This is a genomic window from Catenibacterium faecis (assembly GCF_014306455.1).
Lineage (GTDB): Bacteria > Bacillota_I > Bacilli_A > Erysipelotrichales > Coprobacillaceae > Catenibacterium > Catenibacterium mitsuoka_A.
Genome location: NZ_JACRWG010000011.1, coordinates 1 through 46163, shown reverse-complemented (window position 1 = coordinate 46163; position 46163 = coordinate 1). Strand labels below are relative to the sequence as shown.

At 34.2% G+C, this 46163-nt stretch carries 46 protein-coding genes, 2 tRNA genes and 1 other annotated feature; of the genes, 5 read left to right on the top strand and 43 right to left on the bottom strand.

Features of this window, described 5'->3' with window-relative positions:
• Window positions 1–387: 387 nt before the first annotated feature.
• Entirely contained in the window at window positions 388–1584 is a 1197-nt protein-coding gene (locus H8909_RS04380) for a tyrosine-type recombinase/integrase (protein WP_117561266.1), read from the top strand.
• 113 nt (window positions 1585–1697) lie between these two features.
• Here H8909_RS04380 and H8909_RS04375 read toward each other — a convergent pair whose 3' ends face one another.
• Both H8909_RS04375 and H8909_RS04370 read right to left on the bottom strand, forming a co-directional pair.
• Window positions 1698–3317: a DAK2 domain-containing protein gene (locus H8909_RS04375; RefSeq protein ID WP_187011987.1), complete on the bottom strand. Its 1620-nt coding sequence runs from the start codon at window positions 3315–3317 to the stop codon at window positions 1698–1700.
• Between the two features lie 11 nt (window positions 3318–3328).
• Window positions 3329–3682 (bottom strand): Asp23/Gls24 family envelope stress response protein, encoded by a 354-nt coding sequence (locus H8909_RS04370; RefSeq protein ID WP_187011986.1) that lies wholly within the window; start codon window positions 3680–3682, stop codon window positions 3329–3331.
• A gap of 234 nt (window positions 3683–3916) precedes the next feature.
• Between H8909_RS04370 and rpmB the strand changes: the two genes are divergently transcribed.
• Window positions 3917–4102, top strand: a complete 186-nt coding sequence (gene rpmB / locus H8909_RS04365; protein WP_022425067.1) for a 50S ribosomal protein L28 — start codon at window positions 3917–3919, stop codon at window positions 4100–4102.
• A 34-nt stretch (window positions 4103–4136) separates the two neighbouring features.
• On the opposite strand, the gene H8909_RS04360 is transcribed toward rpmB, so the two are convergent.
• The 39 genes from H8909_RS04360 to H8909_RS04170 all read right to left on the bottom strand — a co-directional run bounded on the left by H8909_RS04360 (window position 4137) and on the right by H8909_RS04170 (window position 43132).
• The gene (locus H8909_RS04360; RefSeq protein ID WP_187011985.1) at window positions 4137–4814 is read right to left on the bottom strand and encodes a YjjG family noncanonical pyrimidine nucleotidase; all 678 of its coding nucleotides are present in this window, start codon (window positions 4812–4814) and stop codon (window positions 4137–4139) included.
• 191 nt (window positions 4815–5005) lie between these two features.
• Window positions 5006–6169 (bottom strand): RNA-guided endonuclease InsQ/TnpB family protein, encoded by a 1164-nt coding sequence (locus H8909_RS04355; RefSeq protein WP_187011984.1) that lies wholly within the window; start codon window positions 6167–6169, stop codon window positions 5006–5008.
• A gap of 540 nt (window positions 6170–6709) precedes the next feature.
• Window positions 6710–7834, bottom strand: coding sequence for a molecular chaperone DnaJ (gene dnaJ / locus H8909_RS04350; protein ID WP_117459041.1), 1125 nt, complete (start codon window positions 7832–7834; stop codon window positions 6710–6712).
• Between the two features lie 51 nt (window positions 7835–7885).
• Window positions 7886–9700 carry a molecular chaperone DnaK gene (gene dnaK / locus H8909_RS04345; protein ID WP_187011983.1) on the bottom strand — a complete coding sequence of 605 codons (1815 nt, stop codon included), beginning with the start codon at window positions 9698–9700 and terminating at the stop codon, window positions 7886–7888.
• Window positions 9701–9717: 17 nt separating this feature from the next.
• Window positions 9718–10290 carry a nucleotide exchange factor GrpE gene (gene grpE / locus H8909_RS04340; protein WP_238928215.1) on the bottom strand — a complete coding sequence of 191 codons (573 nt, stop codon included), beginning with the start codon at window positions 10288–10290 and terminating at the stop codon, window positions 9718–9720.
• A 13-nt stretch (window positions 10291–10303) separates the two neighbouring features.
• On the bottom strand, window positions 10304–11326 hold the full coding sequence (gene hrcA, locus H8909_RS04335) for a heat-inducible transcriptional repressor HrcA (RefSeq protein ID WP_187011982.1): 1023 nt from the start codon (window positions 11324–11326) through the stop codon (window positions 10304–10306).
• A gap of 125 nt (window positions 11327–11451) precedes the next feature.
• Window positions 11452–12543 carry a radical SAM family heme chaperone HemW gene (hemW, locus tag H8909_RS04330; protein WP_187011981.1) on the bottom strand — a complete coding sequence of 364 codons (1092 nt, stop codon included), beginning with the start codon at window positions 12541–12543 and terminating at the stop codon, window positions 11452–11454.
• 1 nt (window position 12544) lies between these two features.
• Window positions 12545–13504, bottom strand: a complete 960-nt coding sequence (holA, locus tag H8909_RS04325; RefSeq protein WP_187011980.1) for a DNA polymerase III subunit delta — start codon at window positions 13502–13504, stop codon at window positions 12545–12547.
• A 38-nt stretch (window positions 13505–13542) separates the two neighbouring features.
• Window positions 13543–15522 (bottom strand): ComEC/Rec2 family competence protein, encoded by a 1980-nt coding sequence (locus tag H8909_RS04320; RefSeq protein ID WP_187011979.1) that lies wholly within the window; start codon window positions 15520–15522, stop codon window positions 13543–13545.
• Window positions 15513–15983, bottom strand: a complete 471-nt coding sequence (locus H8909_RS04315; RefSeq protein WP_117459036.1) for a ComEA family DNA-binding protein — start codon at window positions 15981–15983, stop codon at window positions 15513–15515. The genes H8909_RS04320 and H8909_RS04315 overlap by 10 nt, the downstream gene beginning before the upstream one ends.
• Window positions 15984–16000: 17 nt before the next feature.
• Window positions 16001–16993: a Holliday junction branch migration DNA helicase RuvB gene (ruvB, locus tag H8909_RS04310; protein WP_117459035.1), complete on the bottom strand. Its 993-nt coding sequence runs from the start codon at window positions 16991–16993 to the stop codon at window positions 16001–16003.
• Between the two features lie 15 nt (window positions 16994–17008).
• Window positions 17009–17569 carry a Holliday junction branch migration protein RuvA gene (ruvA, locus tag H8909_RS04305; protein ID WP_117459034.1) on the bottom strand — a complete coding sequence of 187 codons (561 nt, stop codon included), beginning with the start codon at window positions 17567–17569 and terminating at the stop codon, window positions 17009–17011.
• Window positions 17570–17638: 69 nt separating this feature from the next.
• Window positions 17639–18916, bottom strand: a complete 1278-nt coding sequence (obgE, locus tag H8909_RS04300; protein WP_055233442.1) for a GTPase ObgE — start codon at window positions 18914–18916, stop codon at window positions 17639–17641.
• A 50-nt stretch (window positions 18917–18966) separates the two neighbouring features.
• Window positions 18967–19248, bottom strand: coding sequence for a 50S ribosomal protein L27 (gene rpmA, locus H8909_RS04295; protein WP_022425801.1), 282 nt, complete (start codon window positions 19246–19248; stop codon window positions 18967–18969).
• Window positions 19249–19252: 4 nt separating this feature from the next.
• On the bottom strand, window positions 19253–19573 hold the full coding sequence (locus tag H8909_RS04290; RefSeq protein WP_022425802.1) for a ribosomal-processing cysteine protease Prp: 321 nt from the start codon (window positions 19571–19573) through the stop codon (window positions 19253–19255).
• Window positions 19573–19881, bottom strand: a complete 309-nt coding sequence (gene rplU / locus H8909_RS04285) for a 50S ribosomal protein L21 (protein ID WP_022425803.1) — start codon at window positions 19879–19881, stop codon at window positions 19573–19575. Before rplU ends, H8909_RS04290 begins: the two co-directional genes overlap by 1 nt.
• Before the next feature lie 20 nt (window positions 19882–19901).
• Window positions 19902–19972, bottom strand: a sequence feature (ribosomal protein L21 leader region).
• A gap of 22 nt (window positions 19973–19994) precedes the next feature.
• Window positions 19995–20927, bottom strand: coding sequence for a site-specific tyrosine recombinase/integron integrase (xerA, locus tag H8909_RS04280; RefSeq protein WP_187011978.1), 933 nt, complete (start codon window positions 20925–20927; stop codon window positions 19995–19997).
• Entirely contained in the window at window positions 20920–22212 is a 1293-nt protein-coding gene (trmFO, locus tag H8909_RS04275; protein WP_187011977.1) for a methylenetetrahydrofolate--tRNA-(uracil(54)-C(5))-methyltransferase (FADH(2)-oxidizing) TrmFO, read from the bottom strand. The genes xerA and trmFO overlap by 8 nt, the downstream gene beginning before the upstream one ends.
• A 41-nt stretch (window positions 22213–22253) precedes the next feature.
• A complete protein-coding gene (gene topA, locus H8909_RS04270) occupies window positions 22254–24338 on the bottom strand; it encodes a type I DNA topoisomerase (protein WP_238928214.1) in 2085 nt (694 codons plus the stop codon).
• 84 nt (window positions 24339–24422) lie between these two features.
• Window positions 24423–25172: a DNA-processing protein DprA gene (gene dprA / locus H8909_RS04265; RefSeq protein ID WP_187011975.1), complete on the bottom strand. Its 750-nt coding sequence runs from the start codon at window positions 25170–25172 to the stop codon at window positions 24423–24425.
• Between the two features lie 65 nt (window positions 25173–25237).
• The gene (gene rnhB, locus H8909_RS04260) at window positions 25238–25873 is read right to left on the bottom strand and encodes a ribonuclease HII (RefSeq protein WP_187011974.1); all 636 of its coding nucleotides are present in this window, start codon (window positions 25871–25873) and stop codon (window positions 25238–25240) included.
• Window positions 25866–26726 (bottom strand): ribosome biogenesis GTPase YlqF, encoded by an 861-nt coding sequence (gene ylqF / locus H8909_RS04255; protein ID WP_187011973.1) that lies wholly within the window; start codon window positions 26724–26726, stop codon window positions 25866–25868. Before ylqF ends, rnhB begins: the two co-directional genes overlap by 8 nt.
• Window positions 26727–26736: 10 nt before the next feature.
• Window positions 26737–27264 (bottom strand): signal peptidase I, encoded by a 528-nt coding sequence (gene lepB / locus H8909_RS04250; RefSeq protein WP_187011972.1) that lies wholly within the window; start codon window positions 27262–27264, stop codon window positions 26737–26739.
• 36 nt (window positions 27265–27300) lie between these two features.
• Window positions 27301–27648, bottom strand: a complete 348-nt coding sequence (gene rplS, locus H8909_RS04245; protein ID WP_117459905.1) for a 50S ribosomal protein L19 — start codon at window positions 27646–27648, stop codon at window positions 27301–27303.
• 115 nt (window positions 27649–27763) lie between these two features.
• Entirely contained in the window at window positions 27764–28480 is a 717-nt protein-coding gene (gene trmD, locus H8909_RS04240) for a tRNA (guanosine(37)-N1)-methyltransferase TrmD (RefSeq protein WP_187011971.1), read from the bottom strand.
• Entirely contained in the window at window positions 28470–28973 is a 504-nt protein-coding gene (gene rimM / locus H8909_RS04235) for a ribosome maturation factor RimM (RefSeq protein WP_187011970.1), read from the bottom strand. The genes trmD and rimM overlap by 11 nt, the downstream gene beginning before the upstream one ends.
• 35 nt (window positions 28974–29008) lie before the next feature.
• Window positions 29009–29263: a KH domain-containing protein gene (locus tag H8909_RS04230; RefSeq protein WP_006504719.1), complete on the bottom strand. Its 255-nt coding sequence runs from the start codon at window positions 29261–29263 to the stop codon at window positions 29009–29011.
• Window positions 29264–29265: 2 nt separating this feature from the next.
• Window positions 29266–29538 carry a 30S ribosomal protein S16 gene (gene rpsP / locus H8909_RS04225; RefSeq protein WP_022425814.1) on the bottom strand — a complete coding sequence of 91 codons (273 nt, stop codon included), beginning with the start codon at window positions 29536–29538 and terminating at the stop codon, window positions 29266–29268.
• A gap of 81 nt (window positions 29539–29619) precedes the next feature.
• On the bottom strand, window positions 29620–31677 hold the full coding sequence (locus tag H8909_RS04220; RefSeq protein WP_187011969.1) for a sensor histidine kinase: 2058 nt from the start codon (window positions 31675–31677) through the stop codon (window positions 29620–29622).
• Between the two features lie 5 nt (window positions 31678–31682).
• Entirely contained in the window at window positions 31683–32387 is a 705-nt protein-coding gene (locus H8909_RS04215) for a response regulator transcription factor (protein ID WP_187011968.1), read from the bottom strand.
• Between the two features lie 206 nt (window positions 32388–32593).
• Complete coding sequence (ffh, locus tag H8909_RS04210; RefSeq protein WP_187011967.1) at window positions 32594–33985, bottom strand: signal recognition particle protein; 1392 nt, start codon at window positions 33983–33985, stop codon at window positions 32594–32596.
• Between the two features lie 10 nt (window positions 33986–33995).
• Window positions 33996–34325 (bottom strand): YlxM family DNA-binding protein, encoded by a 330-nt coding sequence (gene ylxM, locus H8909_RS04205; RefSeq protein ID WP_022424280.1) that lies wholly within the window; start codon window positions 34323–34325, stop codon window positions 33996–33998.
• A 4-nt stretch (window positions 34326–34329) separates the two neighbouring features.
• Window positions 34330–35310, bottom strand: coding sequence for a signal recognition particle-docking protein FtsY (gene ftsY / locus H8909_RS04200; protein ID WP_022424279.1), 981 nt, complete (start codon window positions 35308–35310; stop codon window positions 34330–34332).
• Window positions 35311–35321: 11 nt separating this feature from the next.
• Entirely contained in the window at window positions 35322–38258 is a 2937-nt protein-coding gene (locus H8909_RS04195; protein WP_187011966.1) for a chromosome segregation protein SMC, read from the bottom strand.
• A gap of 11 nt (window positions 38259–38269) precedes the next feature.
• The gene (locus H8909_RS04190) at window positions 38270–38842 is read right to left on the bottom strand and encodes a xanthine phosphoribosyltransferase (RefSeq protein WP_187011965.1); all 573 of its coding nucleotides are present in this window, start codon (window positions 38840–38842) and stop codon (window positions 38270–38272) included.
• A gap of 5 nt (window positions 38843–38847) precedes the next feature.
• Complete coding sequence (locus H8909_RS04185; protein WP_117459800.1) at window positions 38848–40221, bottom strand: sensor histidine kinase; 1374 nt, start codon at window positions 40219–40221, stop codon at window positions 38848–38850.
• Complete coding sequence (locus tag H8909_RS04180) at window positions 40221–40892, bottom strand: response regulator transcription factor (protein ID WP_022424275.1); 672 nt, start codon at window positions 40890–40892, stop codon at window positions 40221–40223. The genes H8909_RS04185 and H8909_RS04180 overlap by 1 nt, the downstream gene beginning before the upstream one ends.
• A gap of 24 nt (window positions 40893–40916) precedes the next feature.
• Complete coding sequence (locus tag H8909_RS04175; RefSeq protein ID WP_187011964.1) at window positions 40917–41846, bottom strand: DHH family phosphoesterase; 930 nt, start codon at window positions 41844–41846, stop codon at window positions 40917–40919.
• 86 nt (window positions 41847–41932) lie between these two features.
• Entirely contained in the window at window positions 41933–43132 is a 1200-nt protein-coding gene (locus H8909_RS04170) for an acetate/propionate family kinase (RefSeq protein ID WP_187011963.1), read from the bottom strand.
• 158 nt (window positions 43133–43290) lie between these two features.
• Between H8909_RS04170 and H8909_RS04165 the strand changes: the two genes are divergently transcribed.
• Entirely contained in the window at window positions 43291–43662 is a 372-nt protein-coding gene (locus tag H8909_RS04165) for a hypothetical protein (RefSeq protein ID WP_187011962.1), read from the top strand.
• Between the two features lie 103 nt (window positions 43663–43765).
• Here H8909_RS04165 and H8909_RS04160 read toward each other — a convergent pair whose 3' ends face one another.
• Both H8909_RS04160 and H8909_RS04155 read right to left on the bottom strand, forming a co-directional pair.
• Window positions 43766–44062 (bottom strand): hypothetical protein, encoded by a 297-nt coding sequence (locus H8909_RS04160; RefSeq protein WP_006504502.1) that lies wholly within the window; start codon window positions 44060–44062, stop codon window positions 43766–43768.
• A gap of 15 nt (window positions 44063–44077) precedes the next feature.
• Window positions 44078–44446 carry a hypothetical protein gene (locus H8909_RS04155; protein WP_006504503.1) on the bottom strand — a complete coding sequence of 123 codons (369 nt, stop codon included), beginning with the start codon at window positions 44444–44446 and terminating at the stop codon, window positions 44078–44080.
• A 1226-nt stretch (window positions 44447–45672) separates the two neighbouring features.
• Here H8909_RS04155 and H8909_RS04150 point away from each other — a divergent pair.
• Window positions 45673–45763, top strand: a tRNA-Ser gene (locus tag H8909_RS04150).
• An 8-nt stretch (window positions 45764–45771) separates the two neighbouring features.
• Window positions 45772–45849 (top strand) — tRNA-Asp (locus H8909_RS04145).
• The last annotated feature ends 314 nt before the right edge of the window (window positions 45850–46163 follow it).

The window sequence follows — 46163 nt, the reverse complement described above, 5'->3', positions numbered from 1 at the left end:
AGATGCAAATCTTTATATTAAATATGATGGACTTGTTTAACGGATTCACTGGACTTTTCTAGCGTAATGGATGGACTTATTTTACCGTATGGAGTGGCCTTGCCACTCCGTAATATTCAGTTAGTTTCCAAGCTTTATCTCACTACGAACATGGGCTTTGTATTCCCAGCAATAAAATCCTATATGCTCTACCAAAACTCTATTATGTTTCTTTAGATTATCTTTTAAACGAAGATAATTTTCGAAACCATGATGAATTTATCCAAATAAAATTAGGATTAGATGAAAAATCAATTTCTATTTTAACTATTGACTCTGATTACACTATTAGAAATCATATTTTAAAAAACTACATTTTAACTATACAAACAAGGAGCGTGAAATAATATGTCAATACAAGAAAGAAAAACTAAAACTGGAATTAGTTTTAGAATTACTGCATATGACGGATATAAAATAGATAAAAATGGTAACTATAGACAAGTAAGAAAAACTAAAACCTTTAAACCTCCAAAAGATATGCCACTACGACAAGCTAGAAAGATAGCTCAACAAATGGAGCTTGATTTTACAGATCAATATAAAAAAAATCAAGCAAGTGGTGTTAGCATGAAACTATCTGAAGTATGGGATTGGTTTAGTAAATATTACGCTCCAAACTATCTAAGAGAATCCACGCAAGAAACGATGCGAAATATCGTTGAAGCAAAGATTCTACCAGAAATAGGACATATAAAGTTAGGTGACTTTTCACCTAATAGAATTACCGCCTTTTTATATGATGTTGCTATATATAAAGATAAAGATGGTAAACCTATTAAACCAACAAAATACTATAAAGATTCTTACACCCAACTGATTTTTTCTAAATTACACACACTCTTTGACATTGCAGTTAAGCAAGGTTGGATCAAAGATAATCCTTGTACAAATGCGATAAAGCCAAAAAGAAACAAAACTCAAAAACTTCCCCCGTTCGAAATTGATCAAATTAAAGATTTATTGAAACGTAGTGAAAATTTTGATACCTATAATGCTGTGATTCACTTTCAACTATACACAGGTATGAGAATTGGAGAAACACTAGCACTTACGTGGGATGATATTGATTTTGAAAAACGTACCATCAATATTAACAAAACAATCAACTATGTTAAAGGTGAGTTTAAAATTGGTCCTCCAAAAACAGATAACAGTTACCGAATACTAGGAATGAACAACACAGTGTATAGTCTTCTTCAACAAATCAAAGAAGAACAAGATAAAATGAAAAAAGCATTAAAAGATGTCTGGCAAGATTTAAATTTAGTATTTACTCAAGATACTGGTGGCTATATCCAAAAAGCAAATATAAATAATAGATTAAGTTCATTAAAAAAAGGAACAAACTATGAATATATCACTGTTCATTCCTTACGTCATGCAAATGCAACTTTACTATTAATGAATGGAGTTGATTTAAAAATTGTATCTGCCCATTTAGGTCATAACGATATTCAAACAACTGCGAACGTTTACATTGATGTCTTAAAATCGCAACAACAAGTCGTTGCACAATTAATTGAATTTAATCTTGAATCATAAGTATTTTTATTCAAATTAATCAACCATAAACAACTTTAAACACCAAATAAACACCAAAAATATTTATATATACAAAAAGCGCCCTATTTATCGGCACTTTTTGACTGATTTTATTATTCTACACCAACAATAAATGAGTAAACTGGCTGTTTACCAACATGAACTTCACATTCTACATCTTCATAGTTTTCTTCAATGAAGCTTCTAGCTGCTTCCTGTTCTTCTTCTGTTACGTCTTCACCACAAATAAGTGTAACGATTTCAGAATCTTCATCTACAAGATTGCTTAAGACATTCTTTAATGCTTCTAGCTTATCTGGTACACAAGCCACAATCTTCTTTTCACATAAAGCCATATAGTTATTTGCTTTAATTTCTAATCCATCAATTGAAGTATCCTTGATTGCGAAAGTTACCTGACCAGTCTTTACATTCGCAATAGCTTCCTTCATTTCATCCACATTTTCATCTAATGTTGCTTCTGGATTATACATGATAGCAGCAGATAATCCCTGAGGAATAGTCTTAGTAGGTAATACTACAACATCTACTTCTCCTTCTAATACTGTAGCTGCCTGCTGCGCAGTCATGACGATATTGGAGTTATTTGGAAGAATGATGACATGCTTTGCATTCACACCCTTGATTGCTTTAACGATATCTTCAGTTGCTGGGTTCATTGTCTGACCACCAGATACAACATGATCACAATTTAATTCAAGGAACATATCCTTAATACCATCACCTGCAGCCACAGAAATAAGAGCCATTTCCTTAGCAGGAGCCATTGGGATTTCTTCTTCTTTTTCTTCTTCAGATACTTCAGTATTCACTACAGTTACCTTAGTGAATTCACCAAAACGAAGACCTGTATTTAATGCATTACCAGGCTTTAATGTATCTACATTACCAATAACCTTGTTATCTTTCTGTGCTACATCTACGTTCTTCCCTGGTAAATTCTTTAACTCATTGATAAAACCATCTAAGTTGAATGCATTCATCTTTCTGTCATCAATCTTTAATGTGAACTGTACACGATAACCATAAGGCTTTTCTTCTTCCTGTACAATTTCCACATCACTTGCAGCACCAACATTATCTACTTTTTCAATCACTTCACCAGCAAGAGCAGCCATGAAACCAGTTAATACTAATAATAAACCAGCTCCTCCTGAGTCAACTACACCTACTTCTTTTAATACTGGAAGAAGTTCAGGTGTATTATCTAAAGACTTTTCAGCACTCTTTACAAAGTAAGAGAACCAGTCTTCAATTTCCATATCTGGCTGTACATACTTAGCAGCTGCATCAGCAGATTCTCTGATAACTGTTAAGATTGTTCCTTCTACTGGGCGCATAACTGCTTTATAAGCCACTTTAGCACCAGAAGAGAATGCATCAGATAATTCTGATACGTTTGCTGTTTCTTTTCCCTTAAGTGATTTAGCGACACCTCTAAAGATCTGAGAAAGGATAACACCAGAGTTACCTCTTGCTCCCATTAATAAGCCCTTAGAAAGAGTTTTAGCGATATCACCAATAGGTGTATCATCAGCAAGCTTTTCAACCTGTTCAGCCCCAGAATTGAATGTAAGAGACATATTAGTACCTGTATCTCCATCTGGTACTGGGAAGACGTTTAAAGCATCTACCTCAGGATGATTATTATGTAATACGATAGCCCCACTTAAGACCATCTGTTTAAACATTTTACCGTTAATTTCCTTCATGCTTCATCCTCCTAGTCCATTACACGGATGCTCTGAACATAAACATTCACAGCTTCAACATCAATATCTAGAGTCTTTTCTAGTACATATTTCACTTTCTTCTGTACTTCATATACGATTTCAGAAATCTTCACACCGTAACCTACAATAATATAAAGATTAATAATAGAACCAGTCTGACCTTCTTCAACAACAATTCCTTTAGAATAATTATCTTTACCTAGAAGATCATAAAAACCATCCATCATCTTCTGGCTAGCCATACCTACAACACCATAACATTCTGTTGCAGCTCCACCACAAATAGTAGCAATAACGTCATTTGAAATATCTATATTTCCAAGATCAGTTGTTTTTTTAATCATATTGATTCCTCCATTTTTATTCTTTTTTCATAATAGTAATTATATATCATATACACAAACATTACAAACAATTAGGATTATAGCAAACAATAAAGATTTTTCAATCCTTATTTTGTCCATATATTCAACTTTTTTTACATTTTGGACAGATTAATTAAAAAAATGATTGATTTTTGATGAGGTAGATGGTAAGATACACGAGTATGTGAAACAAGTAAAAGGATGGTGAATTCAATGTCTAGAAAATGTCAGCTTAGCGGTAAAGGACCTATGTCTGGTAACAACCGTTCTCATGCATTAAACGCTACAAGAAGAAAGTGGAATGTTAACTTACAGAAAGCTACTGTCATCATCGATGGTAAGCCTACAAAGGTAAGAGTTTCTGCAAGACAGTTAAGAACTTTAAGAAAGAGCGCTTAATCGATATAATAATAGAGGCTGGTAACAGCCTCTTTTATTTTACTATGTCTAACACTTCTATAAGTTTGTCTATTTCATATGTGACAGCTTGAGAAGTGTTTTTTTGATGTTTTGGATTAAAGTAGCATGTATCGATGCCAGCGTTTTCTCCACCCTTCATATCGCTTGTAAGTGAGTCTCCAATAATAATTGTGGTATCAGGATCATAGTGGGTCTTTTCTTTAATATAATTAAAGTATGTAATATCTGGCTTTTCATACCCTACATCTTCTGAGATGAATATATCATCAAATAAGTCATAAAGCCCTGTACCCTTTAATTTGCCTAACTGAGCGACTTTTGAGCCATTTGATGCCGCATACTGCTTGCAATGTGGTTTAAGTGCCAAAATGACTTCTAAGGCGAATTTATTCAAACAATAATAAGTACCTAATGCTTCCTGATAATCTTTATTAAACTGAACACCATCAATAGAAACATTAAGTAATGTAAAAAAGTCTACAAAACGTTTCACCATAAGTTCATTCCTTCTTGAATGATCCTTTTCAATCATCTTCCAGCATTCTTTATTAATCTTTTTGTATTCTTCAAATTGTGCTTTTGTCATAGATACGCCATGCTTCTCTAAACATTTTTCCATGCTGATTCTTTCAGACATTTCAAAATTAAGAAGTGTGCCATCTATATCCCATAATATAGTTTTATATTTCATAATGTCCTGCCACTCAAAATGTGATTAAATATACTCACATAGAGATAATGTAAGTTCTCACGAACATTACTTACTATGTCATCGTGTATGCTTTTGATTGACCGAAATCATATCTACTCACAAGTTCTAGTACACTCCATAGTCGTAAATTCCCGAAATAGCCTTCGGTACATACCTACGTTTGCGTTTGTTTATGCAACTTCGTAAGTCGTAGCATCTCTCAGATTAAGTGCAGCATTGAAATCTCTGTCTTCGATATAACCACAATCACATCTGAAAAGTCTATCTGAAAGCTTTAAATCTTTCTTGATACTTTTGCAGCAGTGACATGTCTTAGATGATGGGAACCATCTATCTACTATTCGAAGTTCGATTCCGTTTTCCTTGCATTTAGCTTGAAGCTTTCTTTTAAATTCATAAAACTTCTGCGAAGCAACTGCCTTTGAAAGATGTCTGTTCTTCATCATTCCTGATACGTTTAGATCTTCAATCGTTATATAAGATGGCTTGGTTTTCACTATCTCTGCGATTGTCTTATTGATGTAATCAGTACGAATATTGTCAATTCTATGATGAAGCTTCTGTATCTTAAGCCTTTGTTTCTGTATATTTCTTTTTTGAGTGGACCCTCCTTTCTTTAGATTTTCATACTTTCGAGAAAGACTTCTCTGTTCTCGAACAAGCTTTTTTTCAAGCTTCTTTAGTTTTGCAGATTTATTGATGTTCTTATAAATCTTTCCATTAGAAACAATCGCAAAGTCCTTTAATCCAAGGTCAATGCCAATTCCTTCACTGGAATTGTTAGCTATCCTGTGATCTGGGATTTCTATAAGAACTGAAACATAGTATCTGTCAGCCTTTATTGAAACATGACCGCTCTTAATTACGTATCCATCTTTTGTAGTTGGAATATATCCTTTCTCTTTGATGCGTACCCAACCAAGTGACGGAATCTTGATTCTGTGTCTTTCGCAACTGCAATCTTTTGGATTATTCCTTACAAAATACATTTTCACATCAGATCTGCCTTTCTTCTTAAATTTTGGAAAGGCACTCTTGTGATTAAAGAATTTTTCAAATGCGGTCTGTCCGTTATTTACTGCCTGTGTTACCGATTTCGAATAAGCTTCCCTGATCCAGGAATATTCTGGATGGCTCGGAAGAAACTCATTGTTGAACCATACTCTAAACTGACTGCTGCCCATAAACTTTTTGCCACTTTCATGAAGCTCCTTATTATGAGCAAGATAGAAGTTATAGATAAATCTGCAAGTACCTATTGTTTTACGAATCCTGACTTTCTGCTCCTCTGTCGGATTTATTTCCGTCTTGAAACTCTTCAGCAATTTCCTCATCCCTTTCTATCTGTTTTTTTATACTTACTAACCCCATACAGCCTGCAGGAGAACACATGAAGTATTGAAACAATATACTGCATGAGTTCTCCATCTGATTTCTAATCTAATTATAGTACAAATGGAAAATCTATGCATCAAGTTAAGCTTCATGAACGCCGATTTATAGGCGTTTATATAATTTAATTTTCACTAACCTGTGGTCTGTGGGTATTCAAATAATTCTTTTACATTACAAAACTATCTTAAAAATGTAACTTGATTTAGTAAATGATGATTATACGTATAATAATGCCTGTAGTTTTGGTTCGGTTTGCCTTTAAAGTTCCTTTTCTATCTCAACGTTATAACATCTTAACAGATACGCCTAAAAGTTCAGTAAAATCCTTTAATTTATAATTTGTGATATTTGATGTTTTCATTTTAACGCTCTCCTTTGAGGAGATTTGAACACATTTAATCACAATAGTCGATATATTTAGTTACTTATATTTTCTTCCTTATTTCATTATACAAAAAAGATAGGAATACTCAATATCCCTATCTCTTGAATGATTTCTTAAATTGATCAAAAATAGATTCTTTTTCATCTAATTCTTTAAGTTTTGTATAAAGGTCTTTTTCTTTCTTGCTTAACTTCTTAGGAATAGAAACGTTAACCTGAACATACTGATCACCATAAGTATCACCACGCATGTTCTTTACACCTTTACCCTTAAGTCTCATAACTGTACCAGTTTGTGTTCCTGCTGGAATCTTCATAGTGACATCACCATAAACAGTAGGTACTTCAACTTCACAGCCAAGAGTTGCATCTACTGCAGAAACTGGAACTGATATAGAAATATCATTACCGTTTCTCACAAAGTATTTATGTGGACGTACATAGATTTCTACATATAAATCACCATTAGGTCCACCATTGACACCACGCTGTCCTTTACCAGCGACACGTAACTGCTGATGAGAATTAATACCAGCTGGGATAGTTAATTCTACAGTAACATTCTTATTAATATATCCTGAACCGTGACAATGTGGACACTTATCCTTGACTACCTTACCTGTACCATGACAGTCTGGGCAGACTGATTCATTAATGATAGTACCAAATGGTGAACGCTGCTGTACTCTAATACGTCCTGTTCCACCACATCTAGAACATGTATGCACATCATTAGGATTCTTAGCACCTGTACCATGACAATGAGAACACTGTTCATCATAGTTAATCTTAAGTTCAGTCTTTTTACCCTTGATAGCATCCATGAAATCAATTTCTATCTGAACATAACGGTCTTCACCTTTTTGTGGTCCTGTAGGTCTTCTAGAACGTGACTGTCCTCCGCCAAAGAATGAACCGAAGATATCACCAAAGTCCATATCTTCAAATCCGCCAAATCCCTGGCCACCAAATCCTCCAGCACCTGCACCACCCTGTTCAAATGCTGCATGTCCATAACGGTCATAAGCCGCCTTCTTATTCTCGTCAGAAAGAACTTCATAGGCTTCATTAACTTCCTTGAACTTGTCTGCTGCATCTGGCGCTTTATTCACATCAGGGTGATATTTCTTTGCCATCTTACGATAGGCACGTTTTATTTCATCTTTTGAAGCATCCCTAGATACACCAAGGACTTCATAGTAATCTCTCTTATCTGCCATAAATTACACCTCATTTAATATAAGCCAAGGGGATTACCCTTGGCTTTCTTGTTAGTTCTTTTCAGTAAAGTCTGCATCAACGAAATCATCGTTATTGTTGTTAGATGAAGTGTCTGCACCTGCTGTGTTACCAGCATTCTGCTGCTGATACTGAGCAGCAGCCATCTGCTGAGCAATCTGTTCAAGTTCGCTCATCTTAGATTCAAGAGTAGCCATATCATTATTGTCTAATGCAGTCTTAAGTTCATCTCTTAAAGCTGTAGCCTGCTTCTTCTGATCTTCTGGAAGGTTAGCACCCTGTTCAGCTAAAGCCTTATCAATCTGGTTGATCATAGCTTCTGCTTTGTTCTTAGTTTCGATGTCTTTACGTTTCTTTTCATCGTCAGCCTTATTGCTTTCAGCTTCCTTAACCATTCTATCGATTTCTTCTTCACTTAAACCTGTAGAGTTCTGAATAGTGATAGACTGTTCTTTGTTTGTCTTCATATCCTTTGCTTTAACGTTTACGATACCGTTAACGTCGATATCAAATGATACTTCAATCTGAGGAATACCTCTTGGAGCTGGTTCAATACCATCAAGTTTAAATAAGCCTAACTGCTTATTATCTTTAGCCATTGCACGTTCACCCTGTAATACGTTGATATCTACAGCTGGCTGGTTATCAGCAGCAGTTGAGAAAATCTGTGATTTAGTAGTAGGGATAGTTGTGTTACGAGGGATTAATACTGTCATAACGCCACCCATAGTTTCAATACCAAGTGATAATGGTGTAACATCAAGTAATACGACATCCTTAACATCACCAGTGATAACACCGCCCTGGATTGCAGCACCCATAGATACTACTTCATCAGGGTTAACTGACTTGTTAGGTTCTTTTCCTAATAATCTCTTAACTGATTCCTGTACTGCAATGATACGAGTAGAACCACCAACTAATAAGATCTGATCGATTTCAGAAGCAGATACTTTCGCATCAGTTAATGCCTGTCTTACTGGAACTTCTGTTTTAGCAACTAAATCAGCTGTTAATTCATCAAATTTAGCTCTTGTAAGAGTCATATCTAAATGAAGTGGTCCATTAGCACCAGCAGTGATATATGGTAATGAGATCTGAGTCTGCATCATACCAGATAAGTCTTTCTTAGCCTTTTCTGCAGCATCTTTTACTCTCTGCATAGCCATCTTATCAGCGCTTAAATCAACACCGTTTTCTTTCTTGAATTCAGAAACCATGTAGTCCATAACTTTCTTATCGAAGTCATCACCACCTAAGCGGTTGTTACCTGCAGTGGCTAATACATCAAATGTACCATCATATAAGTCAAGGATAGAAACATCGAATGTTCCTCCACCTAAGTCATATACTAATACTTTCTGTTCCTGTTCAGTTTTATCTACACCATAAGCAAGTGCCGCAGCTGTAGGTTCGTTGATAATACGTTCAACATCAAGACCTGCAATCTTACCAGCATCCTTAGTAGCCTGACGCTGAGCATCATTGAAGTAAGCTGGAACTGTGATAACTGCCTTAGTTACTTTTTCACCTAAATAGCTTTCAGCAGTAGCCTTTAAGTTCTGAAGAATCATTGCTGAAATTTCTTCTGGTGTATAATCACGACCATTTACATGTTCTTTATAGTTTGTACCCATATGTCTCTTGATTGATGCTACAGTATCAGGATTTGTAACAGCCTGACGCTTTGCAGCTTCACCAACGATGATTTCACCGTTCTTGAATGCAACAACTGATGGAGTTGTTCTCATTCCTTCTGGATTTGCAATTACTTTTGCTTCACCATTTTCCATAACACTGACACATGAATTTGTTGTACCTAAATCAATACCAATAATTTTACTCATAATAAGTTCTCCTCCTATTAATCCTTATTCACTTTCACTAAAGTTGCTCTAATTACTCTATCTTTTAACATATAACCTTTTTGTAATTCTTCAGTCACAATATTTGGACCAAAGTCAGGATTATCATCCTGCATGACTGCCTGGTGCATATTTGGATCAAATTCCTTACCCTGTGCTTCAATCACAGTTACACCATTCTTACCAAGAATATTCATTAACTGGTTCAAAATCATCTTATTACCCTTAAGAATATTCTTACCTTCTTCGCTTTCAGGTTCAACAGTTAATGATCTTTCATAGTTATCAATAACTGGTAATAACTCTTCAATAAAAGACTGCATTGCATACTTTAACTGATTCGCATGTTCATTTTTAAGTCTTTTCTTTAAGTTTTCCATATCAGCGAATACTTTATAATAATCTGTCTTCCACTTGTTGATTTGAGATTCTAAATCCTTAATCTTTTCATCTTTAGGATCTACTGTTTCTTCAGCTGTTTCTTCAGTTGTTTCTTCTTTTACTTTTTCAGCTTCTTCCTTAGTAGATTCTTCAACAGTTTCTTCTGCTTCTTTCTTCATTTCTTCTGCCATGGTCTCACCTCTTCTACTCATCATTTTCCTTGATGATTCTTTCTATATTTTCAGTAATATATTCTACAAGCGATACAACTTTCTTGTAAGGCATACGTGTTGGACCGATTACAGAAATCGTTCCTTTACTAGCTCCTCCTGTATCAAAAGAAGATGAAATAACTGATACATCATCAAGTCCAGATACATTTGAATCATCACCAATTAATACCTTGATACCATCATCATCAGTTGGTGCTAAGAAATTCCAGTTTGATGAATTTTCAAATGCACTCACTAATTTTCTTAACTTGTTGACATCATTGTATTCTGGTTGATACAGCAAATGATCTTTACCAGAGAAATATACATTGTTTCTTGCAAACTTCATAAATGCTTCTAAGAAAGCATTAAACAAGATTTCATGTTCCTTGATTCTCGTATTGAGGATTGGCTTGACATCGTTTTCTAATCTATCTGCCACCTGATTAATTGGCGTTCCTACTAATGTGTCGTTCATTACAGCCACACAAGATTGTAAATCATCCAAACTCAATGTCTCAGATAAAGTGAAAACTCGATTTTCTACATGTCCCTTATCCGTTACAATAATCGCAGTCACATTGCGCGTCCCAATTGGAACAAGTGTAATGTTCTGCAGAGATTCATAACTTGAATTAGGTCCTAGAGCAACCGCCGTTAGATCAGTCAACTGGCTTAACATTTCGCAGCTTTCTTTAATCAAATTATTCAATGATTGATGTGTATCACTAAAGATAGTTGCAACCTGGTTCTTTACCTGTTCGTCGACATTTGGCTGAAGCAAAGTATTTACATAATAGTAATATCCCTTCTTAGAAGGAACACGACCAGAAGATGTATGTGTCTTCACTAGAAAGCCAAGTTCTTCAAGCTTGCTCATTTCATTTCGAATAGTGGCGCTTGAATATGGTAATTCATATTTTGTCATTAGAAGCTTAGATCCAACAGGTTCTGCTGTTTCAATAAACTCTTCGACAATATATTTAAATATAAGCATTTGTCTTGCCGAAAGCATTCCCAAGCACCTCCTTAGCACTCTTTTTCCTCTTGTGCTAGATTCATTATACATTCTTTTTTAGCAGTGTCAAGACTTTAGTGCTAGTTTATATTAAAAAGGGTTTCTCTAATTTGAGAAACCCTTTATTCTGGTAAGAAATCTAGAAGAATGGAATTAAGAAGATCGAGTGTATCATTTGTTTTCAAATGATTGTTTTCAATAATCAACGAATGATTACCAAGGTTCTTAGTGAGAGCTTCTTTATAGACATCTTCTACAGAACAATGATATCTTCTTTTAAATTCATCAAGGTCTAATCCTTCTTTTAGACGTAAAGACATCATAAGATGATTAAACATTGTATCTTCAATTGTTTCTTTTTCTATATATATTGTATTCTTCCCCTGCAAGTAATCAGTAAGACTACGCGAGTGAGAAATAAGTTCATTATCTATTTTACCTGTCGCACCAATGCCCACACCATAATAGTTATCATAATGCCAATAAACTTTATTATGTTCTGATTCATGATTTCCTAACGCATAGTTAGAGACTTCATAGCGATGAAAACCAGCATGAGAAAGTGTCTCTACAATATAATCACTCCACTTTCCTTCTGTTTCTTCATCAAGAGGTTCAAAGGAATCATATAAACGTGTATGTTCCTCCAATATAAGTGAATAATAAGATAAATGATTAACAGGAAGTGATAGAGCAATATACAAGTCTTCTTTTACATCTTCTAGGGTTTGTCCAGGAAGTCCATACATCAAATCAATGGAGATATGCTTAAAGCCTATAGCCTTTGCATTTCTTACTACTTCTTTCGCAATATCGGAAGTATGATAACGTTCAATCTTTTTTAATAAATCATTATTAAATGTCTGTACACCAGCGCTTATTCGATTCACACCATGAGTATGCATACATTCTAGTTTATCTAGCGTTGCTGATTCAGGATTGACTTCTATTGTATATTCGAGAGTATCATCACCTACAAAAGGATCAACCATGCTTAATAAGATATCTAATTGTTTTAAAGAAAGAGCGCTTGGTGTTCCTCCTCCTATATAAATAGTTCTCATAATATGATGAGGAAGTGCATCAAGTTCTTCCTTTAATCGTTCTAAATATTTTAAGACAAACTCTTCACGATAATAGACCTTTGCGAAATCGCAATAAGAACAGATATGATCACAAAAAGGAATATGAATATAAAGTGCTTTTGTTTCCATATTATATCCTCATCAAGAAAAGTTCTAATCCTCTAAATTTATCTACTGTACCTGTCTTGATTGCATAATCTAGTTCTGATAAGGCATAGAGTTTTTCCATGAGTTCAGTGATATCAAAATGTGCTGCATTTTTACAAATTGGATAGATAGCACGAGGATTAAGACCGAGTGCTGAGGCAATATCATTATCACGATAGCCCTTCTTGCTCATAATAGAGACCTGATAGAGATTACGTAATGCATTCGCAATTAAACCAATGAGTTCTAAAGGATCATGTTTCTTAGAGATTAAGTCTTGATAAACACGCATTGTATTTCTTAAATCATGATTCAATAATGCATTAGTTAACTTAAAGACATCCTCTTCAACTCGTGGTGGGACTAATCTTTCAACATCTTCTTTCTTTATACTATGTGTATAGAGACATAATTTCTCTACCTGATTAGAAATAGTGAGAAGATCATTTCCACAGCGTTCTAGTAATAAAGCAAGAGCATTGTCTTCAATAGAGGCATTTCTATGAACAATAGCTTCTCTAGTAGCCTTATAAAGCTGATTGAAGGTTAATTTCTCTATTTCATACCATTTCGCATTTTTACGTAATGATTTAACTACTTTCTTTCTTTCATCAAAGTTACGCTGATCATGATATATTACAAATAATGTTGTTGGATTATCATGTTCAATATAATCTAAAAACAGTTTAATATCTTCATCTGTGACTAGCTTCTTTTTAGGCTTCTCTTTTGTAAGAAAGATTGGATTCTTTAATACAACCATCTTATATTCTGTAATAAAAGGTTGTGTTAAAGCATCTTCAATAATGTCCTTCATAGGTGTTTCACCTGCATGATAGACCATATAGTTCATGTCATCACTTGTGCATTGATATTTCTTTTTTAAGTCTTCTAATCTTTGTGCAAGTAATAGTTTTTCTTCTCCATATAATACAATATTCATAGTTCTCCATCCTTTTGTCCTATTCTACCATATATTTATTAATAACGGTAAATAAGATGTTCTCCTAAATAAGTGATAATAGAAAAGCTGCCATCAAGATCTGTACGTAGTATTTTAATCTTTCTTTCTTCTAATCGTTTAATGACAATATGAGCTGGATGTCCATAGAGATTATGTTCTCCTACACCAATCATTGCGATACGTGGATGAACCATTTGAAAGAATGTTACAGAAGAAGAATAACCACTGCCATGATGTGCGACCTTTAAGACATCCACATCTATTTCCCCATATTTCTTATAAAGATCTTCTTCTACGTTACTTGGGATATCACCTGTAAATAAATAATTATAGCCTCCTGTTGTAACTAACATGACTAATGAGTTTTCATTAGTGGAAGGATAGATAACATCACTTTTAAGCATCTTGATTGTAATGAGCTTATTCTTCTCTTCTTTCTGATACGTATCAATAATACGCTTGACTTTATATTTCTTCTTTAATGAATCTAATGCACCATAGTGATCATAATCATGATGATATATATAAACTCTATCAATACACGGTATACCCTGTGATTTAAGATAAGGGATGACATTATGCGAGGCAATATCATATTCCCTATTACCACCTGTATCAATCAAATAATTTCCTTGATTAAAAGGGAGACGAATGAGTGAACAATCTCCCTGGCCTACATCAATAGTAGAGACCTGCGTATAAGGTTTATAGATACTATATATATGGAAGCTGGTCAGTAGTGCGCACAACAACGACATAGAAAATTGAATACTCTTTTTTTCTTCTAATAATAAGAAGATATTAAACAAGATAATGTAATAAAGAATAATAAATGAGAGTGTTGGTTTTTGAAAAATGATTTCTGCATTCAATGAAGTAATAAAGGTAAGAATCATCTGTTGGTAGCCAATCATCATCTTCATAATTAGATTTATTGGAAAAATAAGAGAGAGAAGTGTCACAATATAAAAACAGGATATAAAAGGAGAAAGAAGAACTGTTAAGAAATAAGAAAAGATATTGATAGAGAAATTAAGTGAGAGGACAATAGGAATACCACCTAAATAAATAAGGAAAGAGCGGTATGGGAAATGTTTGGTCATAATGACAAGAAAATAAATAAAATATGAAAAGACAAAAGAAATACTAAAGATGATATAAGGATTCTTAATTACATTAACTAAAACAAGAAATGATAAAACATCTAGTTGATTGAACTTCTCCTTCACAAGATCATAAATTACTAACATATAAAAAGCACGATGAAGAGATATATTATAAGGTATAGAAAAAATATAAAAGCCTATAAGTACTTTAATGATGATATCTGCAATATCATCACGTATAAATGATTTAATAAGACTGAGACATTTATAGAGTAAATGAATATGCATTCCTGAAAGAGCAAACATATGTACAAGAGAAAGACTTGTGAGGAGTGAATAGTCTTCTTTAATGGCTTCATCTTTAATGCCTAAGATAAATAGCTTCTGATAGCTTTTAATAGATTTTGAGGAAGAAAACTGTTTTTCTAATAATTGATAAAAAGAGGGATGAGATGAGACAGAAGTAATATGGGTGATTTTAGCCTTTGCAACGATATTGTTAGCTTTGAATGAATGATATTCATCATAACCTATAGGATCTTTACGATGCTTGATTTCTAGAAAGTTCAATTTAACAAGTACTTCATCATTATATTGAAACTTATGATCTGTATAGGCTTTAATCTTCCCATAACCAGTATTTAAAATAACATAATTATCTCTAACATCTTTCACCTTTCCTGAAACAATAGAAGGCACTTCTGTTGATGTGGCTGGTCTAAGTATAATAGGTAATAAAAAAAGAAGAAATAACATCTTTCTTCCAAATCGTTTTACTAGATAAATTAAATAAGCTAGTAGAAATATATAAAATAAAGGATGAACAAGATAAGCAACAGATAGTAACAAGACAAATACTGCATAATATACTAAATGATATCTTAAAGGCATAAGTAGTCACGGTAGATGAGATATTTCTTCTCACCGATTCCTTGTATATTCATAATGTCTTCTATTGTATAAAAGGGCTGTATCTGCCTATAATCTATAAACTTCTGTGCTGTTTTCTCTCCTACTCCTTTTAATGTCATAAAGTCTTCTATTGTTCCTTTATTGAGTGAAATCATATTTGCTCTTTTTTCTGGTAAGTAAAGACGCATCTCTGCCTGGATACTTCTATTCATATTTAAAGATTCCATACAGGCATTTTCTTTAACTCCAACTTCCTTAACCAAATCACTCATTGTCATCCCTTCTTTTATAGGGACTTCTCCTGTCTTGTTAAAAGCACCTTCTAATGTAATATAGACTTCTGATTTTTGTGTTGAGCTGACCTTCTCAGGCTTTTGATAACCATATATAAATGAGGCAATACTTAGAAGAATCAGCCCTATAATCTTAATTTGACGCATAAAAAAAGAGAATTAAATTAATTCTCTCTTGTAATATGAAAATGCCTATAAGCAAGATCTGTCGCAATTCTGCCTCTTGAAGTACGTTTAATCAAGCCTTTTTGTAGTAAGTAAGGTTCATAGACATCTTCTAATGTCATTCTTTCTTCACCAATGCTTGCAGCAAGTGCTTCTAATCCTACAGGGCCGCCTTGGAAACGATTGATGATACCTAGTAAGTATTTATGATCGACATCATCTAGTCCTAGATTATCTACTTTTAAACGGTCCAATGCCTGCATTGTACGGTCTTTAGTAATGATTTCATCACCATAGAACTGAGCAAAGTCTCTGACACGTCTAAAGAGTCTATTCGCAATACGTGGTGTTCCTCTTGAACGTCTTGCAAGTTCCATTTTAGCTTCTTCTTCCATTGTCATACCATAGACTTTACTTGTACGAGAAATAATATCTCGGAGTTCTTCATCCTTATAATAATCAAGTTTAGCCACAATACCAAAACGGTCACGTAATGGAGCAGAAATATCTCCTGCACGTGTTGTCGCTCCTACTAATGTGAAAGGAGGTAAATCAATACGTACAGAACGTGTTGTCGCATCTTTACCAATCATAACATCTACACAGAAATCTTCCATTGCAGGATATAGTATTTCTTCTACGACTTTATTTAAACGATGAATTTCATCGATAAAGAGTACATCCCCTGGTTCAAGAGATGTAAGTAATGCAACGAGATCACCTGTTTTTTCAATAGAAGGTCCTGTTGTAATCTTGATATGCGTTCCCATTTCATTCGCAATAATCATCGACATTGTGGTTTTACCTAGTCCTGGAGGACCATAGAATAAAACATGATCAAGTGTTTCATCACGCATCTTTGCAGCACCGACAAAGACACGAAGGTTTTCTTTTAAATCATGCTGACCGACATATTCATCAAAAGAAGACGGTCTTAAAGAACTTTCTTCATCTTCGATATGTTCATTTGTATCTAAAATATCACGATCCATAAGATTCTCCTTTCATTATTGTGTTAATAAAGCTAATGCACGTTTTACATAACCATTAGTGTCTAGATTTTCACTAGATAATACTTTCATTGCTTTTTCTACATCATTTTGTTTATAGCCTAATGCGATTAATACTTCAGTGGCTTCTTCATAATCTGGAGAACCAAGAGGCTTCATTGCACGTTTATCAAACTTACCATGCAAGTCAAGAATGATCTGCTGTGCTGCTTTAGGTCCAATACCTGGTATCTTCTTTAAATAAGTTGTATTTTTACCTTCTATCGCATCAATAATCGCATCAATCTCACCTGTCGCAAGAATACCAATAGCTGTCTTACAGCCTATTCCTTTTACAAGAATAAGCTTCTGAAATAATTCTTTTTCTTCTTTTTTCTTAAAGCCAAATAAAGTAATATCATCTTCTTTGACCTGCTGATAGATATAGACTGTTGCATCATCACCCTTTTTAAAATTATAGGGGTTGGATACATGTACTTCATAGCCTATTCCATGATTATCTATGACAATATGATCTGAATACAAATCTGCAATGATTCCTTTGATATAACTATACATAAAAATCTCCTTTACGCATTTCCTAATTCTATCATATGTCAAAAAAAAATACCATTTCTAGAAATGGTATTAATTATAAAATTCAAATTCGAAGTCATATAGGCGTACAGTATCGCCATCTTCACAGCCTGCTTCTCTTAATGCATCATCGATACCCATATTACGGATCTGTAATGCGAATCTCTGGAAGCCGTCATCTGTAGTAAATGATGCCATCTGCACAAGTCTTTCAACCTTCTTACCAGTAACTTCCCATACACCATTACCTTTATTATGGATAGTGAATGGTTTTTCTTCTTCCTTATAAGTATAAAGAACACTTTCCTGTTCTTCTTCCTGATTAAAGAAGTCTGGAGCAGTTTCTAATGCATCAGCAACTGCATAAAGAACAGCATCGATACCTTCATGGATAGGTGCAATGATTGGGAATACTTTCTGATCTCCAAGCTTTTCCTTGAATTTCTTTAAGTTTTCTTCTGCTTCATCACCATCCATCTTATTAGCCACAATAATCTGTGGTCTTTCTAATAAGCGATATTCATATTCACCTAATTCTTTATTAATAGTGACATAATCTTCATATGGATCTCTGCCTTCGCTACCGCTCATATCAATAATATGAACAATAACACGACATCTTTCGATATGTCTTAAGAACTGATGACCTAAACCTTTACCCTGTGATGCACCTTCAATAAGACCAGGTAGGTCAGCCATAACAAATGAACGACCATCCTTAACCTGTACAACACCTAAATTAGGCACAATAGTAGTAAAGTGATAATCAGCAATCTGTGGTCTTGCTTTTGAAACAACAGATAATAAAGTAGACTTACCAACACTTGGGAATCCTACTAATCCAACATCTGCAAGTAGTTTTAATTCTACTCTTAGGTTGAATTTTTCACCCGGTTCACCATTTTCACAGATTTTAGGTGCTGGGTTGCGTGATGAAGCGAATCTTGCATTCCCACGACCACCACGGCCACCTTTTGCGATTACAGCACGCTGACCATCCTTTGTAAGGTCGGCAATAATGTTGCCTGTATCGTCATCATAGACACAAGTTCCTACTGGTACTCTGATGACTAAATCATCAGCATCAGCACCATGCATCTTTTTAGCATGACCTTTTTCACCATTTTGAGCCTTGTATTCACGATAATATCTTAAATCTAATAAAGTTGATAATGAGTTTGTTGCAACGAAGATAACACTTCCGCCACGACCTCCATCTCCTCCAGATGGACCTCCCTTTGGAACATGCGCTTCACGTCTGAAAGCAACTGTACCATTACCTCCAGTACCTGCTTGAACATAAATCTTAACGCGATCAATAAATTTCATGTATCCACCTTCTTTCTTTAAAAAAAGAATCCCATGGGGGATTCTTGAGATTAAGCTACTGGGTAAACAGATACCTGTTTCTTGTTTTTACCAAGTCTTTCGTATTTAACGACACCATCAACTTTAGCGAATAAAGTATCGTCTCCACCTTTACCAACATTAGTACCAGGATGAACCTTAGTACCTCTCTGTCTATAAATAATTGAACCAGCTGTGCAAGTCTGTCCATCAGAAAGCTTAGCACCTAAACGCTTTGATTCAGAGTCACGACCGTTCTTAGTAGAACCTACACCCTTTTTAGAAGCGAATAACTGTAAATCTAACTTTAACATAGTATTATACCTCCCTAGTGTTAATTTTAACATATTGTTCATATGAGTATTCAACAGTTTCTAGAATTTTTAATAAAGTTTCTAGAATAATCTGATAATCTTCACGATTATTGAATATCTCGAAATAAGAGTAACCACTCTCAACATTGGCAAGATTGCCATCTTTCATGAAGCCTTTAGCTTCAAGCATATTGTAAATACCTACCACTGCGGTACTGATACCAGCACATGCAAGATCTTTACCATATTCATCTTGACCAGCATGTCCTTCAACCTTAATTGATTGAATCTGACCTGCATGGTAAACGACATCTACGTGAGTCATTAAGCGTTGATTTCTTTGATTGTTAGCTTAGTATAAGGCTGTCTATGACCCTGTTTCTTATGATAATGCTTCTTTGGCTTATACTTGAATACAGTGATCTTCTTTTCCTTACCCTGTTTTTCAACAGTTGCAGTAACCTTAGCACCTTCTACATAAGGATGACCAACTTTAACACCATTATCACCAACTAAAAGAACCTTTTCGAAAGTGTATTCAGTGCCTTCTTCAACATCTAACTTTTCTACAAAAATAGTATCTCCAGCTTCAACCTTTAACTGTTTTCCACCAGTTTCAATAATTGCGTACATCAGTGTACCTCCTTCATATTTTTTTCTCTTAGACTCGCCAACCAAGGCAGCACTTGCATTTAATACCTTTTATGTGCGGTTGTAGTCAGAGGTCTACAACGCTGATTATAATATCATTTATTACCCTTATCGTCAATATTTTTTTCAATTTTCTTAAATTCTTGTCGAGGACATGTACGATTATACACTTCTCTTAAGTGTTCTTGGGATACATGGGTATAAATCTGAGTTGTTGATAAAGAGGAATGGCCCAATAATTCCTGTACAACACGGATATCCATTCCTGCATCAAGTAAATGAGTCGCAAAAGAATGACGTATCGTATGAGGATGAATCTTACGTAAAGGATCATAGAGATACATTGTACGATCGATAATATTTTCTACTCCCCTATTTGTTAGCTTTTTTCCTCTTCTATTCACAAATACATAATCATGTGTTTCATGATATTCATTCATAATGCTTAATCGATCATTATCTATATATTCTAGTAACCATTTCTTTGCATAATCATGAAATGGCACTTCTCTTTCTTTGCTTCCTTTACCAAGCACTCTAATCATTTGTCTATTAAAATCAACCTGAGATAAACGTAATGAGACAACTTCACTTACACGAAGTCCTGATGCATACATAAGTTCTAGAAGAGCCTTATTTCTTACGCCTAAAGATGTATGCGTATCAATTGAGTCTAGATACCCCATCATTTCATCTACATAAAGAAAATCAGGGTTTCTACTACCTGTCTTTAATGAATGAACCTGTGTGAAAGGATTAGAAGAAACTATCTCCTGTTTACATAAGTATTTAAAGAAAGATCTTAAAGAACTCAAATAATGATTGATTGTAGTATGAGATAAGTGCTTCTCATTTAAATGAATCAAATAATTCTGAATAACATAGTAATCTACTTCCTGTAAAGAAATACTTTCTTTACCTATAAATAAAAGAAAATCAGTTAATTCTCTATCATAAGATTCTAAAGTAAGTACAGAGTAGTTCTTTTGATATTTAAGATAGTGAAGAAAAGTTTTCTTCTCATCCATGAATGAATTCTTCCATCTTTTCTAATGCACGTTGTGCATATTTTTCTTTCTTTTCTTTTTTCTTCACTTTACCTTCTAAATCAGGAAGAATTCCAAAGTTAGCCTTCATTGGCTGGAAATCACTAGGAGAAGCATGAGTAATATAATAAGCGAGAGATCCCATAACTGTTTCTCTAGGATAGACTAGTAATTCTTCTCCCTTTAAATATCTCACCATATTCTTACCAGCCACAATACCACTCTGAGCAGATTCCACATATCCTTCTACACCAGTCATCTGACCTGCAAAGAATAAATCTTCACGATTCTTGAACTGATATGTAGGATTTAAATATGTAGGTGAATTAAAGTAACAGTTACGATGCATAATACCATAACGGACAATAGAGGCATTTTCTAGTCCTGGAATCATATGAATAATACGGTCCTGTTCACCCCATTTTAAATGTGTCTGGAATCCTACAATATTATAGAGAGACCCAACCGCATTATCCTGTCTTAACTGAACAACTGCTTCAAAACGCTGACCATCCTTTTCTAGTCCTACTGGTTTCATTGGGCCAAAAAGTAATGTCTGTTTACCTCTTCTCGCAATTTCCTCAAAAGGCATACAGCCTTCAAAGAACTTTTCTTCAAAATCATGAGGCTTAACAACTTCCGCATTAATCAGTGCATCATAGAAAGCATCAAATTCTTCTTTAGTCATTGGACAGTTGATATATTCTCCATCACCCTTATCATAACGTGATTTATAAAAGGCTTTATTAAAATCAATAGATTCTTTTGTGACAATAGGAGCTGCTGCATCATAGAAATAAAAATAATCCTGATTACCCATTAAATTCATAATTTCTTTTGCGAGTGCATCACTTGTCAAAGGTCCTGAGGCAATAATAGTAGGTCCTTCAGGTATTTTTGTCACTTCTTCACGGTGTACAGTGACCAAAGGATGATTTTCAATAAATTCTGTCACTGCATGAGAAAAACCTTCACGATCGACTGCCAAAGATCCTCCTGCAGGTACGGCATGGTCTCTTGCCATCTTGACAATCAAGCTATCATTCATTGTCATTTCCTGTTTTAATACACCAACCGCATTCTTTAAACCATCTGCACGTAATGAATTAGAACATACAAGCTCCGCAAAATCACTTGTCTTATGAACATCAGTCTTTTTCACTGGTCTCATTTCATATAAATGTACAGGAATACCTTCTTTAATAAGCTGATAAGTCGCTTCGACACCAGCCAAACCTCCACCTACGACATTTACTTCCTTAATCATATTTTCCTCCAATAAAGAAAATGAACTGCATGGGCAGTTCATTATTCTTCTTTCTTTTTCTTTTCTTTAATAATTGTTTTACACTTTGGATAATTCGAGCAGGCTTTAAATGGACCAAAACGACCCTTTTTCCATACAACTGGACTGCCACAGTTAGGACATGTTTCACCTGTCTCTTCAAGCTTCTGAGGCTTGATATATTTACATTTAGGGTAATTAGAACATGCTTCAAAGCGTCCAAAACGACCCATTTTATAGATCATAGGAGAACCACATTGAGGACATGTCTCACCTGTTTCTTCATTGATCTTATTTTCATCAGCCTTAACATATTTGCATTCTGGATAATTAGAGCAGGCTACAAATTCTCCAAATCTTCCTTTTCTAACAACAAGATCTCCACCACACTCAGGACATTTTTCTCCTGTTTTTTGTGGTTCAATCTTTTCCATACCATCATAGGCTTTTTCTAATAGTGGTTCAAATACTTGTTCAAATTCAGTTAAAGCATGAACATAAGTATCCTGACCCTTCGCAATTTCATCAAGCTCATTTTCCATCTTTGCAGTATAGTCTACATTGATAATTGAATCAAAATATTCAAGAAGTTTCTTATTAGTCAAAAGACCTGATTCAGTAGGCTTGAATGTTTTCTTTTCTAAAATGACATATTCTCTAGTCTGAATTGTATCAATAATAGTGGCATAAGTAGAAGGACGACCAATACCTAATTCTTCCATTGCCTTAATAAGTTTTGCTTCTGTATAACGTGCTGGTGGTGTAGTGAAATGTTGTTCCTTATTGATCTTTTTAGCGTCAATTTCTTCATTTTCACTCATATCTGGGAGTAATTCATTTTTACTCTTATCATATTCACCATAAACCTTTAACCAACCATCAAACTTTAAGATAGAGCCTGATGCATTAAACTTATAATCATTGTTGTCTAATACTAAAGATGTACTTGCAGACTGGCTTGGTGCCATGAGTGAAGCAAGTGCACGGGCATAGATCAACGAATAAAGCTTATATTGTTCCTGTGTAAGATATTGTTTAATACTTTCTGGTGTACGTTCAATACTTGTAGGACGGATGGCTTCATGGGCATCCTGTACATTTTCAGTCTTTTTAGACACCTTAATGCTTCCCACATATTCTTTACCATATGTCTTTTCAATATAATCCATAGCAGCAGAAGTGAATTCTGGTGATAAACGGATAGAGTCAGTTCTCATATAAGTAATCAAACCGACAGTTTCAGTACCGATATCAATCCCTTCATATAATTTCTGAGCAATGGACATAGTACGTCTTGCCTTAAATCCTAATTTACTAGATGCTTCCTGTTGAAGTGTTGAAGTAATAAATGGTGCATAAGAATTTCTTTTCTTTGTTGTCTTTTTAATCTTTTCAACAGTAAAAGTTGAACCTAGTGCATCATAAATAGCCTGTGCTTCTTCACCATTATGGATTTCTAATTTCTTAGTCTTATGTTTTGTAAGTTCTGCCTTGAAAGGAATATTATCCTTTTCAAATTCAGCATCGATCTTCCAAAATTCTTCTGGTACGAATGCATCAATTTCTGCTTCTCTTTCACAGATCAATCTTAATGCAACTGACTGTACACGTCCCGCAGACTTAGATTTAATCTTCTTCTGTAGTAGTTTAGAAAGCTTAAACCCAATAATTCTATCTAGAACACGTCTTGTTTCTTGCGAATGGACTAAATCCATATCAATCCTACGTGGATTTTCAATCGCATTTGTGACTGCATTCTTAGTCACTTCGTGGAATTCTACTCTCTTTGTAGTTTCAGGATCTAATCCTAATACTTCTGCTAAATGCCATGAGATGGCTTCCCCTTCACGGTCCGGATCGGTTGCGAGATAAACATCATCTGCTTTTTTAGCACATGCTTTTAATTCTTTTACAACATCTTTCTTATCTTTACTAATAACATAATGAGGGGCAAACTCATTTTCTATATCTACACCTAAGCCGCCTTTACCAGAAATAGCCAGGTCTCTGATATGTCCTTTTGATGATTTAACTACAAAATCATCGCTTAAGTATTTACTAATTGTTTTAGATTTAGATGGTGATTCGACAATAACTAAATGACTCATACATCTAACCTCCTTCATCACATTATAATATGGGATTTTTTTATTTTGTCAACATATTAGTGAGAATAAGAAGCGAAACGCTCCCTATTCTTCTAAGATATCTTCTACACTCATAACTAGCTTTGCGCCCTGCTGGATCAATGAATTACAGCCTTTGCAGTCATATATACGTCCTGGAACCGCAAAGACATCCTTGCCTTGTTCTAGGGCAAAACCAACTGTAATCATTGTGCCACTTTTAATATCTGCTTCGGTGACAAGAAGTTTCTGTGAGAGTCCGGCTATAATACGATTGCGTTTAGGGAAATAGTCCTTTCTAGGCGGGGTAAGACCTGGATATTCACTAATAATAAGTTCGTTTTTTAATTGATCATAGAGTTCCTTATTCATTGGTGGGTAGGGATAATCAATTCCACTTCCAAGTACTGCCACTGTATGACCATTAGTTTTTAAAGCCGTACGATGGCCCACACCATCTATTCCTTTAGCCATGCCTGATACAATCACAAGTCCCTGTTTTACAAGATTTTCCACAAGAATACGTGTCGCCTGGACACCATACTCACTGCAGTCTCTCTTACCAATTACACCGATACATTCATTATCTAACAATGATAAAGATCCATAATAATAGAGCACAAATGGAGGACAGTTGATGAACTTAAGATGCTGTGGATAATCATCACTAATAATAGTCGTATAAGAGCACTTAATTGTCGCAAAAAGTTCTTTCTTTAATGATTCATCTACACGTTCTTTACGTTCTAATGCCTTATAAATCAAATCAAACTGTCCATGATACTTCAATGAAAAATAAAGTAGAATATCTTCCACACAATCACCTCCTACTATATCTATTCCCTGTAAGAGGCTTCTTTTCTCAAAAAAGAGAAAGATATTTAATCTTTCTCTTCAAAATCAAATGATAATTGTTCATTCAGTACTTTTTGTACTGGCGCAAAAGATTTACGATGTATTGGAGTCACACCATATTTTTCTAATGCTTCCTTATGTGCCTTAGTGACATAACCCTTATGTTTTTCAAAGCCATATTCTGGATATTGTTTACCATATTCCTTCATAATGCGGTCTCGAGTCACTTTTGCAAGAATACTTGCTGCTCCAATAGATAAACTTTTTGCATCTCCTTTAATAATAGAAAGATGTGGAATATCTCCTAAAGGCATTGCATCGCTTAATGTAAAATCAGGTTCTAATGATTCTACAATACGTTTCATACCTGTACGAGAGGCTTCATAGACATTCAGTGTATCTACTTCTTCTACTGATAAAACCTCTATTTGATAAGCAAGCGCATTCTCTATAATGAGGTCATAGAGTGCTTCTCTTTTCTTTTCTGTGAGCTTCTTTGAGTCATTAATACGTTCATCATAGAAATCCTCAGGAAAGATGACACCACCTACAACAAGTGGCCCAGCCATAGGACCTCTACCTGCTTCATCGACACCTAATATTCTAGAATAACCAGCAGTCCTGGCTTCATTTTCGTATTTTAAACGTTCCTGATTATTCATCACTTAACTCCCAAGTAATTCTTCCTAGAGAGGCATTCTTTAAGTCATTAAAGAACGTTTCCTGAACACGGTCATAATCTGTTTCGCCTCTTAATTTCTTAATATGACGATAATCTGAAATATGATCATAAACTGGTAATACCCAATCAGAATCTAAATCAATAGTCAAATTATAACGTTCCTTCAACTTTTCTGGATAATGTTTTGCGAGATAACCAATTGCATGAATAAAGAGATCATCAAGAGGAAGTATTTCCATCTTAATAGAGCCACATAATGCGACATTCATCGCTTTATTGATATCTGTAAACTTAGGTTCTAGAACACCTGGTGTATCAAAAAGTTCAAAATCCTTATCAACACGAATAATCTGCTGAGACTTAGTAACACCTGGTTTATTTCCTACTGCAGCAGCTTTTCTTTTCGCAATCTTATTAATAAAAGTAGATTTACCTACATTTGGAATACCTGCAACAAGAGCACGAATAGGTTTGGGTTTTAATCCTCTAGCCGCTTCTTTTTCATGCTTTTCTTTTAACTGATAACGGCACAAATTAACGATTTTCTTTTCTTCCTTGAAGTTCTTTAAGTCAACCGCAATAGCACTATGGCCCTGTCTTTTAAATTCTGCAATTAATGCATCTGTTGCCTTAGGATCAGCTAAATCTTTCTTTGTAAGAATATAGAGGCGTGGCTTATTTTTAATCATATAATCAAGTTCTGGATTATGTGTTGAAAAAGGAGCTCGTGCATCCACAAGTTCAATCACAATATCTACTAACTTAACTTTACTTTCGATTTCTCTTTGGGCTTTAGCCATATGCCCTGGATACCACTGAATCTGTTTTACCATAATTTCCTCCTTAATCATTACTCTTAATATGTTTTATAGGATAAATGATATATCCATTTTTAGCACGAATATCTTCTATATGAATAGGTCCAAAATATCTTGAATCATAGGATAAAGGACGGTTATCCCCTAAAACAAAATATTCATGATGCTTTAACTTGATTTTAAAATCTCTTGTATATTGTGTGAGACCTAATTCTCTTTTTTCTTTCTGTATAAAAGAAAGTTTGAAAAATGGTTCTTCTACAAGTTTACCATCAATATATAAATGATCATTCTTATAGCTGATTTCTTCTCCTGGCAGTCCTATCACTCGTTTAATGATATCTTCTTTTAATGCTGCGCTGCGTACATCAACGATATCAAAACGGTGTATCTGCTTATGTGATGTAATTCCAGTCATTAAGATAAAATCTCCATCATGAATAGTAGGCATCATTGATGTTCCTTTTACCTTTACAGGAAGAACAATAAAAGTAAATAAGCATAATATAAGAGTCACTAGACCAGGTAAACATAGCTTCTTTAATTTATACATAATATAGAAAAAAGAATGGGGTAAGCCCCCATTCTCTTATCGAATTTCTTTAATTCTAGCAGCTTTACCAGATAATCCACGTAAGTAATGTAATTTAGCTCTACGTACTTTACCAACCTTAGCTACTTCGATATGATCGATGATTGGAGAGTTTACTGGGAATACTCTTTCAACACCTACACCGTAAGAAATCTTTCTAACAGTGAAAGTTTCACCAATACCGCAACCCTTTTTAGCAATACAAACACCTTCGAACATCTGAAGACGAGTCTTATTACCTTCCTGGATCTTTACAAATACTTTTAAAGTGTCACCAGCTTTGAACTGAGGTACATCAGTCTTGATCTGGCTCTTAGTAATTTCATTTACTAACTGCATGTTCATTATAACATTTCCTCCTACACAAATTTAGTCTTGGAAGCTCATTCGTATATATAACCAGCGGAACTTCTGTGTCTTACGACTTGGCTATTATAGCACTGTCTTTTTTATAAATCAATTACTTTTTTAATTCTTTTAGAATTTCTAATTCTTCTTCTGTAAATGAGCGTTTTTCTAATAAATCAGGACGTTTAATCATAGTTTTACGTAATGATTCCTTTAAACGCCATTTACGAATATTTTCATGATGACCACTTATGAGGACATCAGGAACTTTACTGCCTTCATATTCATAAGGTCTTGTATATTGAGGATATTCTAATAATCCATTAGAGAATGAATCATCTTCATGACTTGCCTGAGTGATTACTCCATGAAGTAAACGGATCACACTATCCATCACTACCATCGCACCAAGTTCTCCACCTGTAAGTACATAATCACCAATAGAAAGTTCTACATCTACATAATCACGAATACGTTCATCAAAGCCTTCATAATGACCACAGATGATCACGATATGTTTCTGATTAAGGGCTAATTCTTCAGCATAAGCCTGATGATGTGTCATACCCTGAGGGCTCATTAAAATAACAAGTGAATCCTTTGTGACTACTGTCTTTAAACAATCTAATAAAGGCTTACACATAAGCACCATGCCCTGTCCACCACCATAAGGTGTATCATCTACACTCTTATGACGATCTGTCGCAAATTCTCTAAAATCATGAATTTTTACTTCTACATGACCACTATCAATAGCTCTTTTAATAATAGATGTTGTCAAGAATCCTTCAAACATCTCTGGAAATAATGAAAGAACATCAATCTTCATCTAAGAAGCCTCCAATCAATGAGACATCAATACGCTTATGTTCAATATCCTTATTCTTTACAAAAGCATCAATATAAGGAATCATAACCTTCTTACCATTTACATCTACACCAATAATAGCCTGTGCACCCTGATATACATCAGTCACCTTACCAATATAAGTACCATTATTATAAACTTCACAATCCACAATATCAGAAATATAATGCATGCCTTCAGGTAGTAAAGAAGTATCCTTAGGGGCATAACAAATACATCCCTTATACTTTTCTACTTCATTAATATCTGCATAGCCTTTAAATGCAATCATATCAAAACCTTTATGGATATAATGCTTACTGATTTCAAAATCAAGATATTCTCTTGGTGTTTTGACAAGAATATGGCTGCCAGGGGCAAAGCGCTGTTCTCCAAAATCAGTTGAAGAAGCAATCTTTAAATCACCCTTGATTCCAAATGTATTAATGATTTTACCAATTTCTACAAGTTCCATTTGTACCTCCAAAAAAAAGGAAGTGTACACTTCCTTTATTCCTCACCATATGATTCAAATTTGATATCTAATCTCTTATGCATACCGCGTGTACTTACAGACATAAGCTGTCTGATAGAATTAGCCATAACACCTTTTCTACCAATTAACTTAGAAATATCATCGTGTGATGCATAAACATATAGAACAATCGCATTATCATCTAATGAAGGCATTTCTCTAACCTCTAACTTATCACGATCATTGACAAGTTCAAGACAGATGTCCTGTAATGCCTTAACGTAATCCATAATTATTTAGCCTTCTTAGATTCAGCAAATTCTTTGATTACGCCTTCTCTAGAAAGGATGTTCTTAACTGTGTCAGAAGGCTGAGCACCGTTACCTAACCACTTTAAGATTTCTTCTTTCTTTAAAGAAACCTTAGCTGGGTTCTGTCTTGGATCATAAGTTCCTAACTGTTCAATGAAACGACCATCTCTTGGCATTCTTGAATCAGCTGCAACAATTCTATAAAATGGTGACTTCTTAGCACCCATTCTCTTTAATCTTAATTTAACTGCCATTGTGTTTTCCTCCGATTAATTTAATTTGCTTACTTATAATACCATATTCAAATTAGGTGTCAAGTATTTTTACTTGACACTTTAACTTTTTTTAAATGTCATGATGACTTTAAAGAGATCCCCATCTATTTCTATATCAAATGTACCACCCTGAGCAACAACAAAGCTTTTCGCAATCGCAAGTCCTAGACCACTACCTGTTTCATGACGAGATTTATCTCCACGTACAAAACGTTCCTGGATTTCTTCGCTAGAGAAGTTCATTTCTACTTCACTCATATTCTTGAATATAACTGAAACATAGTCTTCTTCCTCATGAATATCAATATAGGCACGGCTATGTGGCATGGCATACTTACCAATATTAGTTAATAGATTTTCAAAGACACGATATGTCTTATCTCCATCTAGATGAACGACAACATCCTCTACATTCTTAATGACCTGGATATCTTTAGATTCTAATACTTCAATACATTCAGCTAAGGATTGATCAACTAACGCTTGTAATCTTAAATCAATAGGATGAAGGTCAATATTACCACTAGAGGCTTTAGAGACATCAAAGAGATCTTGAATAAGATTAGAAAGTCTATTTGTATATCTTTCTAATTGGTTTAAATATTCAGTTCTTGTTGCTTCATCAGCTTGTGTATTCTTAAGTAAAATAACATAGTTCTTAATACATGTAAGAGGAGTTTTTAAATCATGAGAGACATTGGTAATAAGTTCTGTCTTCATATTCTGTGATTTTGTTTCTTCCTTAACAGCTGCTTCAAAACCTACTTTTAAGTTATTTAAACGATCACGCATACTGTTGAAGATGCCTAGATCATCTTCTATTTCTGTATCAAAATGGCCATGAGAAAGCTGTTCTGTAAAGTCTAGCATATTTTTATAATCATTCTTTACCTTCATTGACTGCTTTCTTATATATAAGAAAGAGATCATGACATAAACAATCGCAAAGATTGTCTTACTTGGTGAGAGAACATATAAAATAATAACAAGCAATGAATTACAGATAGTAAATTTCAAGATATCCTGATTGATATTATCCTTCAAATCAAATTCAGTCACTTTATTACCTAGTTCCTTTGTTTTTGCATAAAGGGCATAAATGCATGTATTGTTTCTAAAATAGTCCATTCCATTCATAAGCATATACTTCACAGTAAAGCATAACATTGAGAACAAGAAATAGAAAATGACCATACAGAAAAAATAGAGGCCATAACTGATAGATGTAGCATAAGCTATATTATGTCTTGCAAGGGCACCTTGAAGTTCTCCCATCATCACAAGAGCACCTGTTACTCCTGATGCCCCTATAAAAATAAAACTAGTTAATCCAATAATGATAATAACAGTTAATAGCTTCCATTGTTTAATTGTGCGATATGGATTAATAACTTCTTCTACTTCTAATGAATTCATTAAAATATATATAAAGATAACTAAACCCAGAAGAAGAGCAACTCCTGAAAGGACTGCAATATCATATTCATCCACAAAATTACGTTCAATATATGTCATAGGCGATTCATACATTGTACAATAATAAGTCATTTCTATATCTTTAGGTAAATTAATACTTACCTGATTTAAATCTACATACGTATTATATACTTTAAGTAAAGATCTTTTTCCATCTTTTCCTTCTTCGAGCTTATATCCTGCATCAAGGTTACTAATAATATCACTTTCATCAAAAAGAGCTACAGTATCCGTGTAAAAATATTTCGAACGCGCACTAGATTTAAAAAATTCTTCATAGGCGACAGGATAATAAGATTTCTGATTCTTATAATACTGTCTTGTCTTTTCATTATATGCTTCATAGTGAAATCCATCATCATCCTGTTCCATATCTAAAACAGTTTTGAATATTTCATTCATCGTCGCAGTAGCTGCTTCTTGTGATTTTTCATCTAGCCCATTAAAATTTAAAGGCTTATAATCAGGATCTGTTTTTGATTCAACTGCCATTGTAAGAAACTGCAGCATATATTCATTCGTATTGTCTGCGACTCTTTTCTTATAACCATCCTGCTGTTTGACTGTGATATAAATCATACAGCTTGGACAAGCCAATAATAAGACAATTAAACCAATAATAAATATACGTCTTTTCTTCATTGTCATCACTCCATCTTCTCTATTTTATAACCTACGCCCCAAACAGCCTTTAAGTATTCAGGATGTTTAGGATTGGCTTCAATTTTTTCTCTAAGTCTTCTTACATGAACCATGATTGTTTCTGTATTAATGGCTGTTTCTTCCCAGATAGATTCATAGATTTCTTCTGCAGAATACACCTTACCAGGATAACTCATTAATAGTTCTAATATCTGGAATTCTTTCTTAGTGAGTCTAACAGAACGTCCATTCACAAAGACTTCTTTAGTTGCCTGGTCTAATACTAAACCTCCTACAATAAGTTGATTGTTTGGCTTTTGTATATTTCCCTTTAAATTTAAGATCTGTTCATAGCGTCTTAAATTAGAATTCACTCTTGCAATGAGTTCCATAGGTTCAAAAGGTTTAGTGATATAATCATCTGCCCCTAGATTAAGTCCTGTAATCTTATCAATATCTTCTGTTTTAGCTGTCAAGAAGATCACAGGGATATCTGATACTTCACGAAGCTTCATTGTCATAGTCAGCCCATCCATAACAGGCATCATAATATCTACAATAGCTAAATGGATATCGTTATGTTTAAGTGCTTCAAGCCCTTCTTTTCCATTCTCCGCTTCAATGACTTCATAATTCTGACTCTTTAAAAAGATCTTAACTGTTTCTCTAATACCTAACTCGTCTTCTACAAGTAATAGTGTGTGTTTCATTAACTTAACTCCCCTTCTTCATAATCAGCGAGTCAATGTACTTAAATAAGCGATAATACTGATCATAATAACAGGAAATAATAATGTGAACATAAATGTTTCAAACATATGTATCCCTCCTTCGCTTATAAGTATAGTGACTAAAAATAAAAAGATTCGTGATGAAATTCTTAAATAATTCTAAAGAAAAAACCTCCGGGGAGGTTTTATTTCTTCTTTTTCTTATGTCTTGTCTTTTTACGATAAGGATTGAGTTGTTGCTGATTCTTCATTGGTCTTTGTGTTGGCATACCAGTTGTAGGATCAATGTTACCTAGCTGCTTCATGACCTTACGTGACTGTTCAAACTGTTTTAATAGCTTATTCACTTCAGTCACAGACTGACCACAACCCTTGGCAATTCTTTCTTTACGTGATGAATTAATCATATCAGGATTTGCACGTTCTGCTTTAGTCATAGAATAGATGATTGATTCAGTCATCTTCATCTTAGCAGCGGCATCATCATCATTTAAATTAGGAATCTTAGGCATTCCTGGAATCATCTTCAATAAGCCAGATAAAGGACCCATCTTCTGGAGTTTCTTCATCTGATCAAGCATATCATCTAAACCAAAAGTACCGGCTTTCATCTTATTGAAAGCTTTCATACTTTCTTTTTCATCATAAACATCCTGTACCTTTTCTACAAGGGAAACAACATCCCCCATACCAAGGATACGATCTGCCATACGGTCAGGATAGAAATAATCGATTTCATCTAATTTTTCACCTGTACCGATATATTTGATAGGGACGTGAGTGACATGTCTAATAGAGAGAGCACCCCCACCACGTGCGTCACCATCTAACTTAGTTAAAACTGCACCAGTGATTCCTAGTCTTTCATTGAATGTTGAAGCAACATTCACGATTTCCTGACCAGCTAATGAGTCAACAACTAAAAGGATTTCATCAGGATGGGCAATTTCTTTAACATTAGCAAGCTCCTGCATCAACTTCTCATCAATTTGTAAACGACCAGCAGTATCGATGATTACTACATCGTTGTGATCATCACGCGCTTTAGCTAAAGCTTCAGTAACGATTGTTTCTACAGGTGTATCAGTGCCTTTAGAGAATACTGGAATATTAAGCTGTGCACCTAATGTCTTTAACTGATCAATGGCAGCAGGACGATAAATATCGCCAGCAACTAATAAAGGCTTCTTACCTTGTTTTTCAGTGATTAATTTAGCAATCTTACCAGCAGTTGTAGTTTTACCTGAACCCTGTAAACCAACCATCATGATGATTGTAGGATCTTTAGAGTAGTCTACAGTCACCATTTCTGTACCAAGTAATGATACTAATTCATCATGAACAATCTTGACAAGAACCTGTCCTGGTTTTAATGAACCAATAACGTTCTGACCGATTGCTTTTTCTTTTGTATTTGCAATAAACTCTTTAACTACCTGGTAGTTAACATCGGCTTCAAGTAAAGCCAAACGGATTTCACGAAGCATCTCCTCCATGTTTGCTTCAGTAAGAGTCGCTTGTCCTGTTACCTTTTTTAATGTCTCTTGGAGTCTATCTGATAAAGATTCAAAAGCCATAATTACCTCCCTAGATATTCTTCAGCATTTCAAGATATTCATCAATATCTTCATGCTTCTTATTCTTTTCTTCTTCAATCTTATTAATTAAATTAAGTCTCTTACGATGATTTTCAAGAATATGTAATTTAGATTCATACTTCTCTAAACTCATCACAGAACGCTTAATATTATCAAAAACAGCATTTTTAGAAACACTTAAGTCTTCAGCTATTTCTGATAAAGACAGATCTTCCTCATAGTAGAGAGAAAGATACTGCTTCTGTTTGTCTGTCAACAGTTCTCTATAACAATCCATCAAGAGGATGACTTGTTCTTTCTTTTTTAACTCTTCATCCATCATCTTACTCCATCAGATCATTACACAAACCATAAATATACTGTTCAAGATCAAATTCCTGTAAGTCATCAATCTTTTCACCTAAACCAATAAACTTAACAGGGATATTGAGCATATCCTTAATAGAAAGAATAATACCACCCTTAGCAGTACCATCCATTTTAGTAAGGACAATACCAGTAATATCTGTAATCTTAGAGAATTCTACAGCCTGTGAAATACCATTCTGACCTGTTGTTGCATCTACTACAAGTAATGTTTCCTGAGGTCCTTCTGGTACAACTCTCTTGATGATACGATTCATCTTTTCAAGTTCCTTCATTAAGTTTACTTTATTCTGTAAACGTCCTGCTGTATCACAGATGAGTACATCATAACCGCCTGCTTTTGCCTGTTCTAATGCATCAAAGATAACAGAAGATGGATCTCCTCCTTCTTTACCCTTAACACAAGGAATATTTAAACGGTTTGCCCATTCAGCAAGTTGTTCAATGGCACCAGCTCTAAATGTATCACCAGCAGCCACCATAACCTTCTTGCCTTCTTCATGCATAATCTTATTGGCAAGCTTAGCGATAGTAGTTGTTTTACCTGCACCATTAACACCAACCATCAAGATGACTGTTAAGTCATTTTCTGCATAGTTGATCTTAGTTGTCATATATGAGTCATTGGCATAGATGACAAACATCTTATCAACGATAATATCATTAATCGCATGAGGATCCTTGATATTTTCAAGACGTACTTCTTTCTTGATTTCATCTACAATCTTCATAACCATGTTGACACCAACATCGCTCATGATCAGGATATTTTCTAACTCATCAAAATATTCATCGTTGATTTCACGATATCTTGCGGCTAACGCATTAATTTTAGATGAGAAAGAAGCAGATGATTTATCAAGACCAGCAACATACTTCTCATTCTGTTTTGTAGATTTACCTACAAATGTTTCTTTAATCTTCTGAAAAAATCCCATAATGCATCCTCCTAACTGCTTGCATATTCAGTGGCATCCTTAAGCTTAACACTGACAAGCTTAGTGACACCTTTTTCCTGCATTGTAGCCCCATATAATAGGTCACATTCAGCCATAGTTCCTTCACGATGTGTAACAACAATAAATTGTGTCTGATCTGAGAAACTACGTAAATACTTCGCAAAACGCTCTACATTCGCAATATCAAGTGCAGCTTCTACTTCATCGAGAATACATAAAGGAGATGGCTTCACACTGATCATCGCAAATAAGCAGCTTAATGCGATTAATGCGTTTTCTCCTCCTGAGAAAGAATGCAGTTTTGCAGCCTTTCCAGGTGGCTGTGCTTCAATATCAATACCTGTTTCTAGAATATTATCTGGATCAGTATATTTAAGTGAAGCATGTCCTCCGCCAAATAAATAACGGAATACATCGTTGAATGCCTTATTAATGGCTTCAAATGAAGTGCTGAACTTCTCAACCATAATAGCATCCATATCTTTAATAGCTTTTAATAAGCTATCCTGTGCTTCTAATAATTGTGAACGCTGTGTACTTAGTGTTTCATAACGTGTACTTACATCATTGTATTGTTCAATGGATTCTACATTGACATGTCCTAGTGACGCAATACGCTGTCTTAAATCACGTACTTTATCCTTAGCCTTATCAATATCAATGGACATATCGGCTTTTTCCTGCGCATGTTCAAAAGTCATTGCATATGCATCATTAAGTCTTAATAAGTAGTTCTGAATCTCTGTTTCTAAACGAGACTTTGCGACCTTCTTATCCGTACTCTGACTTTCTACATCTTTTAAAGCAGCACGATGTTCACGTAAACGACGAGACACTTCTTCGTTTTCATTCACATAACCCATACGGATTGTACGTTTTGCCTGAATTGTTTCTTTTAATTCATCACGACGTCTTTTTGCATCATTTAAACGATCAAGTAATTCATTGTTTTGAGTGCCTTTGATAACTTCATCAAGTTCGACACTCTGGTGTGTTAAGTTTTCATAATCAGCCTTAGCGACTTCATATTCATTCTTCTTATTTGTAACAACAAGTTCAAGTTTTGCGAGAGACATCTGTTTCTGCATAAAGAGCTGTCCAATTTCTCTTCCCTCATTTTCTAATGTATGAAGATCGGACTTCATCTTATTAAGATCTTTTTCTTGTTGATCTAATGTACGAGACACACGTTCTAATTCTCTTTTAGACATCATCGAATTATTTGTATGCTTATTTGCCCCACCAGTTAAAGAACCACCTACATTGATGATATCTCCTTCAAGGGTGACAACACGATAACGATGATAAATAGATTTTGCGATTTCTGTCGCATGATCTAAATGATCAGCTACAATTGTATTACCTAACTGGTTTAATACAACATCACTAATAGACTTATCATAAGTCACAAAATCACTCATTACACCTAAATATCCAAGAGACTGTTCAGCAAGCATCTTTGCTTCATCTCTTAATAATCTAGGTTTCATTGTATCAATAGGTAGGAATGTCGCACGTCCTGCCTTATTCTTTCTCAAGAAATAAATAGCTTCTTTTGCCTGATCATTTGTACGAGTGACAATAAATTGCACTGCCCCACCTAGCGCTGTAGCAAGTGCTGTTTCATAGGTTTCTTCTGTTTCAATCAGATCACCTAAAGTACCACAAATACCAGATAAAGAATTTTTCGCACCTAAAATAGTACGTACACCATAGCTGTAGCCACTCTTATTCTCAATAATATCAGTCAATCTTGTCTTCTCAGTACGAGAATTATGAATGTCAATATTCTTCTTTTCAATAAGAGAGCGAAGATTAGCCTGCTGCTTCTTATTTAAAGAATCTTTCTGTGCCAAATCATTCTTTTCTTTCTTGACATCATTATAACGCTTCACTCTATCGTTATAATCTATAATTGCATCTTGAAGAATAGACTTCATACTTGCTTTCTTTTGTTCTATATCTTCCTGGCTTGTTGTTTCTAATATATGCTTACGATTGGCATCAATTTCAACCTTCTGTGTTTCAAGGCTACTGACTTCATTCATTGCCTCTAATAGCTTTTCCTGAAGTTCATTGACTTCCTGGTCAAGAGCATACATCTTCTTTTCAAGTTCTTCACTCTGCTTTTCATCAAGAATAACAGCACCATCATTGGTAATACGTTCATTTTCTAGGTCTTCTAACTCTTTATTTAAAGTCTTTAATTCTTCAGAAAGAGTACTGATTTCCTTTACTAGCACTGAAACTTCTACTTCCTGTAGTTCTTCCTTGAACTCTAAATATGTTTCAGCCTTTTCTTTTTGTCTTTTCAATGGTCCTATCTGTCGTTCTAATTCACTACAGATATCCTGAACACGGTCTAGATTGTCTGTTGTACGTTCAAGTTTTCTGACTGTTTCAATCTTACGCTTCTTATATTTTGCAACACCTGCTGCTTCTTCAAACATCGCACGTCGATCTTCTGGTTTGCTTTTCACAAACTCATTGATATTATTCTGAGAAATAATAGATAAAGAATCTCTTCCTAAACCTGTATCCATAATTAAATCAGTAATATCCTTTAAACGGCACTGTTCTCTATTTAATAAGAATTCTGAATCACCTGTACGATAAAGACGACGTGTGATTTCTATTTCATTAGAATTAAAATCAAGAAAATGATCTTCGTTATTAAAGACAAGTGTCACTTCTGCTTCACCCTGTGCTTTACGATCTTCACTTCCAGAGAAAATGACATCCGTCATTGTTTCTCCACGCATTGCCTTTGCAGACTTTTCTCCTAGTACCCAGCGAATGGCATCAGTAATATTTGATTTACCACATCCATTAGGCCCTACTATTCCAGTAATACCTGGCATGAATTCAACTACACTTTTATCCGCGAAGGATTTAAAGCCATGAAGTTCAATTCGTTTTAAATACATGTTATTCCTCTCTAATCTAAAATAACTTTGCCGTCTTCAAAGCCCTTTACGATTGCAAGAGACTGTACTTTATATCCAGCTTCTTCAATTCTATGTCTTCCCTGCTGGAATCCTTTTTCAACGACAATACCAATACCTTCTACTGTTGCACCTGCCTGATTACATAAGTCAATCATGCCCATAACAGCTTCCCCATTGGCTAAGAAATCATCCACGATTAATACATGGTCTTCTGGACTTAAGTATTTCTTAGAAATCTGTCCAATATAGTCTTTATTCTTAGTATAAGAATGAATTTCTGTAGTATAGAAATCATTGTCAGTGATTGAAGAAGAACCCTTCTTAGTAAATACTACATGACAATTATTGAATTTCTGTGCAACGACAACAGCTAAACCAATACCGCTTGCTTCAATAGTAACAATCTTGTTGATTGGTTTATTGTTATATCTTTCATAGAATGCATCTGCAATCTTATTAAATAACTCTACATCAATCTGATGATTTAAAAAACTATCTACTCTTAATACATTTTCATTAATAACATATCCGTCTTCTAAAATCTTCTTCTTTAACTCTTCCATCTTCACTAATCCTTTTTCTTTTTTGTGAGTCCTGTAAACATCTCATATGGGATATAAACAGTAAATACAGAACCAACATCTTCTTGTGATTCTACATCTATTTTATAGTGATGTAAATCAATAATCCTTTTTACTATAGATAAACCAAGTCCATTTCCTTCAATTGTACGTGATTTATCCTGTCTATAGAATCTTTCAAAGATATGAGAAATAGCATCCTGGCTCATTCCCACACCTGTATCTTCAAATCTTACCTGTAGTTCAGTGGCTGTTCTTCTTACTTCTACTGTTACTACACCATGCTCATTCGTATACTTGATTGCATTACTTAATAAATTGATCCAGACCTGCTCCATACGGCTTTCATCCGCTTCAATGATGAATTCCTTTTTAGGATGAATGAATTCTATTTCGATATCCTTACTTAAAGCCGCATTATCTTCCATCTCAATAACACGATTAAGCTGTTCAATAAGTGGGAATTCACTCTTATCTAATGATGTATCTTCACCATCTAATAATGTTAATTGAAGCATATTCTTAGATAGATGAGACAAACGATTTGAATTGAACAATATAATATCAGCATATTTCTGTCTTTGTTCATCTGTCAGATTCTCATTCTTTAATATTGTCGCAAATCCACTAATAGCCGTTAAAGGTGTTTGGAACTCATGAGATACATCCGATATAAATTGTTGGCGGATTGTTTCCTGCTTAGCGAGTCTTACTGCCATTTGATTGAAGGAAGCATACAATGAGGATATTTCATCTTTTCCTTCATAATTGACACGCACCTTATAATTCCCTTTTGCAAGCTCATCAGTGACCTTTGTGAGACGTGAGATTGGTTTCACAATAATATCTGCAACAATCAGGAAGACAATACTTCCTGTCATCATAAAGATAATAGCTGCACTTGTATAAGACTTCATAAAGATATCTTTTGTAGCAGAAAAATCCTTCTGAACTGTAATCACATATGTCTGATTATCAATTTTAAATGCTTTCGCATATTGCGAAATGATTCCTTCACTACGTAATGACTTATCTTTTGAAGTCGCAAGTGTTTTTAATTCATCATCTTTAAGTATAAGTTTCTTATTAACATGTCCAAAGCTTTTTGTCTGTCCTTCACATGTGACAGTAAAAGACATTTCTGATGTTTCTGAATAATCCGCTAAAATCTTATCCTGATCCTTATCATCAATTAACTTGATCAAATCTGCAATATGATCGGAAGAATGTTCTAACTCTTCTAATGCCAGTTGATCAGAGTCATGATTATAAGATCTGATTGTAAAGAAACAACAGATTGAAAAGCTTAATAAAGATGTTAATAAAAAGCCAATTATAAGTTTACTATAAATAGACTTCATTACTCAACCTCTATTTTATAACCTAAGCCACGTACTGTCACAACTTTGAATCCTGGGAGATGCCCAAGATTCTCACGAATACGCTTAATGTGAACATCTACTGTACGATCAAAACCGTCATAATCCATTCCCCAGATTTTTTCAATAAGCTGTTCTCTTGTGAAAATCTGATTTGGATTCTTTGCGAGTTCAAATGCCAATTCAAACTGTTTTAAAGGAAGATGGATAATCTGATCCTGATAACGTACTTCATATTTATCACCATCAAAGATGACGTCACCAATCTTCACTACATTTGAAGAATTAATACTATATCGTTTTAAGATTGTTTTAACACGTGCCATTAATTCATCTGGGTCAAAAGGTTTTGTAACATAGTCATCAATACCTAAAGAGAACCCTCTTAATTTATCTTTTGATTGTGATTTAGCTGTCAACATAATGACTGGAAATTCACGATATTGTCTCATCTGTTCAACAAGTTCAAAACCATCCATTCCAGGCATCATGATATCTACAACAGCCAAATCAATATATTGGTTTTCTACTATATCCAATGCTTCTTCAGCATTAGCTGCTTCAATTGTATCAAAACCTGCTTTATCAAGATAGAAACGCACTAATTCTCTAATATGCATTTCATCATCTACAACCATGATTTTAGATTTCATCTTATTTCACCTCATTTTTTCTCATTATATCATACTTATTGCATCATGAAGAGATGAAAGTAAGTCCTCAAGCTGATCTAGACTCGAAAGTGTTGCACCTGAAGCAAGGGCATGTCCTCCCCCACCAAACTTAGCAGCCACTTCATTAATAATCGCATTTCTAGAACGAATAGAGACACGATAGACATTATCTTTCGTATTTTCTGTAATAGCACACCAGACTTCAAATTCCTTGACATTTGCAAGTGTATTGACGTAGCTAGAGCCTTCTTCACGACTAATACCTAATTCTTTAAGGTCTTCATCCTTCAATATATAGTAAGCCACTTTATCATTGACTTGATAATTGTTCAAGATAAACTGTGTGACTTTTAAATCTTTTTCTTCTCTTAAATACATTGTTTGATAGATTTCTTCAATATTAATACCTGATTCTAATAAGTAAGATGCTGCCCTGAATGTACGGGCATCTGTAGAGCGATACATAAATCTATTTGTATCACCAATAATACCCATATATAAAGCACGTGCACCTTGTTCATTTAAAGAATAAGCATCCCTTACTTCTTCTAATAATAGAGAAACAATCTGAGAAGCACTTGATGCAGTGGCATCTTCAACATTGATATCTCCATAAGAATCTACGACGATATGATGATCAATCTTAATGATCTTCTCACATACTGAAATATCACCATCAATACGTTCACGATTAGCTGTATCAATCACAATACCTAGAGTAGGAAGTTCTTTTTCTTCATCTATAGGGGCATTGAATTTTTCCCATAAAACATTCTCAAAGTTCCCTTTTAACACAACATTGATTTTTGGAAAGTTTTCTTTCAAGAAACAATACATACCTACAGTAGAACCAAAAGCGTCATAATCAGGATTAATATGACGATATAAGAATACTTGTTTATATTGTTTTAATAAATTAATTATTTTATCCATAATTTAACCCACCTTTTCCCCCATTTTAACATATTTTCATAGAAATAAAAAAGACAGAAATCAATATATGACTTCTGTCTGTCATTTTATCCTAAATGCAATAGTTTCATAGTATCTCTAGCGATTTCTACTTCTTCGTTTGTAGGGATTACAAAGACATCAATCTTAGAGAACGGATGAGAGATTAATCTATTTTCGTCTGAACGAATCTCATTTGATTCTTCATTTAAGAATACGCCTAGTGCACGAGAACAATCATCGATAATCAAACGTCTTAAGTAAGCAGCGTTTTCACCTACACCTGCAGTGAAGGCAATTGCATCTAAGCCACCTAATTCTACGAAATACTGACCAATATATTTAGAAACAATACGTGAATATAATAAACCAGTTAATAATGCACGTTCATCACCTTCATTGAATAAAGCATTTTCAATATCACGTGAATCTGAAGAAATACCTGAAATACCAAGCATTCCTGATTTCTTATTATAGATATCTAATACTTCATCAGGTGTTTTATTTAATTTCTTACATAAGTAAGGCATGATAGATGGATCAATTGTACCACATCTAGAGCCCATCATTACACCTGCTAGTGGTGTGAATCCCATTGATGTATCAATACACTTACCATCTAATACTGCAGAAAGTGATGCGCCATTACCTAAATGACATACGATGATACGTGAATGTTTTGGATTACCTAATTCTTTAATAACCTGTTCAGAAACATATTTATGACTTGTACCATGTGCACCATATTTTCTGATTTTATAGTCTGTGTAATATTCTAATGGTAATGGATATAAATATCTTTCTCTATCCAATGTCTGATGGAATGCTGTATCAAATACGAATACATGTCCTACTCCTGGAAGAGCTTCTTTGAATGCGCGATATCCTACTAAGTGTGCAGGGTTATGTAGTGGTGCTAATTCACATAACTCTTCTACCTTACTTACTACGTCTTCATTTACAACAGCACTAGAATCAAAGTATTCACCACCATGTACAATACGATGTCCTACTCCTTCAATTTCTTCTAGCTTTTCAACAATTTTTTCCTTAACTAATGCTTCTAACACTAAAGAAACAGCGACCTTATGGTCTGGAATAGGTAATTTTTCTGTTTTCTTCTGTCCATTATGTTTAATAGTAAAAATTCCTTCTTCTAGTCCAATTCTTTCCACAATACCTGAGCAGATTACTAGTTCTGAAGGCATCTCTAATAACTGGAATTTTAATGATGAACTACCAGCGTTTACCGCCATGATTTTAGCCATACTATAACCTCCTTAAAATCATATAATTTAATTTTACTAAAATAAGATATAAAACACAACAAAAATATTGTAAGCGTTGACACAAAAATATTGTAAGCGTTGACATTTATTTCAGGATTTATTTCAGGTTTATTTCAGGACTTATTTCGGTTCTATCTATGGAGGAAATTAATCGTACTCCTGCAATACTTTTAACTAGAACTATAGACAAAGACCACTGCATCAGATTCCAGAGTAAATACTATTTTCCAGTAACTGAAAGCGGTGACAGAAGATACTTTACAAGAAAGACTGACTGCATGGTCATTGAGTCATTTGATCGACAGTTTCTGGCAAATATCGCTGATAAGCTTTATCTAATGGAAGAAGTACCCAAACATGAACTAGTATCAAAGGAATTTGATGCTCCTAAGGAAGCACCTAAGAAAGAAAAGAAAAAGTATATTCCTCCAATGAATCATCCATGGAGAAAAGACAGCTTTGCGAATTATGCTGCAAAACAAAAGCACCGTTGTGGTGCTCATGTTTGATTATCATTAAAATTTAGGAAACACCTAATTATTTTAAATTACCTTTATTACTCGTTACAGTCCCCTTTTTCATTGTTTTCTGCATAAGTTCTTTCTATTATAACTATTTCATTTCAAAAAGTATTATCAACAATATTGTTAAACCAATATGTAATCCAAACCAACCAAACCAAGCTATTCCAAATGTACTAGATAACCACACACAAACAAAATATCCTATAACAGCGACTACAGGTGTATATTTCCATTCTTTATATACAAGATAACTTAAAAACAAATAAAATAATGTAATAAAAATATTTGCATAATCATCATCAATATTGCTTAGTAACACTGAAAAATTAATAATATTAAATATTAAAAGTACAAAAGATAATAATAATCGTCTGATTTTCAACATATAAGTTTACTCCCTTTACCAAAATAATTGCGGATATATTGCTCTGCTTTGTGTGTCATCTATAATTTCAATTGCTTTTATATCTGAAAATGTATTTTTTATCTGTATTAAATTCTCATAAGTGTTTTTCTTATCAGTTTCCACAAAGTAAATTGATAAAATTCCATTTTTAAAATAATATTCATAATTTAAGCATATATCAGTATTATTAATATATTCAATTTCAATTACGTCAGTGATTTCTACACTCTTAATATCTATTTTGTTTATATTCACTTTATCTTGAGAGCATCCTGTACATAGCAAACAGATTAAGATTATTAATATTATTTTTAATTTAATAATGTGATACTGATGATGATGAGCAAGATGTAAAATCTGCATCGTTTACTCCTATATGATATGTACATTTACTTTTAATTTGATTAGATAATTTTGAAGGTGTATTAGCATTTGAATTAATGGTTAGTTTTATGTTACTCACAGAGTTCCATGTTTTTGTAGCAAAATGCGTACAATTATTTGCAGGTGCCCAAGTTTTTCCGTACGAATTTATTACAGAATTCAACCTAGAATAAGCAATAGGACTAAAAGTTTGTTTTGCATAGGTGACTTGTAAAGAATTATTTACATAACCAGATCGTTTGTTTCTTTCATAATTATACCATACTCCATTATATCCAGTTATAAAAGAAGGCCATGTTCCTATTGAACAAAATTGATTTGAAGATAAAGATTTTGTTCCATATGATCTTGTCTTCTGATAGTTTCTTACTGTGATCCATGCATGTCCTTGTAATCCTAGCGAGGTTAGAGAACTATTTCCTGATGTCGAAGAATAAATCGTTAATACTCCGGCTACTTGGTCATCTAATCCATATGCTCAGCATAACTCATTTCAGATAAATCTATCATGTCATTTTCTATTAACTCACGTAAAGTTGGATATTTAGGTTCTAACGCTTCAATATGATTAGGAAAAACCATAGCAAATGTGATAGCAATACAAATAAATGATCACAATTTAATTTTTCTATTCATTTAAAATCCTCCCTTTTTAAAATTATTCGCTAAGTTCAAGAAAAATGTTGCTACTAGATCATCAAATTTAGCTTAACATCAGATTTTCTACTTCATATGAAACTGGAAAAGTAAACATTGAAGAGAAATGGCATCTGTGATTCTTAGAATGATTGTGGACACAGAAATCTTCAGTATCAAAATGATAAGAGCTATACCTATGCCCACTTCAATTAAGGAAGCATATTACAAGTATTGTTATGGGATTTTTTTGAATAAGTTAACGTAAAGCAACAATTTACTTAAAAAATCGAAATTATTTAATAAATTTATTATGATTGAAAAAATGCTTTATACCTCCTCTCTTTTAAATATGCTTTTATTATTAATCAATCATATTTATATTTCTAATCTTATTATAATTTTTTTGGGGAAAATGAATAGTGCTTTTGTATATAATGCACATATTTTGATGATGAATTCATAATGCCTAAAGTGGAATTTAACTTTTCACTTTAGTTTTATGATTTTTATGCAAAAAGTGCTTGCATACCCTAAATCTATATGGTATATTAAGTAGGCAGTCCGATGCAGACATACTCAAGAGGCTGAAGAGGCTCCCCTGCTAAGGGAGTAGGTGGGGTAACCTGCGCGAGGGTTCAAATCCCTCTGTCTGCGCCATTGCAAATGGTCTGGTAGTTCAGTTGGTTTAGAATGCCGCCCTGTCACGGCGGAGGTCGCGGGTTCGAGCCCCGTCCAGACCGCCATTTGTAATTTAACACTTCTTCGGAAGTGTTTTTTATTTATATATACTTTAAATGCCAGACATTGTCTGGCATTTTTGAGTAACTAAATATACTTGGGGTTTACTCAAGCTTTGAAAAAGCCAGGGGTGTGATTAAAATGGTACCCATAAGGAGGACAACAACCTGACAGTTGTGATACCCCTCCTGTGGGTATCATTTTTTGTTTTGTTGTTTAAATTCTACTATGTCAAAATCAAAAAAATTCACTGATGAAGAAATTAAGTTATTATCTAACTCACCATACGTCAAGAACGTTAAACAAAACAGACTGATAT

Coding starts and splice junctions, on each gene's coding strand:
- dnaJ (WP_117459041.1), bottom strand. CDS start 7,834: ATGGCAGATAAGAGAGATTACTATGAAGTCCTTGGTGTATCTAGGGAT.
- obgE (WP_055233442.1), bottom strand. CDS start 18,916: ATGAAATTTATTGATCGCGTTAAGATTTATGTTCAAGCAGGTACTGGA.
- rpmB (WP_022425067.1), top strand. CDS start 3,917: ATGTCTAGAAAATGTCAGCTTAGCGGTAAAGGACCTATGTCTGGTAAC.
- rimM (WP_187011970.1), bottom strand. CDS start 28,973: ATGGAACTTGTAGAAATTGGTAAAATCATTAATACATTTGGAATCAAG.
- H8909_RS04170 (WP_187011963.1), bottom strand. CDS start 43,132: ATGGCTAAAATCATGGCGGTAAACGCTGGTAGTTCATCATTAAAATTC.
- rplU (WP_022425803.1), bottom strand. CDS start 19,881: ATGTACGCAATTATTGAAACTGGTGGAAAACAGTTAAAGGTTGAAGCT.
- hrcA (WP_187011982.1), bottom strand. CDS start 11,326: ATGCTTTCGGCAAGACAAATGCTTATATTTAAATATATTGTCGAAGAG.
- H8909_RS04290 (WP_022425802.1), bottom strand. CDS start 19,573: ATGACTCACGTAGATGTCGTTTACCATGCAGGTCAGATTCAATCAATT.
- H8909_RS04370 (WP_187011986.1), bottom strand. CDS start 3,682: ATGATTAAAAAAACAACTGATCTTGGAAATATAGATATTTCAAATGAC.
- grpE (WP_238928215.1), bottom strand. CDS start 10,290: ATGGCAGAAGAAATGAAGAAAGAAGCAGAAGAAACTGTTGAAGAATCT.
- rpmA (WP_022425801.1), bottom strand. CDS start 19,248: ATGTTAAAGTTAGATTTACAGTTATTCGCTTCTAAAAAGGGTGTAGGT.
- dnaK (WP_187011983.1), bottom strand. CDS start 9,700: ATGAGTAAAATTATTGGTATTGATTTAGGTACAACAAATTCATGTGTC.
- trmFO (WP_187011977.1), bottom strand. CDS start 22,212: ATGATTAAGGAAGTAAATGTCGTAGGTGGAGGTTTGGCTGGTGTCGAA.
- H8909_RS04380 (WP_117561266.1), top strand. CDS start 388: ATGTCAATACAAGAAAGAAAAACTAAAACTGGAATTAGTTTTAGAATT.
- H8909_RS04355 (WP_187011984.1), bottom strand. CDS start 6,169: ATGAGGAAATTGCTGAAGAGTTTCAAGACGGAAATAAATCCGACAGAG.
- hemW (WP_187011981.1), bottom strand. CDS start 12,543: ATGGAAACAAAAGCACTTTATATTCATATTCCTTTTTGTGATCATATC.
- xerA (WP_187011978.1), bottom strand. CDS start 20,927: ATGGATGAGAAGAAAACTTTTCTTCACTATCTTAAATATCAAAAGAAC.
- ylqF (WP_187011973.1), bottom strand. CDS start 26,726: ATGGTAAAACAGATTCAGTGGTATCCAGGGCATATGGCTAAAGCCCAA.
- ffh (WP_187011967.1), bottom strand. CDS start 33,985: ATGGCTTTTGAATCTTTATCAGATAGACTCCAAGAGACATTAAAAAAG.
- H8909_RS04375 (WP_187011987.1), bottom strand. CDS start 3,317: ATGAAGGAAATTAACGGTAAAATGTTTAAACAGATGGTCTTAAGTGGG.
- rplS (WP_117459905.1), bottom strand. CDS start 27,648: ATGAACATGCAGTTAGTAAATGAAATTACTAAGAGCCAGATCAAGACT.
- lepB (WP_187011972.1), bottom strand. CDS start 27,264: ATGTATAAATTAAAGAAGCTATGTTTACCTGGTCTAGTGACTCTTATA.
- H8909_RS04215 (WP_187011968.1), bottom strand. CDS start 32,387: ATGAAACACACACTATTACTTGTAGAAGACGAGTTAGGTATTAGAGAA.
- topA (WP_238928214.1), bottom strand. CDS start 24,338: ATGAGTCATTTAGTTATTGTCGAATCACCATCTAAATCTAAAACAATT.
- H8909_RS04175 (WP_187011964.1), bottom strand. CDS start 41,846: ATGGATAAAATAATTAATTTATTAAAACAATATAAACAAGTATTCTTA.
- H8909_RS04190 (WP_187011965.1), bottom strand. CDS start 38,842: ATGGAAGAGTTAAAGAAGAAGATTTTAGAAGACGGATATGTTATTAAT.
- ruvA (WP_117459034.1), bottom strand. CDS start 17,569: ATGTATAGTTATATCAAAGGAATCATTGCAGATTTGTATTCAGATCAT.
- H8909_RS04180 (WP_022424275.1), bottom strand. CDS start 40,892: ATGAAATCTAAAATCATGGTTGTAGATGATGAAATGCATATTAGAGAA.
- ftsY (WP_022424279.1), bottom strand. CDS start 35,310: ATGGGATTTTTTCAGAAGATTAAAGAAACATTTGTAGGTAAATCTACA.
- H8909_RS04220 (WP_187011969.1), bottom strand. CDS start 31,677: ATGAAGAAAAGACGTATATTTATTATTGGTTTAATTGTCTTATTATTG.
- holA (WP_187011980.1), bottom strand. CDS start 13,504: ATGAATATTGTATTATATGGAGAAGAAAAACTATTACTTGCACAAAGA.
- H8909_RS04320 (WP_187011979.1), bottom strand. CDS start 15,522: ATGCCTTTAAGATATCATTTAGTATATTATGCAGTATTTGTCTTGTTA.
- H8909_RS04165 (WP_187011962.1), top strand. CDS start 43,291: ATGGAGGAAATTAATCGTACTCCTGCAATACTTTTAACTAGAACTATA.
- H8909_RS04160 (WP_006504502.1), bottom strand. CDS start 44,062: ATGTTGAAAATCAGACGATTATTATTATCTTTTGTACTTTTAATATTT.
- H8909_RS04195 (WP_187011966.1), bottom strand. CDS start 38,258: ATGTATTTAAAACGAATTGAACTTCATGGCTTTAAATCCTTCGCGGAT.
- ylxM (WP_022424280.1), bottom strand. CDS start 34,325: ATGGATGAAGAGTTAAAAAAGAAAGAACAAGTCATCCTCTTGATGGAT.
- ruvB (WP_117459035.1), bottom strand. CDS start 16,993: ATGGATCGTGATATTTTAGATACAAATGAACATATCGAAGATGAAGAA.
- H8909_RS04315 (WP_117459036.1), bottom strand. CDS start 15,983: ATGCGTCAAATTAAGATTATAGGGCTGATTCTTCTAAGTATTGCCTCA.
- H8909_RS04360 (WP_187011985.1), bottom strand. CDS start 4,814: ATGAAATATAAAACTATATTATGGGATATAGATGGCACACTTCTTAAT.
- rnhB (WP_187011974.1), bottom strand. CDS start 25,873: ATGAATAATCAGGAACGTTTAAAATACGAAAATGAAGCCAGGACTGCT.
- rpsP (WP_022425814.1), bottom strand. CDS start 29,538: ATGGCAGTTAAATTAAGATTAAAGAGAATGGGTGCTAAGAAGTCACCA.
- H8909_RS04230 (WP_006504719.1), bottom strand. CDS start 29,263: ATGGATTACGTTAAGGCATTACAGGACATCTGTCTTGAACTTGTCAAT.
- H8909_RS04155 (WP_006504503.1), bottom strand. CDS start 44,446: ATGCAGATTTTACATCTTGCTCATCATCATCAGTATCACATTATTAAA.
- H8909_RS04185 (WP_117459800.1), bottom strand. CDS start 40,221: ATGAAGTCTATTTATAGTAAACTTATAATTGGCTTTTTATTAACATCT.
- trmD (WP_187011971.1), bottom strand. CDS start 28,480: ATGAAGATTGATGTTCTTTCATTATTTCCAGAGATGTTTGAAGGATTC.